This is a genomic window from Desulfosporosinus burensis (genome assembly GCF_054657535.1).
In genome coordinates, this window is the sequence record NZ_BAAHYN010000009.1 from 1 (window position 1) to 57,671 (window position 57,671).

Annotated in this window: 59 protein-coding genes and 1 pseudogene (1 of these 60 running past the window's edge); 57 read left to right on the forward strand and 3 right to left on the reverse strand. The window is 43.9% G+C overall.

Features of this window, described 5'->3' with window-relative positions:
- Positions 1–159: 159 nt before the first annotated feature.
- The 7 genes and pseudogenes from ACYQ3Q_RS16345 to ACYQ3Q_RS16375 form a co-directional block, all read left to right on the forward strand.
- Positions 160–306, forward strand: a pseudogene (locus ACYQ3Q_RS16345) (transposase domain-containing protein); the annotation flags it as partial.
- Between the two features lie 499 nt (positions 307–805).
- Positions 806–1,378 carry a PAS domain S-box protein gene (locus ACYQ3Q_RS16350; RefSeq protein WP_459929604.1) on the forward strand — a complete coding sequence of 191 codons (573 nt, stop codon included), beginning with the start codon at positions 806–808 and terminating at the stop codon, positions 1,376–1,378.
- 114 nt (positions 1,379–1,492) lie between these two features.
- Positions 1,493–1,681, forward strand: coding sequence for a diguanylate cyclase domain-containing protein (locus tag ACYQ3Q_RS16355; protein WP_459929827.1), 189 nt, complete (start codon positions 1,493–1,495; stop codon positions 1,679–1,681).
- Positions 1,633–1,860 carry an HD-GYP domain-containing protein gene (locus ACYQ3Q_RS16360; RefSeq protein ID WP_459929605.1) on the forward strand — a complete coding sequence of 76 codons (228 nt, stop codon included), beginning with the start codon at positions 1,633–1,635 and terminating at the stop codon, positions 1,858–1,860. The genes ACYQ3Q_RS16355 and ACYQ3Q_RS16360 overlap by 49 nt, the downstream gene beginning before the upstream one ends.
- Positions 1,861–1,884: 24 nt before the next feature.
- Complete coding sequence (locus tag ACYQ3Q_RS16365) at positions 1,885–2,223, forward strand: hypothetical protein (protein WP_459929828.1); 339 nt, start codon at positions 1,885–1,887, stop codon at positions 2,221–2,223.
- Positions 2,220–3,086 (forward strand): GGDEF domain-containing protein, encoded by an 867-nt coding sequence (locus tag ACYQ3Q_RS16370; protein ID WP_459929606.1) that lies wholly within the window; start codon positions 2,220–2,222, stop codon positions 3,084–3,086. Before ACYQ3Q_RS16365 ends, ACYQ3Q_RS16370 begins: the two co-directional genes overlap by 4 nt.
- A gap of 341 nt (positions 3,087–3,427) precedes the next feature.
- On the forward strand, positions 3,428–4,360 hold the full coding sequence (locus tag ACYQ3Q_RS16375) for a prenyltransferase/squalene oxidase repeat-containing protein (protein WP_459929607.1): 933 nt from the start codon (positions 3,428–3,430) through the stop codon (positions 4,358–4,360).
- A 355-nt stretch (positions 4,361–4,715) separates the two neighbouring features.
- On the opposite strand, the gene ACYQ3Q_RS16380 is transcribed toward ACYQ3Q_RS16375, so the two are convergent.
- Positions 4,716–4,901 (reverse strand): small, acid-soluble spore protein, alpha/beta type, encoded by a 186-nt coding sequence (locus ACYQ3Q_RS16380; RefSeq protein ID WP_459929608.1) that lies wholly within the window; start codon positions 4,899–4,901, stop codon positions 4,716–4,718.
- A gap of 223 nt (positions 4,902–5,124) precedes the next feature.
- Here ACYQ3Q_RS16380 and ACYQ3Q_RS16385 point away from each other — a divergent pair, with 223 nt between their 5' ends.
- From ACYQ3Q_RS16385 to dapA, 49 genes are all read left to right on the forward strand, one after another.
- Entirely contained in the window at positions 5,125–5,955 is an 831-nt protein-coding gene (locus tag ACYQ3Q_RS16385; protein ID WP_459929609.1) for a TIM barrel protein, read from the forward strand.
- A gap of 146 nt (positions 5,956–6,101) precedes the next feature.
- On the forward strand, positions 6,102–6,704 hold the full coding sequence (locus ACYQ3Q_RS16390; protein ID WP_459929610.1) for a DUF3786 domain-containing protein: 603 nt from the start codon (positions 6,102–6,104) through the stop codon (positions 6,702–6,704).
- A gap of 172 nt (positions 6,705–6,876) precedes the next feature.
- Entirely contained in the window at positions 6,877–7,269 is a 393-nt protein-coding gene (locus ACYQ3Q_RS16395) for a VOC family protein (protein WP_459929611.1), read from the forward strand.
- A gap of 130 nt (positions 7,270–7,399) precedes the next feature.
- Positions 7,400–8,434: a non-homologous end joining protein Ku gene (gene ku, locus ACYQ3Q_RS16400; protein WP_459929612.1), complete on the forward strand. Its 1,035-nt coding sequence runs from the start codon at positions 7,400–7,402 to the stop codon at positions 8,432–8,434.
- A 2-nt stretch (positions 8,435–8,436) separates the two neighbouring features.
- The gene (locus ACYQ3Q_RS16405; protein WP_459929613.1) at positions 8,437–9,372 is read left to right on the forward strand and encodes an ATP-dependent DNA ligase; all 936 of its coding nucleotides are present in this window, start codon (positions 8,437–8,439) and stop codon (positions 9,370–9,372) included.
- Positions 9,353–10,273, forward strand: coding sequence for a non-homologous end-joining DNA ligase (ligD, locus tag ACYQ3Q_RS16410; RefSeq protein WP_459929614.1), 921 nt, complete (start codon positions 9,353–9,355; stop codon positions 10,271–10,273). The genes ACYQ3Q_RS16405 and ligD overlap by 20 nt, the downstream gene beginning before the upstream one ends.
- A 53-nt stretch (positions 10,274–10,326) precedes the next feature.
- Complete coding sequence (dprA, locus tag ACYQ3Q_RS16415) at positions 10,327–11,466, forward strand: DNA-processing protein DprA (RefSeq protein ID WP_459929615.1); 1,140 nt, start codon at positions 10,327–10,329, stop codon at positions 11,464–11,466.
- 247 nt (positions 11,467–11,713) lie between these two features.
- Positions 11,714–13,807, forward strand: coding sequence for a type I DNA topoisomerase (gene topA / locus ACYQ3Q_RS16420; protein WP_459929616.1), 2,094 nt, complete (start codon positions 11,714–11,716; stop codon positions 13,805–13,807).
- 64 nt (positions 13,808–13,871) lie between these two features.
- Complete coding sequence (trmFO, locus tag ACYQ3Q_RS16425) at positions 13,872–15,185, forward strand: methylenetetrahydrofolate--tRNA-(uracil(54)-C(5))-methyltransferase (FADH(2)-oxidizing) TrmFO (RefSeq protein WP_459929617.1); 1,314 nt, start codon at positions 13,872–13,874, stop codon at positions 15,183–15,185.
- Between the two features lie 4 nt (positions 15,186–15,189).
- Positions 15,190–16,104 carry a tyrosine recombinase XerC gene (gene xerC / locus ACYQ3Q_RS16430; protein WP_459929618.1) on the forward strand — a complete coding sequence of 305 codons (915 nt, stop codon included), beginning with the start codon at positions 15,190–15,192 and terminating at the stop codon, positions 16,102–16,104.
- Between the two features lie 86 nt (positions 16,105–16,190).
- Entirely contained in the window at positions 16,191–16,721 is a 531-nt protein-coding gene (hslV, locus tag ACYQ3Q_RS16435) for an ATP-dependent protease subunit HslV (RefSeq protein WP_459929619.1), read from the forward strand.
- An 11-nt stretch (positions 16,722–16,732) separates the two neighbouring features.
- Positions 16,733–18,118, forward strand: a complete 1,386-nt coding sequence (gene hslU / locus ACYQ3Q_RS16440; protein ID WP_459929620.1) for an ATP-dependent protease ATPase subunit HslU — start codon at positions 16,733–16,735, stop codon at positions 18,116–18,118.
- A gap of 51 nt (positions 18,119–18,169) precedes the next feature.
- Complete coding sequence (codY, locus tag ACYQ3Q_RS16445) at positions 18,170–18,964, forward strand: GTP-sensing pleiotropic transcriptional regulator CodY (RefSeq protein ID WP_459929621.1); 795 nt, start codon at positions 18,170–18,172, stop codon at positions 18,962–18,964.
- Between the two features lie 24 nt (positions 18,965–18,988).
- Positions 18,989–19,438 carry a hypothetical protein gene (locus ACYQ3Q_RS16450; protein ID WP_459929622.1) on the forward strand — a complete coding sequence of 150 codons (450 nt, stop codon included), beginning with the start codon at positions 18,989–18,991 and terminating at the stop codon, positions 19,436–19,438.
- Between the two features lie 184 nt (positions 19,439–19,622).
- Positions 19,623–20,348, forward strand: coding sequence for a 30S ribosomal protein S2 (rpsB, locus tag ACYQ3Q_RS16455; RefSeq protein WP_459929829.1), 726 nt, complete (start codon positions 19,623–19,625; stop codon positions 20,346–20,348).
- A gap of 182 nt (positions 20,349–20,530) precedes the next feature.
- Positions 20,531–21,184: a translation elongation factor Ts gene (tsf, locus tag ACYQ3Q_RS16460; RefSeq protein ID WP_459929623.1), complete on the forward strand. Its 654-nt coding sequence runs from the start codon at positions 20,531–20,533 to the stop codon at positions 21,182–21,184.
- Between the two features lie 101 nt (positions 21,185–21,285).
- On the forward strand, positions 21,286–22,011 hold the full coding sequence (pyrH, locus tag ACYQ3Q_RS16465) for a UMP kinase (RefSeq protein ID WP_459929624.1): 726 nt from the start codon (positions 21,286–21,288) through the stop codon (positions 22,009–22,011).
- Complete coding sequence (gene frr, locus ACYQ3Q_RS16470) at positions 22,008–22,565, forward strand: ribosome recycling factor (RefSeq protein WP_459929625.1); 558 nt, start codon at positions 22,008–22,010, stop codon at positions 22,563–22,565. The genes pyrH and frr overlap by 4 nt, the downstream gene beginning before the upstream one ends.
- A 525-nt stretch (positions 22,566–23,090) precedes the next feature.
- The gene (uppS, locus tag ACYQ3Q_RS16475) at positions 23,091–23,855 is read left to right on the forward strand and encodes an undecaprenyl pyrophosphate synthase (RefSeq protein WP_459929830.1); all 765 of its coding nucleotides are present in this window, start codon (positions 23,091–23,093) and stop codon (positions 23,853–23,855) included.
- A 9-nt stretch (positions 23,856–23,864) separates the two neighbouring features.
- Positions 23,865–24,647, forward strand: a complete 783-nt coding sequence (locus tag ACYQ3Q_RS16480; RefSeq protein WP_459929626.1) for a phosphatidate cytidylyltransferase — start codon at positions 23,865–23,867, stop codon at positions 24,645–24,647.
- Positions 24,648–24,657: 10 nt separating this feature from the next.
- The gene (ytvI, locus tag ACYQ3Q_RS16485) at positions 24,658–25,761 is read left to right on the forward strand and encodes a sporulation integral membrane protein YtvI (RefSeq protein ID WP_459929627.1); all 1,104 of its coding nucleotides are present in this window, start codon (positions 24,658–24,660) and stop codon (positions 25,759–25,761) included.
- Positions 25,762–25,913: 152 nt separating this feature from the next.
- A complete protein-coding gene (locus tag ACYQ3Q_RS16490) occupies positions 25,914–27,101 on the forward strand; it encodes a 1-deoxy-D-xylulose-5-phosphate reductoisomerase (protein WP_459929628.1) in 1,188 nt (395 codons plus the stop codon).
- 198 nt (positions 27,102–27,299) lie between these two features.
- Positions 27,300–28,370, forward strand: coding sequence for an RIP metalloprotease RseP (gene rseP / locus ACYQ3Q_RS16495; RefSeq protein WP_459929629.1), 1,071 nt, complete (start codon positions 27,300–27,302; stop codon positions 28,368–28,370).
- The gene (gene ispG, locus ACYQ3Q_RS16500; RefSeq protein ID WP_459929630.1) at positions 28,370–29,488 is read left to right on the forward strand and encodes a flavodoxin-dependent (E)-4-hydroxy-3-methylbut-2-enyl-diphosphate synthase; all 1,119 of its coding nucleotides are present in this window, start codon (positions 28,370–28,372) and stop codon (positions 29,486–29,488) included. The genes rseP and ispG overlap by 1 nt, the downstream gene beginning before the upstream one ends.
- Positions 29,489–29,671: 183 nt before the next feature.
- Entirely contained in the window at positions 29,672–31,396 is a 1,725-nt protein-coding gene (locus ACYQ3Q_RS16505) for a proline--tRNA ligase (protein WP_459929631.1), read from the forward strand.
- Positions 31,397–31,611: 215 nt separating this feature from the next.
- Positions 31,612–32,298 (forward strand): hypothetical protein, encoded by a 687-nt coding sequence (locus ACYQ3Q_RS16510; RefSeq protein WP_459929632.1) that lies wholly within the window; start codon positions 31,612–31,614, stop codon positions 32,296–32,298.
- Positions 32,299–33,084: 786 nt separating this feature from the next.
- Positions 33,085–33,543 carry a ribosome maturation factor RimP gene (rimP, locus tag ACYQ3Q_RS16515; protein WP_459929633.1) on the forward strand — a complete coding sequence of 153 codons (459 nt, stop codon included), beginning with the start codon at positions 33,085–33,087 and terminating at the stop codon, positions 33,541–33,543.
- A gap of 38 nt (positions 33,544–33,581) precedes the next feature.
- Positions 33,582–34,949 carry a transcription termination factor NusA gene (nusA, locus tag ACYQ3Q_RS16520; protein WP_459929634.1) on the forward strand — a complete coding sequence of 456 codons (1,368 nt, stop codon included), beginning with the start codon at positions 33,582–33,584 and terminating at the stop codon, positions 34,947–34,949.
- Between the two features lie 4 nt (positions 34,950–34,953).
- The gene (gene rnpM, locus ACYQ3Q_RS16525) at positions 34,954–35,217 is read left to right on the forward strand and encodes an RNase P modulator RnpM (RefSeq protein ID WP_045575007.1); all 264 of its coding nucleotides are present in this window, start codon (positions 34,954–34,956) and stop codon (positions 35,215–35,217) included.
- Entirely contained in the window at positions 35,214–35,510 is a 297-nt protein-coding gene (locus tag ACYQ3Q_RS16530) for a L7Ae/L30e/S12e/Gadd45 family ribosomal protein (protein ID WP_459929635.1), read from the forward strand. The genes rnpM and ACYQ3Q_RS16530 overlap by 4 nt, the downstream gene beginning before the upstream one ends.
- A gap of 44 nt (positions 35,511–35,554) precedes the next feature.
- The gene (gene infB / locus ACYQ3Q_RS16535; protein ID WP_459929636.1) at positions 35,555–38,614 is read left to right on the forward strand and encodes a translation initiation factor IF-2; all 3,060 of its coding nucleotides are present in this window, start codon (positions 35,555–35,557) and stop codon (positions 38,612–38,614) included.
- A gap of 24 nt (positions 38,615–38,638) precedes the next feature.
- Positions 38,639–39,010, forward strand: a complete 372-nt coding sequence (rbfA, locus tag ACYQ3Q_RS16540) for a 30S ribosome-binding factor RbfA (protein WP_034144450.1) — start codon at positions 38,639–38,641, stop codon at positions 39,008–39,010.
- The gene (locus ACYQ3Q_RS16545) at positions 39,003–39,986 is read left to right on the forward strand and encodes a DHH family phosphoesterase (RefSeq protein WP_459929637.1); all 984 of its coding nucleotides are present in this window, start codon (positions 39,003–39,005) and stop codon (positions 39,984–39,986) included. The genes rbfA and ACYQ3Q_RS16545 overlap by 8 nt, the downstream gene beginning before the upstream one ends.
- Entirely contained in the window at positions 39,970–40,872 is a 903-nt protein-coding gene (truB, locus tag ACYQ3Q_RS16550) for a tRNA pseudouridine(55) synthase TruB (protein ID WP_459929638.1), read from the forward strand. The genes ACYQ3Q_RS16545 and truB overlap by 17 nt, the downstream gene beginning before the upstream one ends.
- A 223-nt stretch (positions 40,873–41,095) precedes the next feature.
- The gene (locus ACYQ3Q_RS16555; RefSeq protein WP_459929639.1) at positions 41,096–42,013 is read left to right on the forward strand and encodes a bifunctional riboflavin kinase/FAD synthetase; all 918 of its coding nucleotides are present in this window, start codon (positions 41,096–41,098) and stop codon (positions 42,011–42,013) included.
- A gap of 142 nt (positions 42,014–42,155) precedes the next feature.
- Positions 42,156–42,422: a 30S ribosomal protein S15 gene (rpsO, locus tag ACYQ3Q_RS16560; protein ID WP_034144454.1), complete on the forward strand. Its 267-nt coding sequence runs from the start codon at positions 42,156–42,158 to the stop codon at positions 42,420–42,422.
- Between the two features lie 337 nt (positions 42,423–42,759).
- Positions 42,760–44,913: a polyribonucleotide nucleotidyltransferase gene (locus ACYQ3Q_RS16565; RefSeq protein ID WP_459929640.1), complete on the forward strand. Its 2,154-nt coding sequence runs from the start codon at positions 42,760–42,762 to the stop codon at positions 44,911–44,913.
- A 67-nt stretch (positions 44,914–44,980) separates the two neighbouring features.
- Entirely contained in the window at positions 44,981–45,733 is a 753-nt protein-coding gene (locus ACYQ3Q_RS16570; protein WP_459929641.1) for a polysaccharide deacetylase family protein, read from the forward strand.
- Between the two features lie 25 nt (positions 45,734–45,758).
- On the forward strand, positions 45,759–46,937 hold the full coding sequence (locus ACYQ3Q_RS16575) for a D-alanyl-D-alanine carboxypeptidase family protein (protein WP_459929642.1): 1,179 nt from the start codon (positions 45,759–45,761) through the stop codon (positions 46,935–46,937).
- 5 nt (positions 46,938–46,942) lie between these two features.
- Positions 46,943–48,211, forward strand: coding sequence for a M16 family metallopeptidase (locus ACYQ3Q_RS16580; RefSeq protein WP_459929643.1), 1,269 nt, complete (start codon positions 46,943–46,945; stop codon positions 48,209–48,211).
- A 92-nt stretch (positions 48,212–48,303) separates the two neighbouring features.
- Complete coding sequence (gene dut, locus ACYQ3Q_RS16585) at positions 48,304–48,756, forward strand: dUTP diphosphatase (protein ID WP_459929644.1); 453 nt, start codon at positions 48,304–48,306, stop codon at positions 48,754–48,756.
- 113 nt (positions 48,757–48,869) lie between these two features.
- Positions 48,870–49,175, forward strand: a complete 306-nt coding sequence (locus ACYQ3Q_RS16590) for a hypothetical protein (RefSeq protein WP_459929645.1) — start codon at positions 48,870–48,872, stop codon at positions 49,173–49,175.
- A gap of 12 nt (positions 49,176–49,187) precedes the next feature.
- On the forward strand, positions 49,188–49,457 hold the full coding sequence (locus ACYQ3Q_RS16595) for a YlmC/YmxH family sporulation protein (RefSeq protein WP_034143051.1): 270 nt from the start codon (positions 49,188–49,190) through the stop codon (positions 49,455–49,457).
- Between the two features lie 112 nt (positions 49,458–49,569).
- Entirely contained in the window at positions 49,570–50,373 is an 804-nt protein-coding gene (gene dapB / locus ACYQ3Q_RS16600; RefSeq protein WP_459929646.1) for a 4-hydroxy-tetrahydrodipicolinate reductase, read from the forward strand.
- A gap of 84 nt (positions 50,374–50,457) precedes the next feature.
- Positions 50,458–51,375, forward strand: coding sequence for a dipicolinate synthase subunit DpsA (gene dpsA / locus ACYQ3Q_RS16605; RefSeq protein ID WP_459929647.1), 918 nt, complete (start codon positions 50,458–50,460; stop codon positions 51,373–51,375).
- A gap of 4 nt (positions 51,376–51,379) precedes the next feature.
- Positions 51,380–51,970 (forward strand): dipicolinate synthase subunit B, encoded by a 591-nt coding sequence (locus tag ACYQ3Q_RS16610; RefSeq protein ID WP_459929648.1) that lies wholly within the window; start codon positions 51,380–51,382, stop codon positions 51,968–51,970.
- Positions 51,971–52,059: 89 nt separating this feature from the next.
- The gene (locus tag ACYQ3Q_RS16615) at positions 52,060–53,049 is read left to right on the forward strand and encodes an aspartate-semialdehyde dehydrogenase (protein ID WP_459929649.1); all 990 of its coding nucleotides are present in this window, start codon (positions 52,060–52,062) and stop codon (positions 53,047–53,049) included.
- 230 nt (positions 53,050–53,279) lie between these two features.
- Positions 53,280–54,506, forward strand: coding sequence for an aspartate kinase (dapG, locus tag ACYQ3Q_RS16620; RefSeq protein WP_459929650.1), 1,227 nt, complete (start codon positions 53,280–53,282; stop codon positions 54,504–54,506).
- A gap of 86 nt (positions 54,507–54,592) precedes the next feature.
- Positions 54,593–55,549 carry a 4-hydroxy-tetrahydrodipicolinate synthase gene (dapA, locus tag ACYQ3Q_RS16625; protein ID WP_459929651.1) on the forward strand — a complete coding sequence of 319 codons (957 nt, stop codon included), beginning with the start codon at positions 54,593–54,595 and terminating at the stop codon, positions 55,547–55,549.
- A 182-nt stretch (positions 55,550–55,731) separates the two neighbouring features.
- On the opposite strand, the gene ACYQ3Q_RS16630 is transcribed toward dapA, so the two are convergent.
- Together ACYQ3Q_RS16630 and ACYQ3Q_RS16635 are read right to left on the reverse strand one after the other, a co-directional pair.
- Complete coding sequence (locus tag ACYQ3Q_RS16630; protein ID WP_459929652.1) at positions 55,732–56,250, reverse strand: DUF6125 family protein; 519 nt, start codon at positions 56,248–56,250, stop codon at positions 55,732–55,734.
- Between the two features lie 165 nt (positions 56,251–56,415).
- Complete coding sequence (locus ACYQ3Q_RS16635; protein ID WP_459929653.1) at positions 56,416–56,553, reverse strand: DUF1540 domain-containing protein; 138 nt, start codon at positions 56,551–56,553, stop codon at positions 56,416–56,418.
- Between the two features lie 336 nt (positions 56,554–56,889).
- Between ACYQ3Q_RS16635 and ACYQ3Q_RS16640 the strand changes: the two genes are divergently transcribed.
- A protein-coding gene (locus ACYQ3Q_RS16640; RefSeq protein WP_459929654.1) for a ribonuclease J crosses the window boundary here: on the forward strand, positions 56,890–57,671 show its beginning. 883 nt of this gene lie beyond the right edge of the window; the window shows 782 of its 1,665 coding nt (coding positions 1–782); its start codon is at positions 56,890–56,892; the stop codon falls past the right edge of the window.

The window sequence follows — 57,671 nt, forward strand, 5'->3', positions numbered from 1 at the left end:
AGATTAAATCACCTCTTACTTATTTTGACTATCCAAAGCATAAGACTTAACTTGGTATAAGTGAAATCATTAGTTATTATATTATTAATAAGTATCTCTTATTAATTGTGTGTGTCCTTAAATTTGAAAAATTTAAGGGAGTCATATTTTTAAAAGAAGGTGATAAATTTTGCGAAGGAGAATGGTTTGAATCCCTTCCACTACCTCAGCTATATCTTTGAGAAACTTCCTAACATAGACACCAAAGATAAAAAGGCCTTGGATCAACTACTCCCGTGGTCCGATTCCTTACCGATTTCCTGCCGAGTAAAAAGTAAATTGAAAGAGTTGAGTCCCCACCTTGATATTGTCGAGGTGGGGTTTATTTTACGCTTACCTCTGTTTCACAAGATGACTTAAAATCACTACTGGTTAGAGTGTGAGATTTGGGTCTCTTTTTTTCTCATTGATTATTCGTAAATAGATTACAGGGCGAAATATATGGAAAATATGTTGTCTAAGATAAGAGGATATAAGAAGTATATGTAGAATAAAACTAACTAAATAAAATGAATATTAAATAGAATTAAGATTAGTATAACCGTTCAGCTAAAGCTGAACATGGAGACTTCGATATGATAGTCTCCTGTACGAGAGTCTCCTGTACGAGAGTCTCCTGTGGAGAGTATCGCCGAAGCCGTGATCCCAAAAGAAATACTTACCGGCGTAGGATAGAGTATCGCCGTAGCCGCTGATCGCGAAAGGAAACTTACCGGCGTAGAGTTCATGAAATAAATAAAAGGATACATTCTAAATTAGAAAAAATTTGAATAGTGCACTTGAAATGCGGATAAAGCGAAGAACCACACAACTTGAAGAGATCAATGTAGAATTAGAAGAGAGCAATGCCATGCTGGAAGAGATGAATGCAGAGCTGGAAGAGAGCAATGCAATGCTTGAAGAGGAAATTACTAAACGTCAAAAGGCTGAAGAAGAAATTAAGAAATTAAATGAGGGATTAGAAAATAAATTGATGAGATGGAACAAGAAACACGAGGAGATGACAGGGTATTCCTCAGAAGAGCTAGCCCACATGAATTTATTGGATTGGTATAAAGGTGATGAAAAGAGTCAAACGGCTATCTTAGAAGGAATTGACATGGTTAACCAGAATGGATATGGGAATGCTGAAGCCAATTTGCAAAAAAAAGATGGTACAAAAATTCCCATGTACTTAACTGCCAGTTCAGTAACTATTGATAACAAACTGTATTTTGCCGGAATAGGAATTGACATGACCGAGCGAAACCAGTTATATGAAAGGCTACAAAAATATCAGGTTCTCGCTGAAAAAGCCAACGATGCTATGCTGTTCATGGATAAAGAAATGCTGCGATAAGAATTTATGGGTATACCTATAAAGAACTTTCGTCAATGAAAATCTTTGATTTAAGGCTTAGCAAGGCTTCTTACAGCGAAGGCAATTCAAGGTGCGTGCAGAACAGATGATATAATCGCCCGCTGGGGGGGAGATGAATTTGTCATTCTTCTGCCAAAGACTAATACTGAAGAGGCAGAAAAAATAGTAAGAAGAATAAAAGAACTTTATTCAAATGTCCTTGTTAATGCCATTGGTGTCAGTATATCCTTTGGGTGGGAGACAAAGAGAAAAATGGAGGTAAAGGTTATCCAAAGGGGTTAAAGGGGGAAGCTATTCCAAGGGTTTCAAGAATTATAGCCCTTACTGACGCCTACGATGCCATGATCAGCGAGCGCCCCTATCGAAATGCTTTGAGTGAGGAACAAGCCTTGAAAGAAATTCAAGAAAACGCCGGCACACAGTTCGATCCTGAAATTTCAAGAATATTTACTGAAAAATAAAAATGGAGGTCTACCGTGAGCGTTATGAAAGAATCCAAAAAAGCAGAAATCCAAATGCATCTGACTGAATTTGAAATGCCTCCTTTACAAGACGTTGTAATTGTGGGCCGTAATGCACCTATAGGTTCAGAGGCATTAAAAAGGATGGTTGATGTCCTCAGTCCGGATCAATACAAGATCATTAAGGTTGACCACCCAGTCATAGAGGCCATCGTAGTACGCATTGCGCTTATGAACATGATCCCTGAAGAAAAATTAAGTGAGTTTATTTTAGATGAAGGGGGAAAGATTGTTGATGAAAACACGATTATTAAAGCCCAAATGAACATAACTGTACATGTCAGCAAATCTATCGATTTATGATCAACATAAAGCGTGTTAAAGATATTTATTCTAGAGAATTTTACGCAGTGGATATATTGGATGGAGTCTCCAAGATAAGGTCGTTTTTATTGGAAACAGAAAATGGTTGTTGTCCGGTCATGGATGAGGGCAATCTGGTGGGAGTAATAACATACAAGGAGCTATTAAGAACACATCCCAATCGAATCATTGCGGATGTTTTGCGAGGGGAACCGGTCACAGTTCCTGCAGAAATGCCTCTTTGGCAAGCTAAAGAACTTTTTGAAGAGACCGGATTGGATGTCTTCTTAGTAGAGGAAGAAGGACGGTTATCAGGTATTTTGTCCCGCAACTTGATCGAGATACAACTTGGGTCTCATATAGATTTGTTAACCGGGCTCTATAAGAGTGATTACATATACTATCATGGTGTTCGACTCCTGGAAAATAAACAAGAAGTCAGCATTGTATTTTTTGATATGAACGATTTTGGCACTATTGATAAAACTTACGGTCACACAATCGGGGACATGATTTTAATTGAAGTAAGCAAATTGTTAAGAGAAAATATCCCATCGGAGGCCTTTTTATGTCGTTTTGGAGGAGACGAATTTGCTGTTTTGTTACCAAAACACTTGGACGAAGGAGCTGCATTAGCATATCGTTTGGCAGAAATTATAGCCCAGCACAGTTTTGTCCGAGGCATTAAGGTAAGTATTTCGGCAGGAATTGTTGGGGGACGACGACATGAAGAACGTGATGATGATCCATGGAGCACAATGGAACAACTGATAACGATTGCGAGCCTAAAATCTACAGAAGCTAAAAAGATGAACTCAACACTTTTAACGGCTGAAAATAAGTGTTCAGATGAAATAGCATAGCAGTGACGGGAACGTGTATTAGGAGGACACAATGAAAAAGAAATTAACTCCATGTTAAGTGACCAAAACAGTTTTTCTCTATGTTATGAAGCCGTTTGAAATTCACACCTATCCATGAAACGAAACTTGTTGATAAATTAGGTTTTAATAAAGGTATATTAGTATTTTTGGCGAATGGGTCATTATTCCAATTAATGGAGGCCGAAATCAGATGATATTACAAACGCTCGGAAGCCAGAGGTTCAAATTTGCGTTTACGCTTAGTGTGTCAAAGTTAGAGTTTGCCATGAGGATTAGATGTTTCCCGGCAGTAGGTTTATAAGGGGAGGGGAGTTGAAAGGATGATATCAACTAAAGTAATTGACTGGCTTTTGGAAGGTGATGTTGTGATACAATATCAAACTCACAGGGATATACTTGAAACAGATACAAATAGTTTAAGAGCACTAAGAACTCGCATTCAATTTGAAGGCTGGGGAAAACAATTCTTAAATAGTCGGCATTTAAATGGTCATGGGGGACAGGGATTCTATCAGTCTAAATGGATTAATATGCATTATACTTTATTAGACTTAAAAAATATTTCAATAGCTCCTGATAATAGAGAGATAAAGGAAAATCTTAGTTCGATCTTCAAATATGAAAAAGGTCCAGATGGAGGAATTAATCCATCTAGAACTATAAAGCAAAGTGACGTTTGTATTAATGGTATGGTCTTAAATTATGCTTCGTATTTTGGTGTAAACGAAGCTAATTTACATTCGATTATTGATTTTATTTTGTTACAAAACATGAATGATGGTGGTTTTAACTGTAGATTCAACAGAAAAGGTGCAGTACACAGTTCCTTACACTCCACGATATCAGTCATTGAGGGGATTTTAGAGTATTCAAAGAACGGATATAGCTATCGATTATCTGAATTACGAGAAGCCGAGCTTAAATCAAGAGAATTTATATTGCAGCATAGACTGTTTAAGTCGGATAAGACAGGAGAAATCATCGATAATAAAATGCTTATGTTGTCTTACCCTTCGAGATGGCGCTATGATGTGCTAAGGGCACTTGATTATTTTCATCTGGGGGACGTTCCTCATGATCCAAGAATGCAAGAGGCTATTGATCTTATTAAAATGAAACAAAGTGCTGATGGAACATGGCCCATGCAGGCCAAACATCCAGGTGAAGTTCATTTTGAGATGGAGAAAGTAGGTGAACCAAGCAGGTGGAATACTCTGAGGGCGTTACGAATCCTAAAAAATATTACGCCTTAGGGGGTAGAGCTTAGACTTATAAGGGAGAGACCAGAGATCAGAGAAATCGTCTTTGGTCTCTTTCGATTTATTTAAATATTCCATTCTTCGAAAGTTACAGGGATAGAAATATTCTCTTCTTTGGTAAATTTAGAGGGAAAAGGCAGTTTTATGTTGAATTAAATGCTAACTTATAAAACAAATAATCTAACTAATGCGTCATTAAGCAGCGACGTGGGAAGGAAAATTTTACTGAGGGGTTATATCGGATCGATGTAGAAGCCATATTGCTCTATTAGATTTTTTGAGTTTGTTGGGAATTTTAGAGCCGAGCATAATTAAATGCTCGGCTCTGGTTAGTAGATTTCTTTATTAATTACGTCATGTTTTTCCCTGGAAGATTACGTTCCGCCAATTCGATAGCCATTTTCACCATGTTACCACAGTTTCTTGAAGAAACTCCTCCAAATCCTTCTTGGTGAAGGGTTCCCGCAAAACCTAACTCTTGAGCAATTTCTTCTTTTAATTGGCTAGACATGATGCTATTACGTCGTCTTGACATTTAGGAATCCTCCTTTCAAATTGGACAGTTTCTTTCAACACCTCTGTAGGTTGATGAAAGTGTTCTTAGTATATCTGTATTTTTGAGACATTATGTAATCGACCATTAAGTTTTAATTGGAAATTAGAGATAAAAACACAGAACCTTTGTCTTCTTCAGCTGATTGGCTTTTTTGTAGAAAGGGGATATAATGTGAGAAAAAAATACAATGGGGTGAACTCTTTTGCCATTATTATTTGGAACAGCTGGAGTCCCACTTTCCTCGACGGATCGATCTAGTGAAGGTGGAGTACGCCGTATTCGTGAGTTACAGCTTGGTGCCTTAGAATTAGAATTTGTACAAGGGGTACGCATGGGTGAAGAAAAGGCAAGAAAAGTTGGAGCAGTGGCCAAAGAAGAAGGGATTGCTCTAAGTTGTCATGCCCCTTACTATATTAATTTAAACTCCCGTGAGCCTGAGAAAATTACGGCGAGCAGGGATCGAATTATACATACCTCGCGAATTTCACAGATTCTCGGTGTGCGGAGCGTCATTTTTCATCCTGCTTTTAATCATGATACTTCCTCAGAGGTGGTCTTAGAAAGGGTGGTCAGAGAACTTACCCTCGTGCGAGAGACCCTCGATGCGGAGGGTAATGAGGTTATTCTTCGTCCAGAAACGACTGGAAAAGGGACCCAGTTCGGAGATTTGGCAGAAACGATTCGGATTGCCCAAGAGGTTCCCGGGGTCTTACCGTGTATCGACTTTAGCCATCTTCATGCCCGGACTAATGGACGGTATAATTCTTATGACGAATTTTGTGAGATTTTAGATGAGACTGCAGAGGGGCTAGGGGATCGCTGGGTAAAAAACGTTCATTTTCATATTTCGGGAATTGAATATGGATTAAAGGGTGAGAAACGTCATCTTGTCTTAAAGGCATCTGACTTGCGGTTTGAAGAGTTAATGAAAGCTTGTCATTCCTTTGGCGTAGAAGGATTGGCTATTTGCGAAAGTCCGAACCTAGAAGAAGATGCTCTGCTTTTGCAACAGACGTATTTGGCTCTCGGCTAAACGAGTTAAGAACGTTTTTCACATGTTAAAGCTTAGTTACACGACAGTCAGTGACTGGCAAGCGGTTACCCTGGAATTGTAACATAGAAGAAGAATTAAGCCCCATTACAGGCTGGTAACAGGGGGTAGCGGTAGGAGGAGAGAGGATGAATTATTCTGCAGCTCACGAGGTGGCACTTGAAAAGTTTCGTGCTTGTTCTTTAGAGGATATGGCACGTTGCTCGGGCTATTCAATGGAAGACAATACCCTGGTTCTTGAATTTTTAGGCCAACATTTTAAGCTAGCTTATCCCAGCGGAAATTTTTTGCCTAGCCAAGCTTCGGACGGAGAATTACCGATTGCTACTCAAATATTGATACTTCATTACGTAACAAGTCGCAGTGAATCCTTAGAAGTGGGGACACTCATTTCCTACAAAGAATTTCCTGGCGGAGCCATGTATATTAAACCGTTTACTGGACGGGCCATTGATCCGCTGGTTCGTACTTTTGGTTCTAATCCAGATAGGCTCCTTGAAGTTGCATCGCGTTTAGGAGGACATTCCAATGGACTTGGAGACGTAGGGGTTACATACAGGGTGTTCCCACGCATTCCAGTGTCCTTGATTCTTTGGAGAGCAGATGATGAATTCCCGGCCTCGGGTAATATTCTATTCGACGCCTCCGCCCCTTCTATTCTACCCACTGAGGATTTTGCTGTCCTGGCCAGTATGGTTGTATTCGGGTTTAAGCGGATAAGTGCGATATAGGGATCATTGAACAAGATTCCTCTCATATGCTCACTCAGCTAAGAAACTTCCTCTTGGCTTGGTTCTAGCTGGGGAAAAGATACGTTTAACGTTCGCTGTTTTTTGTCTTTTGGAAGCAAAAATGCTGGGTCAGAATTTCAGATAGGGTGATCCGGGTGGAAGAGGTGAAAGTGTGAAGGTTCATAAGATCGATCATGTTGTCCTGACGGTTAAGGATATAGATTCGACCTGCCAATTCTATTCAAAGGTGTTAGGAATGACGGTGGTTGAGTTTGGGGAAGGTCGTAAGGCCTTAATGTTTGGGGACCAGAAAATTAATTTACATCAGGAAGGCAAGGAGCTTGTACCAAAAGCACTAAAACCAACTCCAGGTTCGAGTGATTTATGCTTTATTACAAACGTTCCTTTGGAAGATGTGTTAAAATACTTTGTGAGTTTTGGGGTTAAAGTTATTGAAGGTCCAATCGAGAAGATTGGGGCTTGTGGCTCGATTAAATCTGTCTATGTAAAGGATCCAGATGGGAATCTAATTGAAATCGCTAACTATCTAGATCCTATTAAGTAGATTTCACTAGAAGTGGCAAAGATAAATATAGTACGATTTAAAGCTAAACTTTGTCCATAACAAGACGAAGTTTTTTTGTTGCATTAATACATCCTTTGCTGTTCACACTAAGTCGAGGAGGTGTGTTAAAATGCATACGCTATGGAAAGGATCCATAAGTTTTGGCTTAGTGAATGTTCCGGTGAAAATGCATGCGGCCACAGAGTCTCAAGAGTTTAAGTTTAATTATCTTCATAAAGACTGCAACCGCCGGATTCGGTCGATCAAAAAATGTCCTACCTGCGATATGGAAGTTGAAACGGCTGATTTAGTGAAGGGATTTGAGTATGAAAAGGATCGGTATGTGGTTTTAAGTGAGGACGACCTTGCGTCTTTGGAACAACCCATGAGTCGATCGATTGATATTCTCGATTTTATCAATTTGCCCGAGATAGATCCAATCTATTATCAGAAATCTTATTACCTGTCTCCAGAAGAAACGGCCATGAAAGCCTATCGCTTACTTTGCCAGGCGATGGAGGAAAGTGGTAAAGTCGCTTTGGCCCGTGTTACGATGCGCTCAAAGCAGCATTTAGCTTGTTTGCGTGTTTTTGAAAAAGGCCTCGTCATGGAAACAATGCACTATCCAAAGGAAATCCGGCATATGGATGTGGTGTGGGATCGAGTGGTTCCGACGGAGACAGAATTGACTATGGCGCGTCAGTTGATTGATAATTTAGCTCGTCCGTTTGAACCAGAAAAATATCGTGATGAACTGCATGAGCAAATGGTACAGCTGATTGAAAGCAAAGTAGCCGGAGAAACCTATCAGGTTGAAGCTCCTGTTAAGGGAGGAAAAGTGGTCGATCTGATGGAAGCTTTGCGAGCAAGTATTGCTTTAACAGAAAATGAAAAAAGTCAGTTGAAAACTAATGAAGAAGCCAATCAAGTGGAAGGACCTTTCAAAGCTGTTAAACCAATGAAGCGAGTTTCAAAGGGAAAAGGCGCAAAGGCAGAAGGTCGTCCCGCTAGATCTTCAGATAAACCCAGAGACGAATCACCAGAAGAGATTATAGATAAACCACTCGATAAATCTACAGACAAACCTACAGAAAATCCCATAGACAAACCGAAGTCCTCGTTGACTCCACGAAAACGAACGACCCGACATGCGAAGGAAGCCTAGGTATGACAGAACTGATAGGTAATTCAGAGCAAGCGTTCGAAGCCAATCTAAGTATGGTCGAACCTGAATTTCCCGTCAAGGTTATGGAACCAAGGCGGGTTGAGACGCTCCCGCCGGGGGAGTTCTTATATCAAGTTAAATGGGATGGAATGAGATGGGTTACTTATAAAGCTACACAGGGAGTTTTCTTTCAGACAAAAGCTCAAAAAATATTCAAGGCCCGCTTTGCTGAACTAGATCAGTGCTTTGACTGGTTACCGACTGGAAGTATGCTGGATGGAGAGGTTGTTGTCTTGCGCAATGGTACCCCTCATTTTCCGTCTCTATTGCGACGAATACATAGCCGATCCCTTAGACTTCCAGAACTGGAAGTTAATTATGTCATTTTCGATGTTCTCTTTTGGGAGGGGGAAGATTGGCGTCAAAAGCAATTGCGTCAGCGTCTAGATTTATTAGAAGCTTGTATTCCGCCTTCCGAGCGGTTTCATAAGATTGAAACATTTACAGAGGGTATGAGTCTTTGGCAAGGAATCGAACAGATGAACTTGGAGGGCATGGTGGCTAAAGTACCCTCGAGTTTATATCGGGGCGGCAAGGATTCCTCTTGGTTGAAGATCAAAAACTGGCAGGAACAATCCTTTTTCGTCGGGGGAATAAAGTTCAAAGGGGATAATCTGCAAGCGGTTTGTTTAGGGATGATGCATAATACAGAATTAGGGTACGTAGGATCGGTGTCGAGCGGTGTAACACGTATTTTACGAAGTGAGGCTGTTAATTCGCTACAAGAAAGGGCATCTAGCCCTTTTAAGCAGGGACTGGGACCCTTTCCTAGTCGAGGGGAAACGATACGGTGGGTTGAGCCCACTACGCTTCTTAAAACACGATTTTTAGAATGGACTGATGAAGGGAAATTGCGTCATGCCCAGATCATTGACTAAGAGGGACCAAACGATCGCTGTAGTCGTTGAAGGTAAAACCCTTACTTTAAGTAATTTAGATAAAGTGTATTTTCCTGAGCAGGAAATTACCAAAGGGGAACTGATCCACTATTATTCAGAGATGGCCTCGCTGATCTTGCCTCATCTGAAGCAGAATCCCTTTGTCATGGTTCGTTATCCTGAGGGTATTGATGGAGACTATTTCTACCAAAAAGAGTGTCCACCCCAAGCACCGGAATGGGTAACCAGGTATTCAGATCCCCGTTCCAAGCATGGTTTAACCTACTTAGTTTGTGATCAACTAGCTACCTTAGTCTATTTAGCGAATCTGGGGTGTATTGAAATTCACGCTTGGGCGTCTAGTATCCATAAGCCGAATTTCCCGAGATGGGCTGTTTTTGATCTGGATCCAGATCCCCCTGCCGGATTTCAGGAGGCAATTAGAGTAGCGCTATGGTTAGGGGAGATATTAAACGAATTAAAGTTAAATTTTTTGGTCAAAACCTCCGGGGCGACAGGGGTCCATATTTTGTTACCGTTAAGTGATCAGTTTACTTACGCCGAGGTTCAAAAAGGGATTGAAGGAATCTGCCGTTTTCTTACAGCTCAGCGGCCGGAATCTTGTACTGTAGAACGTAGTGTCAAGAATCGGAAGGGAAAAGTCTATCTCGATTATCTCCAAAATGGACGTGGGAGAACCATGGCAGGTATTTATAGTGTTCGACCAACACGGTTAGGACATATCTCAGCCCCTTTACTTTGGGAAGAGGTAGTTCAAGGGGTCAATCCAGATGATTTTCACGTCCGCTCTTATCGAAAACGGTTGGAAAAAGTGGGTGATCTGAGCACAATAATGACTAAGACGAACGATTTCTCATCAATCCTACGCTATTTTACATGAAAGATTGAAATTCGACAAAACTCTACGCAGGAGATACGTCCTTTCGCCCCGAAATGGGGCTTAAGGAGGTGCGCGCCTTGGGAACTGAAGAAGAAAAACAAGTTCGAGCAGCATTCCGCACTATTTCAGGCGTTGGAAGCCAGCATTTAAGGCGTCTGATTGCTTATTTTGGTAGTGCCGTTAAAGCATGGGAGGCTTCAACAAGCCAATATCATTCAATCCTTCATCAGGACAAATGGGTTCAGGAAATTTTGAAGGCCAGGTCAATGATTGACCCACAGCGGATTGGAGATGCTCTCAAAAACCAAGGAATTCAGATTATCACGCCGGATGAAATCGGTTATCCAAGGTTACTGGCGGAGTTAGCGGATGCTCCACCGCTTCTATATTATCGGGGACAGTTGCAGGGGAGTCCGGAAGGGCTTGCTATTGTGGGTTCACGACAAGCTACTTCCTATGGCAAAGCGGTGGCTAGATTGCTTGCTCGGGATGCTGTAGCCCGGGGGTTTGTGATAGTTAGCGGTTTAGCCCGAGGGATTGATACAGCAGCCCATCAAGGGGCGCTGGACAATGGCGGGGTCACTTGGGCATTTCTAGGCTGTGGTTTAGATAGAATCTATCCTTTAGAAAATAAAAAATTGGCGGAGGGGATTTCGGAGAAGGGTGCCTTGATCAGTGAATTCGTGCCTGGCGCTCCACCCAATGCAGCCCATTTTCCGGCACGAAATCGCTTAATTAGTGGATGTTCTCGCGGAGTGGTGGTCGTAGAAGCTGCAGAGAGAAGCGGAGCTTTAATTACGGTCGATTTCGCGTTAGAACAAGGGCGAGAAGTATTTGCAGTCCCAGGGCCTATTTTTAGTGAGGTGAGTCGAGGCCCTCATCATTTACTACGCCAAGGGGCAAAAATCGTGGAAGGAATTGAAGACATTTGCCATGAACTGCCTTTAGGGTCCCAATTTGTTGGCCAAATATCGCCGACTAAAGAACCTTTGCCCAAAGAAGTTATATCAACTGATAATGAACATCAGTTAATTCTAGAACAATTAAGTGACGTTCCTCTGCATATTGACCAAATAACAATTCATTCAACCCTCTCGGTTTCAAGTATTTCCTTGGCATTATTGGAGCTGCAATTAGGCGGAAAAGTCATACAATTACCGGGTCAACATTATGTATTAGCACGAGAGTGCTAGACATACTATGAAAAAGGCGTTAATATAGGGCTTAGTTTTACCAAATGTTAAACTAAGGACTTAGATTAGACCCATTTGGATATAAGTGTAGTATGTGGAAGTGAAAAATTCACGATAACCTAAAATTATTTACAAACAAAATGTCTTTAATTTTTGTTTTCGTAAGAAAACAAATTCGAGTTCGAACCTCGACCTCGAGAAAATGGGTTATTTAAGTGTTTTTTTAAGTATGTATTGAGGTGAAAGAATGTCAAAGACGCTTGTGATTGTAGAGTCCCCAGCCAAGGCAAAGTCAATCAGCAAATTTTTAGGAAGCCGTTATACGGTTAAAGCTTCAATGGGACATCTGCGGGATTTACCGAAGAGTCAATTGGGTGTGGATATAGAACATGACTTCGAACCCAAATATATTGCGATTCGTGGTCGCGGAGATTTGATCAAGGATTTGCGTGCTGCGGCTAAAGGGGCAGATAAGGTGTTCTTGGCTTCTGACCCTGATCGTGAGGGGGAAGCGATTGCCTGGCATCTTTCGCATTTATTGGGGCTTAACCAAGGGGATAAAAACCGAATCGAATTTCACGAGATTACGAAACAAGCCATCCAAGCGGCTGTTAAGCATCCACGGCAGATAGACCAAGCCCGGGTGGATGCGCAACAAGCCCGGAGGGTATTAGACCGATTGGTCGGTTATCAATTAAGTCCGTTGCTCTGGCGTAAAATCAAGAAAGGGTTAAGCGCAGGAAGGGTCCAATCTGTTGCAGTTCGGTTAGTAGACGATCGGGAAGAGGAGATACAGGCGTTTGTCTCGGAAGAGTATTGGAGTCTAACGGCTAATCTTCAATCTGCCGGAGGAAAGTTCTTAGCTAAGCTAGTTAAAAAGTCAGGCAAAAAAATAGCCATCACCTCTAAAGCAGAAATGGAAAGCGTGCTTTCCGAGTTAAAGGGAAAAGATTTTCAAGTATCCGAGGTTCGGACCAAAGAAAAGAAAAAACAACCGTCACCTCCCTTTATTACGAGTAGTCTTCAACAGGAAGCGCACCGCAAGTTGAGTTTTTCTCCGAAACGGACCATGATGTTGGCTCAGCAACTATACGAGGGGCTGGACCTTGGTAAAGAGGGAACGGTGGGTCTGATCACCTATATGCGTACGGATTCCGTCAAGATCGCGGAAACGGCTCAAGCTGAGGCCAAAGAATGGATTCTTTCACACTATGGGGACGAGTATTATCCTCCTGAACCGCGCCAGTTTACTAATAAGGGGAGGGCTCAGGAAGCGCATGAAGCTATCCGACCGACCTCAGCTTTGCGGACTCCAGATATGCTGAAGGGGATTTTATCACGAGATCAATTACGCTTGTACCGCTTGATCTGGGAGCGATTTATTGCGAGTCAGATGAGTGTAGCAATTACGGATACCTTGACTGTCGAGAGCTTAGTAGGGGATTACTTATTTCGGGCCAATGCTACTACCATTCGATTTCCAGGTTTTTTAGCGGTTTATGAAGAAGGTAAAGATGCTGGCGAGACAACGGATGACGAACAAAACTCACTTACGCTTTCCGTCTCTGCTGGAGAGAAGCTATCCCTAATCAAACTCCAAGAGAAGCAACATTTTACAGAACCACCCCCACGTTATACAGAAGCATCTCTTGTTCGCAAGATGGAAGAGGAAGGAATCGGCAGGCCGAGCACGTATGCACCGACCATCGAAACCATTCAAACACGAGGGTATGTGGTTAAAGAAGAGAAACAACTCCTGCCTACCGAGCTGGGAGACATAGTCATAACCCTGCTCAAGGAACATTTTCCGGATATCTTGAATCTGGAGTTCACAGCTAATTTAGAAGCAAAGCTCGACCGAATTGAAGAAGGAAATACTCCTTGGAAGTCTGTGGTTGAGGATTATTATGGGCCCTTCTCAGTGACTTTAGCTGAGGCTGATGAGAAAATCGGCAAGGTAAAAATTGAAGATCAAGTTTCCGAAGAACTTTGTGAGAGCTGCGGAAGGAATATGGTTATAAAAATGGGGCGTTACGGTAAATTTTTAGCTTGTCCGGGTTTTCCGGACTGTAGAAACACGAAGCCGCTCTTTGAAGAAGTGGGTGCAAACTGTCCCACGTGCTCTAAACCCTTGGTGGTTCGTCGCTCCAAGAAGGGGCGGAAGTTTTTCGGGTGTCTCGGTTACCCAGAATGCGATTTTGTTTCCTGGGAAATGCCAGCCCCTGATCCTTGTCCAGAGTGCCAGCAATTGATGGTGATTAAATCAACCAAACGCCAGAAGAAACATGTCTGCACAAATCCAGAATGTCGCTTTACAAAGGTAATCGAAGAAGAAGCTTAAGACAAGGTCTAGTGATAGAAGTAACGTTTCTCAGGCGTTTACTGGGATAAGGAGCGAGTCGTTCATGCAACAAATTACGGTCATCGGAGCAGGTCTGGCGGGGTCGGAGGCTGCCTGGCAACTTGCCGAGCGCGGGATCATGGTCAATTTATATGAGATGCGTCCGACAAAAACTACCCCCGCACATCAAACTGATCGATTTGCAGAACTCGTCTGTAGCAACTCGCTGCGGGGGGCGGGTATAGAGAATGCCGTTGGGTTATTAAAAGAAGAAATGCGCCGTTTGGGGTCCTTGATCATGGAGGCGGCTGATCATAACGCGGTTCCCGCTGGCGGTGCTTTAGCTGTCGATCGGGAACTGTTTTCAAGTGAAATTACAAAACGATTGGAACAGCATCCCAACGTACGTGTGCACCGAGAAGAAGTTCATTCTCTCCCAGAGGGGATGACGATCGTGGCAAGTGGGCCCTTGACCTCTGAAGATTTAGCGCACGATATTCTGAAGGCAACTGGGGAGCAAGCCTTGTCTTTTTACGATGCTGCTGCCCCCATTGTAACCCTTGAATCGATCGATTTAGAGAAGGCTTTTTGGGCATCCCGTTATGACAAAGGGGATGCCGATTATTTAAACTGTCCCATGACGAGGGAAGAATATGAAGCTTTTTACAAGGCGTTGGTAGAGGCTGAGATGGCTGAAATCCAAGGCTTTGAACAAGGAAAGGTTTTTGAAGGTTGTCTGCCGATTGAAGTGATGGCCAAACGAGGCATTCAGACTCTGACGTTTGGCCCCTTAAAACCAGTTGGCTTAATCGACCCTCGCGCAGGGAAAAAATCTCATGCTGTAGTACAGCTGCGCAAGGAAAATCAAGCCGGAACTCTCTTTAATCTGGTGGGTTTTCAAACCCATTTAAAATGGGGGGAACAGAAACGCGTTTTTTCGTTAATTCCCGGGTTGGAGAAAGCTGAATTTGTGCGCTATGGCGTAATGCACCGCAATACGTTTCTCGATGCGCCGAAAGTGCTTAAGGCAGATTTCAGTCTCAGGCTAAAACCAGAGCTTTTCTTTGCTGGTCAAATGACAGGCGTCGAAGGGTATGTAGAGTCTGCTGCCAGCGGGCTTCTGGCAGGTTTGAACGCTTGGCGACGTCTTAATCAGCTGGATACACTGGTTTTTCCTGCGGAAAGCTCACTAGGAGCACTAGCTCGCCATTTAGAGGGCTCTCCTAGTCAAAGCTTTCAACCCATGAATATTAACTTTGGCTTGCTACCACCTTTGAGCGAGCGAATCAGGGACAAGCGCCAAAAAAATGCCAAAATCTCCGAACGGGCCTTAGCAGCATTAGCTGAATTTTGTGCACGAGAGGATTTGGGGAGGTAAGCAAGTGCTGGTGGATGAAGCCTTAGGTTTATTTGCTGGGTATCAATATTCCCAAAATCGGTCGGAGCACACAGTGGTTGCTTATCAAACAGATCTGGGTCAGTTTTTTCGCTTTGCTGCCCAAGAGCAAGGTCTCGAACCTGAAGAAGTCACGGTTGAGAGTATCGATGTTTATATTGTGCGTAGCTTTCTAGGAGTTTTAGCACAACACGGGCTGGCGAGAAAAAGCATGGCCCGTAAGCTTGCCTCGTTACGGTCGTTTTTTAAGTTCTTATGCCGTCAGGAACTACTTAAAATGAGTCCGGTGCAGAGGGTGGCGAGTCCGAAATTAGGGCGCAAACTCCCGCATTTTCTTTACCTAGACCAAGTTGAGGGGTTACTACGTGCTCCGGATTGCTCAAATTTACTGGGTTGTCGAGATCGAGTCATCTTAGAATTGCTCTATGGATCCGGATTAAGAGTCAGTGAATTAATCGGCTTAAATCGAGAGAACCTTGATTTAGATAGTGGGCTAATTCGCGTTCTTGGCAAGGGTAGTAAGGAGCGAGTTGTTCCAGTGACCAACTATGCTAGGCAGGCGATTGAAGGGTATTTAGGAATGAGGAAGGATCAACAGAGGGCGCTGTTACTAAATTACCAGGGATCGCGCTTATCGGATAGATCAGTTCGCAGAATTTTGGACAAACTAGTCGCAAAGGTCAGTCTAGAACAACACGTGAATCCTCATATGCTACGTCATTCTTTTGCCACCCATCTGTTGGATGGCGGTGCTGATCTAAGAAGTGTTCAAGAGTTACTGGGACATCAGAAACTATCCTCAACCCAAATCTACACGCATCTAACTCGTGAACGACTTAAAGAAGTCTTCACTCGCGCCCATCCCCGTGCAAAAGAACGAAATAAGCCCAAGACACTATAAATTTTCACAAAAAAAAGCAAATTGACTACAATTCGCTTGACACGCAGAAAATGCCCTAGTAAACTTTATTTAAGGGGGTTTGATCTATGTTTCATGCAACGACCATCGTCGCAGTGAAAAAAGGGGAGCAGGTATCTATCGCGGGTGACGGTCAAGTAACCTTTGGCCAGGCTACCGTTATGAAACATAAGGCCCGTAAGGTCCGCCGCTTGTATAACGGAAAAGTCATTACAGGGTTTGCGGGTTCCGTAGCGGATGCGTTTACGCTGTTTGATAAGTTTGAACAAAAACTTGAAGCGTATCATGGGAATCTCCAGCGTGCGGCTGTAGAGCTAGCGAAGGAATGGCGAACAGACAAAATGCTGAGAAATCTGGAAGCACTACTTATCGTGGCAGATACTCAAAATCTTTTAATTGTATCTGGCTCGGGTGAAGTGATTGAACCAGATGATGGAATCGCCGCCATCGGATCTGGAGGGAACTATGCTTTAGCAGCTGCTCGCGCTTTAGCAAGACATTCAGATTTATCGACTTCGGAAATTGTTCGAGAAGCAATGCTTATAGCCGCTTCAATTTGTGTCTATACTAATGAGGAAATTACTGTGGAAGAGTTATAGGAGGTGAGACTATGGACCGTTTGACTCCCCGTGAAATCGTTCGTGAATTAGACCAACACATTATCGGCCAAAATGCGGCGAAACGAGCTGTTGCGGTTGCTTTAAGGAATCGTTATCGACGCTCTTGTTTGCCAGAACAATTGCAAGAAGAAGTAATCCCCAAGAACATTTTAATGATTGGTCCCACTGGCGTTGGCAAGACAGAGATTGCCCGCCGCTTGGCGAAGCTTGTTCGCGCCCCCTTCATTAAGATTGAAGCCACGAAGTTTACGGAAGTAGGTTATGTTGGTCGGGATGTGGAAGCGATAATTCGAGACTTAGTCGAAATCTCCTTGCGTATGGTGAAGGCGGAGCGAACAGAACAAGTTCAGACTCAGGCGGCAGTCAATGCCGAGAAACGTTTGCTTGAACTGTTAGTGCCAGAAAAACGCTCTGAGAGTACATCAAGTAATCCCTTCCAGATGTTATTCGGCCAGTCATCAAATGAGGAAAAAGAACCGGAAGTCACGCCTGAAATTGAAAAAGAACGCAAGCTAGTTAGAGACCGTTTGCAACGAGGAGATTTAGAGAAAAAGGTTATTGATATTTCAGTTGAAGAGAGTATGCCACTTTCCGATATGCTGGGCAATAATAACATGATGGAAATGGGTTTGAATATTCAAGATATGATGTCCGGAATGCTCCCGAAGCGGCACAAAAAGAGAAAAGTGACCGTCCGAGATGCCCGAAAGATTCTGATTCAGGAAGAAGCTCAAAACTTGATTGATCATGACGAAGCAGTACAGGATGCGATTCGCAGAACAGAGCAAGAGGGAATTGTGTTCTTGGACGAAATCGATAAAATTGCTGGGCGCGAAGGCGCCGGTGGTGCGGACGTTTCAAGGGGTGGGGTTCAACGCGATATCCTCCCAATTGTGGAAGGGTCCACTGTGGTAACCAAGTATGGTCCGGTCAAAACTGATCATATCCTTTTCATTGCAGCAGGCGCTTTTCATGTCAGCAAACCCTCTGACCTCATTCCTGAACTGCAAGGGAGATTTCCGATCCGTGTTGAACTCGAATCCTTAAGTGTGGCAGATTTCAAACGTATTCTTACGGAAACCCAATCATCGCTCATTAAACAATACAGTGCTTTATTGGGGACAGAAGGAATAGTAGTCGATTTTACGGAGAATGCTATTGATGAATTGGCAGAAGTTGCCTTCAAAGTAAATTCGACCACAGAAAATATTGGGGCACGCAGACTCCATACGATTGTCGAAAAAGTACTCGAGGAACTATCTTTCGAAGCATCTGAGCTGCCTGACGATTATACGGTGACAATTAATCGAGAATATGTTGAGCACCGTCTGGGTGATGTGGTTCGAAATCAAGATTTAGCGCGCTATATTCTATAAAAACAAGTTAACATACTTCATGGGAAGTAATTTAAGGAGGATTTAGACCTTATGGAAACAACTTTATTAGACAAAACGAGGACCATTAATAAGTTAATACAACGTGCTGCAGGGAATCCGGTTGATTTTGAAGAAATGGCTAAAGTTCTTGGGCAGGCCGTAATTTCCAACTGTTATATTGTTGGACGTCGGGGGAAAATTTTAGGGTATAGTTTCATGGAAGGGTTTGTCTGTGGAGTCATGGAGGATATTGTCATTCATACTGAACGCTTTCCTGAAAGCTATAACGAAGGTCTAATGAAAATTAGTTCGACGATTACGAATACGACGCAAGTTGCCAATGGCTGTGTGTTTAATAGTAATGAACCCTGTGGTTTCACAAATAAACTGACGACTATTGTGCCAATTTTAGGAGGAGGAGAACGAGTTGGGACGCTCGTACTCGCCAAATATGATGTGGAATTTAATGAACACGATCTCGTACTAGCCGAATACGGTGCAACTGTGGTAGGTATGGAAATTTTACGAGTTAAAGCAGAACGTGCAGAAGAAGAAGCCCGTAAAAAAGCGGCCGTTCAAATCGCGGTGGGAACCCTATCCTATTCTGAACTTGAGGCAGTGGAGCACATCTTTGCTGAATTAGGTGGCGGAGAAGGACTATTGGTTGCCAGTAAAATTGCGGATCGAGTTGGGATTACTCGTTCGGTCATTGTCAATGCGTTGCGCAAATTTGAATCTGCTGGTGTAATTGAATCAAAGTCCTTGGGCATGAAAGGAACTTACATCCGAGTGCTTAACGATTATCTGCTGGATGAACTGGAAAAACAAACTAAACACACGAAGTAGACGGCTTAGCAGGAGGGTGATTTCATGGATGAACATGATTACGTTTACCTAATGAGACCGCTTGTGGTACCAGGGCTCGTGTTTCTGATTGTTTATCCCCTTGTTATTGGGAGTGTGCATGTCTTCAGTAAGCTACCCATCATGGAACTAAGGGTACTAATAGGAATCTATATCATTGCAGGGCTTGGCATCTTAGCGCTGTGGGTCATTGCGAAGAGTAAACGAGTGAAAATTAATGATGAGCAAATTATTTTTCACTCGCTGCTCGGAGAACGGGTCCTCGAACCGCAAGATATTAGACGAGTTGCCTTTTATTTCGATCAAAAAGGGCAGGAAATAGCTCAAATTCGCACGAACAATGCCTTATTTTACGTGAGTGAATTCTATTTCCCCTTTCCCGAATTAATGAGCGACTTAGAGCATTTTATTCTGCACTACGATATACGGTCTAACCTTTCGAGAAATGCTGTGTGATAAAACTGAATACTGTAATTATGCCTAATTCATTGCAAAGCTCTTGAGAATATGCTAATCTATTTGCAGTGTGACTTAATGACACACGCAGTGGGATTAAAACGCTAGTTCCTTGTCGGGAGGCAAGGGGCGTTTTGAGATGAACCTGTGGTGGAAAAAAACAAAAAAAGAAAGTTGGTTTAACATGGCTGTCATCTCTATGAAACAATTACTGGAAGCAGGTGTCCACTTTGGACATCAAACACGTCGCTGGAATCCCAAAATGGCGCGCTATATTTTCACGGAGCGCAATGGAATCTACATTATTGATCTGCAAAAGACGGTTAAAAAAGTGGATGAAGCCTTTAACTTTGTCCGCAACCTTGCTACTGAGGGCGGTACCATGCTGTTTGTGGGTACCAAAAAACAAGCGCAAGAATCGGTCAAAGATGAAGCCATCCGTTGTGGCATGTACTTTGTCAATGAACGCTGGCTTGGAGGTATGTTGACAAACTTCCAGACGATTCAAAAGCGAGTAGATCGTTTGCGTGTTTTGGAGCGTATGGAGGCTGAAGGCGTATTTGAAGTTCTTACTAAAAAAGAAGTTTCTGCACTTCGTCATGAAATGGAAAAATTAGAGCGCTTCTTGGGTGGTATCAAGAACATGAAAAAGCTTCCAGATGCTTTATTCATCGTTGACCCACGTAAAGAGAGAATTGCCGTTGCAGAAGCACGCCGATTAAAGATTCCTATTGTGGCAATTGTAGATACAAACTGTGATCCAGATGAAATTGATGTAGTCATTCCAGCTAATGATGATGCAATCCGTGCCGTCAAGTTACTGACTGCGAAGATGGCGGATGCGATCATCGAAGGGCAACATGTTATTGAAGATGAGGCTGAAGAAGCTGGAGACGTTGTCGAAGCGTAAGCGAAGTTCGAGGCGCGAGGCGCGAGGTTCGAAGTTCGAACCTTGTACCTCGCACATTTCGTATCGCATACTATAAATCACTAAATGCATACTTACAATGACTCACTAGATCAGTGACACATCACATATTTTTCGTGCGTCGCGCCTCGCGCCTCGTGCATCGAATTTAGGAGGGTTTACTTATGGCAGAGGTAACTGCAGCTCTAGTTAAAGAGCTTAGGGAACGTACTGGAGCAGGCATGATGGATTGTAAAAAGGCACTTACAGAGTGTAATTGTGAGCTGGAAAAGGCTTGTGATTATCTCCGTGAAAAAGGACTAGCAGCCGCCGCTAAAAAGGGTGGTCGTATTGCAGCTGAAGGAACGATTGAGTCCTATATCCATGGTGGTGGACGAATTGGTGTACTTATTGAAGTCAACTGTGAAACAGACTTTGTTGCTCGCGGGGATGAATTTAAAGCGTTAGTACGTGATATGGGATTGCATATCGCAGCTGCCAATCCCCAATATCTTAATAAAGAAGATGTTCCAGCTGATGTACTCCAACATGAAAGAGATATTCTTAAAGCGCAAGCTCTCAATGAAGGCAAGCCGGAAAAGATTATTGAAAAAATGGTGGAAGGCCGGATCGAAAAGTTTTATAAAGAAGTATGTTTAATGGAACAAGCTTTTGTCAAAGATCCTGATAAGAGTGTGCGGGATTTGGTTCTCGATAAAGTGGCAAAAATTGGGGAGCGCATTGTTATTCGTCGCTTTACTCGTTATGAATTAGGTGCGGGTATTGAAAAACGACAGGATGATTTTGCATCAGAAGTTATGAAAGAATTAAATCGCTAAAACCTAGACAATCTATCAAGAGAACACCCCGGTGTTCTCTTTTTCGAATGTGAGAGGAATTCTCTCTCTAGGCGTAGAATTAGATTGATGGAGGTTAATCCATGGAAAAATCACGGTATAGTCGAGTTGTCCTAAAGATCAGTGGGGAAGCGCTTGCAGGTACACAAGGCTTTGGACTCCAACATGATATGCTTGTTACCGTTGCCGAGCAGGTAGCAGAAATTCGCGGGATGGGTGTTGAAGTTTGCTTAGTTGTAGGGGGTGGGAATTTATGGCGGGGCATTGCGGGTAGCGCCCAAGGCATGGACCGTGCAACAGCCGATTACATGGGGATGTTGGCAACCGTAATGAATGCCCTAGCTTTGCAAGATGCCTTAGAAAAGGCTGGATCCGTTACCCGTGTCTTATCGGCTATTGAAATGCGCCAAGTTGCTGAACCCTATATTCGCCGTCGAGCCATTCGGCATATGGAAAAAGGGCGTATTGTGATTTTTGCTGCCGGAACAGGTAATCCATACTTTTCGACGGATACAACGGCTGCCTTAAGGGCGGCTGAAATCGAAGCAGACGTTATATTGATGGCGAAAAGGGTGGATGGGGTTTACGATTCTGATCCGTTCCTCAATCCTGAAGCTAAAAAGTTTGAACGCTTAAGCTACTTGGATGTTCTAAGTCGAGGACTTGGGGTTATGGATTCCACTGCGACCTCACTGTGCATGGACAATAATATTCCTGTCATTGTTTTTGACCTAACCAAAAAAGGTAATATTCGCCGTGTTATCATGGGTGATGCGATTGGAACGTATGTTGGGAGGGATAGTCAATGATTTCCGAAATCATAAAAGATGCGGATGAGCGGATGCATAAAGGGATTGATGCCTTACGTAAAGAGTACGCTACGATTCGCGCAGGTCGAGCTAATCCGAGTGTTTTAGACAAAGTAATGGTTGAATACTATGGAGCTCCTACTCCGATTAATCAGTTGGCGAATATTTCTGCACCAGAGGCCAGAATGCTAGTGATTCAGGCCTGGGATAAGTCCGTGCTTCCGGCTATTGAAAAAGCAATTATGAAATCAGATCTTGGGCTTAACCCATCAAGTGATGGTATTGTGATTCGCCTGATGATTCCGCAACTTACGGCAGAGCGTCGTGCCGAGTTAGTGAAGACTGTGAAAAAGAAGGCGGAGGAAGCTCGAGTAGCAGTGCGCAATGTGCGTCGAGATGTCAATGATCATCTTAAGAAGCTAGAGAAAGATCACGAAGCCTCCGAAGATGAGGTCAAGCGGGCCCAAGATGATGTGCAGAAGATGACAGACAAAATGATTAAAGAAATTGAACGTGTGCTGGAGACCAAGGAAAGTGAAATCACTCAAGTATGATGATGCAGACTTGGCTCGGTCGAAGTTGGAATGAGGTTCAACCTAAGATAGAAAATCTAGGAAGACCTTACGCTTTCCAAATTACACGCCCTCATGGTAGAATGGAATCGTGGGGAAATTGCAGAGTTGTCCGTATCAGAGAAGTTGCTGACCGTGTGAACTTTATATTAGCACACGAAAATTTTTCGCAAAGACAGTCATTGACCCCCTAACTTATAAAGGGGGTCTTATAATCGTAGTTCGAAGTTCGATATTCGTGGTTCGAACTTCGGACCACGAACAACGAATATCGCCTATGGGGAAATAGGTTCGATGTAAGTGGTTCAGAGTACCGTTTTTAGGTCATAGTTCAAAGTATGTAACCACGAATATCGAACTATTAACATCGAATACGGGGAAGTGGTCCGATCTAAGTGGTAGGGAGTATGTATTTAGTATTTAGTACGTAGTACGTAGTACAAAGTATGAAGTCTCAAAATCGAACCACGAACCACGAATATCGAACATCGAAAAAGGGGTGTAATGATGTGGCTCAAGGCTTGGAAACGAAATAAAGTGGACTCTGACGATCAGGTTGCGCTGGATCGCCTTCCTCGCCATATAGCCATAATCATGGATGGGAATGGACGATGGGCTAAGAAGCGCGGGCTTCCCCGATCAATGGGACATCGAGCAGGCGTAGAAGCCTTGCGTAAAGTCGTTAAAACCTGTTCAGAGCTGGGGATTGAAGTTCTAACAGTCTATGCGTTTTCGACGGAGAATTGGAGTAGGCCCAAAGATGAAGTGGGTATACTCATGACTTTACTGACCGAGTATTTAAGAAAAGAACTCAACGAGCTTCATCAAAACAAGGTGGTCATTCGAACCATCGGTAAAATTAAGGACCTTCCACTAGAAGCGCAGCGCGAATTAGAGCACTCAATAAAGAAAACTCGAGATAATACGGGTCTCATTCTTAACTTAGCTTTAAATTATGGTGGTCGATCTGAAATTATTGATGCCGTCAAGAAGGTGAGTAGCGATGTTTTGAGTGGGAAGCAGCGTATTGAGGAAATCAATGAGGATGTCTTCAGTCAAGAACTATTTACCAAAGGAATACCAGATCCTGATTTGCTAATTCGTACCTCAGGTGAAATGAGGTTAAGCAACTTTTTACTTTGGCAATTAGCCTATACTGAAATTGTCATCATCAAAGAGCTTTGGCCTGACTTTGGGGAGAAGGCCTTGCTTGAGTCCATTAAAACATATCAGAAACGGGATCGCAGGTTCGGTGGAATACATACAGATTGAGGATACGACATGTTTATAAGAACAATGAGTGCTTTGATAGGAGCTCCAATTTTTTTAGCATTAATCTATTTTGGTGGATCCTATATCATCTTTTTGGTCACTTTGTTAACCTTGTTAGCTTTGAGGGAATTTTTACAAATTGGCGAACAGATGGGTATTCGTTCTTGGCGTAAATTTTCGACCATCTTTGCGGTTATATGGTTAATGGGTCTATTTAACGACGGAAGAGACTGGATGTTGCCAGCTCTTCTCTTATGGCTTCTAATTGGATTTGGGAGGCTTGCCTTAACATATCCTAAAACGTCGCTTAACGAGGCAAACTTTAATATACTGTCTGTTGTTTATACTGTGATCTTATTATCCCATCTTTATTTACTTCGTGAGCTTCCGAGAGGTATAGAATGGACTTTTCTTACTATATTTTTAGTATGGGCTACTGATACAGGTGCCTACCTGATTGGCAGACAATTCGGTCGCCATCGGTTAGCACCCCATGTAAGTCCGAAGAAAACTGTAGAGGGTTCGGTAGGGGGATTATTGTTTAGCATTGGTATAGCTGTTGGCTTTTGGCGATTTGTCGGTGGTGCACACTGGATGACGTATATAATATTAGGTCTTGTCATTGGAACCAGCGCCCAAATTGGTGATCTGTTTGAGTCAGCCTTGAAACGTAGTGCGGGGGTTAAAGATTCTGGAAGTCTTATTCCTGGGCACGGTGGAATCTTGGATCGTTTCGACAGTCTCATCTTTGTCATACCATTGGTATATTATGGAATAATCTTACTATCGTGAGGTGAATACGTTGAGCATCCAGAGACATCCTATATGGACAAGTATTAGCAGGCTTGCGTTAGTGACTAGTGCCCTTGTCCTTTTGAAAACTTTTACCTACTTCTTTCAAGACTTCTTACCTGTTTTTGCGAATGTTATTGGCAAAATGTTCAGTGCCTTTTTGCCGTTTTTGATCGCGCTCATTCTGGCCTTTTTACTCGAACCGCTGCTTGTTCGACTGATGCGTGCTGTGCGTATTCGCCGACCCTATGCTGCCGTACTCACCCTCCTTTTGGCGATTGTGGGTTTGAGTTTGTTTATTTTTCTGATTGTTGCTCGCCTTTATACCGAATTATCAGAGTTAGCCATCAAACTACCGAATTATGGATACCTTCTGGATCTAGTAACCAGACAAGTAGATACGGCTGAACGGTTTGTACAGGTAAATCCTCAAATTCAGGATACTTTGTTTGCTTCCACAGAAAGCTTTGCGAGAACACTTCAAGAATGGGCTAAATCAGGAAGTGCCTTTTTACTCTCTTTTCTGACTGCTTTGCCGGGTGTATTTATTGTGATGGTGGTTTCCGTCGTCGCAACCCTGCTTATAAGTTCGAGCTATCCTAATGTAAAACGGTTTATTTCTAATTTATTTCCCCGACGTTGGTACGTTAGCGCCCAGGCGATCAGCGAGGACTTAGGCGCTGCCGTGGTAGGGTATTTACGAGCGCAAGCTATTTTAGTTTCTTTGACGGCACTGGCAACCATTGCTGGACTACTGCTGATGGGTAATCGTTATGCAGTTACGTTAGGTGTCATTGCTGGACTTTTAGATATCGTGCCAATTGTAGGCACTGGCATGCTCTTCGTCCCTTGGGCCGTCGCGTTATTAATTATGGGATCCTTCGGAGAAGGGTTAAAGCTGCTGCTAATGTGGATAGTCATTGTTACTATACGACAGTTTCTGGAACCAAAAGTTTTGTCGAAGGGAATCGGAATTCACCCACTTCCTACGCTCATTTCTATGTACGTGGGACTTCAGTTGATCGGAGGCTTGGGTCTTATAGTGGGACCAGCGTTTGTTATCAGTTATGAAGCGTTACGTCGAGTTGGAGTATTTGGGCCTCCTAGAGAGTAAGGCGAAGTTCGAGGTTCGAAGCTCGATTATCTCAGTTCGCTCAAGGATAGTTCACAAAAGCCAGTTCCGTGAGTAAGTTTCCAGCATCGGCTTAAGTGAACTCATTCAAAAAATGTTAAAAAGTATTTTGATAGCAGGAAGAGTTGATTTACGTGAGAACGCTGACGCTATTAGGTTCAACTGGTTCAATTGGACGTCAAACTTTGGATGTCGTTCGTCACGCTAAAGAGCACCTTAGGGTTCATGCCTTGGTGGCCTCAAGAAGTGTTGACCTGATGGAAGAACAGGCGCGGCTTTTTCGTCCTGCAGTAGTTGTGATGATGGATGGGGCTGCAGCTCATGAATTACGGGGTCGACTGAGGGATTTGCCGATTAGGGTAGATCAGGGTATGGACGGGATAATTGACTCCGTCATCGCTCCTCAAGTCGATACTGTTGTCACGGCTCTTTCCGGAAGAATTGGTTTGGAACCCACTCTAGCGGCGATAGAAACCGGGAAGACGATTGCGTTAGCCAACAAAGAAACCTTGGTGGCGGGTGGAGATTTGGTGATGTCTTCTGCCAAGAAGAAGAAGTGTCCTATTCTGCCGGTGGATAGCGAACATTCTGCCATATTCCAGTGCCTAGAGGAAAGCATGGATACCATTGCCAAAATTATTTTAACTGCATCGGGTGGGCCTTTCTTCGGATGGACTAAGGAAAAATTAGCAACGGTTACCTTAGAGAAAGCTCTCCGTCATCCCAATTGGGATATGGGTGCCAAAATCACCATTGACTCTGCGACGATGATGAATAAAGGTCTAGAAGTGATCGAAGCACATCATCTGTTTAATATGGAGTATGATGAGATAGAGGTCCTGATTCATCCCCAAAGTGTGATTCATTCCATGGTGGAATATCAAGATGGCTCGGTGCTTGCGCAATTAGGAAGACCAGATATGCGTTTGCCGATCCAGTATGCTTTGAGTTATCCAACGCGCTGGAAGAATCCGTTTGAACGCCTTGATCTCAGAGGAAAAACTTTATCCTTTCATGAACCTGACATGGAGGCTTTTCCTGCCTTGGCCTTGGCATATCAGGTGGGACGACGTGGTGGGACCCTTCCGGCGGTCATGAACGCCTCTAATGAAGTGGCTGTTTCAGCTTTCCTCCAGAAGAGAATAACCTATTTGCAGATTTTAGAGATTGTTATGAAGGTTTGTTCTGAGCATCATGTCTTAGATAGCATGGATTTGGGAAGTATACTCGATGCAGACACATGGGCACGTCGTCGGACTGAAGAACACATTGCGAAGTTCGAAGCACGAAGCACGATGTTTGGTTCTCGAAGAACTGATTGATTAGCGAAGTTCATTAGCGAAGTTTGAATTTCGACGAACTATAAGCATGCACTTTGAGGTACTAGTGGAACATACTCGATAGTTTGTATTCGAACTACGAATACGAGATGGAACTATGTAATCGATATTTGATATATTTGTATACGATGTTCGAACCACGAACCACGAACCACGAATATCGATAAAGGGGGGGTTAAAGTGTTAACGACACTCGCCATTGTTTTTGTTTTTGGAAGCATGGTTATGGTCCATGAATTCGGACACTATATTGTCGCAAAATGGATCGGGGTTAAGGTGATTGAATTCAGTTTTGGGTTTGGTCCGAAAATTGTGGGTTATCAAGGGAAGGAAACGCTTTATGCTCTGCGCGTAGTTCCTCTAGGTGGTTTTGTTAAACTTCATGGCATGGATGCTGAAGTGGATGCCAACGGTCGAGCGATAGTAGCCCCGAGGCAAGATGCTCGGAGTTTTATGAATAAGCCAGTTTGGCAGCGCATGGCCGTGATTATAGCAGGGCCGTTTATGAATTTTGTGTTAGCTGTATTTTTGTTTATTGCTGTTTTTGCCTATTTAGGCATCCCGTCCCCAGATAGCAGTAATCAGATCGGCTCACTTGTGAAGGGAAAACCCGCTGCCATGGCAGGAATCCAACCTGGAGATAAAATTATTTCCGTGAATCAGGAGCCAACCCCAGATTGGACGCAATTAACTCAAGTTATACATGCTAAACCTGAGCAAGTGTTAACCTTAACCATAGAACGGGCGAATGACAAGCAAGTTCAAACCTTATCCGTTAAAACGGAAAAAGACGCTCAGACAGGGAATGGGATGATTGGAATCGCTCCGGAAGTAACCTATGTTCACGCTTCGATTCTAGAAGCGACTCGTTATGGCTTTAATCGTTCGGTGGATTTCACAAGGCTGATTATCGTGACTTTGACGCAAATGATAACCGGGAAGATTCCCGCTGAAGTAGGTGGACCTGTGATGATAGCTCAGGTTATCGGAGAAGGTGCGCATCAGGGTTTAGCAAATTTATTGGGGTTGACCGGAGTTTTAAGCATCCAATTGGGACTCATTAACTTGTTCCCCATCCCAGCGCTGGATGGAAGCCGACTTATTTTTCTTTTGATAGAAGGTTTAAGAGGGAAACCGCTGAAACCGGAAAAAGAAAACATGATTCACTTGGTAGGCTTTGTGTTACTAATGGGTTTAATGCTTGCTGTTACTTACAAAGATGTCTTACGTTTGTTTGTCAAAGCTGGGTGATGTACAGGGGAAAACAGGAGGTACTTTCAGCAGAAATGATACAGAGAAAGACAACAAAACCAGTCCAAGTTGGGTCAGTGACAGTCGGTGGCGGAGCCTCGATTGTTATACAATCGATGACTAATACGGATACTCGTGATGTCACCAAATCGTTGGCCCAAATTCAGGCCTTGGCTGCAGCAGGATGTGAAATTGTGCGCCTTGCAGTGTTAGATGAAGATGCCGCAAAGGCTTTAGGAGAGATTACCACTAAGAGCCCTCTCCCTGTGATTGCAGATATCCACTTTGATTATCGACTAGCTCTACTAGCTGTTGAACAAGGAATCCACGGTTTGCGACTTAATCCCGGAAATATTGGGGCTCGCTGGAAAGTTCAAGAGGTTGTTCGCGCCGTGAAGGAACAACATATCCCCATCCGAATAGGGGTAAACGCTGGGTCACTGGAAAAAGAACTTCTCGAAAAGTATGGAGGCCCCACTGCTTTAGGAATGGTCGAAAGTGCCTTAGGACATATTCGATTACTTGAAGATGAAGGCTATGATAAGATAAAGGTCTCTTTAAAAGCTTCTTCTGTCCCTCTGATGCTGGATGCTTATCGCAAGATACATGAGGTGGTTGATTACCCGCTGCATGTAGGGGTAACAGAAGCAGGGACGGTACGTTCAGGGGTGGTAAAGTCGGCGATAGGGATCGGGACGCTCCTTGCTGAAGGGATTGGTGATACGATAAGAGTGTCGCTGACTGGAGATCCCGTACGTGAAATTCCAATAGCCCTTGAAATTCTGCGTGTTCTCGGCTTAAGGCAACGGAGCGTGGAATTAATCAGTTGCCCAACCTGTGGTCGTACTCAAGTTGATTTAGAGTTACTCGCTGAAAAAGTTGAGGAACGCCTAGCACAGCTTCCCCCCCTAAACAAGCCCTTAAAAGTTGCTGTGATGGGATGCGTGGTTAATGGACCGGGGGAGGCCCGTGAAGCTGACTATGGGATTGCAGGCGGAAAAGGAATGGGGCTTTTATTTCGCAAAGGAGAGATAGTGGCTCGCCTTCCGGAAGAGGAATTGCTAGCGGCTTTGCTCCACGAGATTGAAGAGTATGTTCGCGATCATCAGAAACTATAGCCTGTTTGCAGTGACCTCAGATTTTCTGTTTGAGTCATGGACAAGTCTGTTGGTTCACGATCACGCTTGTAACCCCCGTTAATGTTGTAAATTCAAGAACTCCTGCATGTGGGCTTAGAAAGTATTTTTAATTATGACCTAAGTCATAATTAATTAAGAACAGATTGGAAAGGAATGGACATCATGCTCGTCAGTCAACTATTAAATCCTACACTTCGTGAGGTTCCTGCTGAAGCTGAAGTTATTAGCCATCAATTGATGGTTCGAGCAGGCTTAATTCGTAAGTCGGCGTCTGGTTTTTACACCTTTTTGCCGTTGGGGTTAAGAATTTTAAGGAAGATTGAATCGATTGTTCGTGAAGAAATGAATGCCAAAGGTGGGCAAGAAGTCCTTATGCCGATTATGCAACCAGCAGAATTATGGAAAGAGAGTGGACGCTGGGATGTCTACGGTGCGGAGCTTTTTCGTTTAAAAGATCGTCATAATCGTGAGTTTTGCCTTGGACCAACCCATGAAGAAATCATTACCGACCTAATTCGAGGGGAAGTCCGTTCGTACAAACAGCTTCCTCTGCTCCTCTATCAAATACAGAATAAATATCGGGATGAGCGGCGTCCTCGCTTTGGCTTGATGCGGGGCCGAGAATTCCTTATGAAAGACCTCTATTCATTTGACCGCGATGAGGCTGGCCTCCAAGAGAGTTATCAAAAAATGTACGACGCTTATTGCCGAATCTTTTCTCGTTGTGGCTTAACCTATCGTCCAGTAGAAGCAGACGCAGGCGCTATCGGAGGAACAGGTGGCACGCATGAATTTATGGTATTGGCTGAGTCAGGGGAAAATTCAGTGGTTTATTGTTCCAAGTGCGAGTATGCTGCAAATATGGAAAAATCGGAATGTAATCCCCAAGCGATCGAAGATATCTCGCCAGAGGGAGGGCGCCAGCTGGTGGCTACTCCAGGCGTAAAGACGATTGACCAACTCGGTGATTTTTTGACAGTACCTAAGACCACCCTCGTGAAGTCGTTGCTTTATCAAGGGGATGACAAATTATTCTTGGTCTTGATTCGTGGAGACCGCACGTTAAATGAAATAAAATTAAATAATGCCTTAGGCGGATTCGTTTCCCTGCAACTTGCTGCACCTGAAGAAGTGCAGAAGATTTTAGGATGTGGACCCGGTTCAGTGGGCCCAATAGAGGTTCCAGATGGGCTTATGGTCGTTGCTGATGCAGAAATTCCTCTGATGAAAAAGGCTGTTTGTGGAGCAAACAAAATGGATTATCACTTTGTGGATGCCGTTCCCAGTCGCGATTTTCGTTTAGACCAGGTCTTAGATTTAAGAATGGTAGAGCCCGGAGAGGCTTGTCTTAAATGTGGTGCGCCGCTTAAGGAAGCCAGAGGTATTGAAGTGGGGCAAGTTTTCAAGTTGGGAACAAAGTATAGTAAAGCGTTTGGGGCGACTTTTCTCGACGAAAACGGAGAAGAGAAGAATTGTGTCATGGGTTGCTACGGGGTTGGTGTCACCCGATCCATTGCTGCTGCAATCGAACAGAATCATGATGACTTTGGAATTATTTGGCCCATGCCGATTGCGCCATATCACTGTATAATTATTCCGGCTAGTACTAAAGATGCTCAAGTCGTGGAGACAGCTCAAAAACTGTATCTGGAACTACAGCGCCTGGGCGTGGAAGTGGTGCTTGACGATCGAGATGAACGTGCTGGGGTTAAATTTAAGGATGCAGATTTGGTCGGGTATCCGATACGGGTGACACTAGGAAGCAAAACACTTGCCAATGGTCAAGTTGAACTTAGAGAACGCAAATCGAGTGAAACACAACTTGTCCTGGTAGACGATATCGCTCAACAAGTCAAGACCATTATAGAGAAGGCTCTCTCATTCTAACGTTAACCTTTATGAAAACACTGAAAAACTATACTCATTCTAACTTCGAACATCGATTAAGGGGGGAGAAACATGGTTAAGCCTCTTCGGTTGAAGGAAGTACCATTCTTATTAAAACTCCCTTCTGATCGAATGGGACTTTTGCATCACGATCTGACGAAAGTAGAGCTTACGCGGGTGGAGGTCTTTCCATTAATCTGTTTGGAGAAAAGTTTATGAAAAAGAAATTTCTTAAAATCACAGGTATTATGGTCTTAATTATGGCTCTGGTTGGCTTTTGGGGATACAATAAATATTTTAAGCCGGACCCGGAAATCCAACAACAACTTGATAATCAATTTGGGCCAGGATTTTTTAACTCATTTACTGATCAAAAAGATGGTAAGTCAGGATTAGTCAATAATGATGTAAGCTCGAATAATGAAGTTAAACCAGAGAATGATGTATCAAATAATGAAGTTATACCGCATGATGAAGAAAAACCAATTTATGACTCGGATAAGAAGACGGATCTGCCAAATACATCAACTCCAGTGAATGAAGCTATCGCGAAGGTGATTACCCTAGATGAAATTACTCTTAAGTATACACCTCAGTTTGATTATTTACAGAATGTAGCCTTGAGCCGTTTAGATACTTTGTATTCAGCGGCAATTCAGGAGTATGTGCAGCGCAGTAAAGCAGGAACTTTGAACCGTTCTGAGCTGGCCCAAAAATACATCCAAGCTGGAAATTTGCTTGAGGCAAACGTGAACAGCCAGTTTTACAGTACCTTAGATGCCTTGCAGGCTGAACTGATGGCTAATAATTATCCCACCGACAGTGTTCGCGTGATTAAGACTGAATATGAAAAAGCTAAATCTGCTAAACGATCACAGCTCTTAGCCAAAATGCGCAACTAGATATCACAAGCAAAAAACCTTAGTTGCCTTCAGAAACTGTCTTTCCAAATCGCTATCTAGTTAATTGAAAGTTCATTAAGCCCATCAAGCTTGAGGGCTTTATTTTTTTATGTAAATTGATCCACTTACCAGAGAGATTTTTTAGTGTTCCATGGCGTTTCTCATTCAAGGGCAGGCCGCAGCCTGGTTTATCAAACTGAATGAGCGGTACCACTGGCTCATAAGACCGAAATAAACCTTTTCTAAATCAAAACCTATTTAAGATGTTTTCAGATCGTGCGGCCGAAGAAAGCGTAGATTTGAAATTCATGAAAAACTTAATAGGATGACGAAAAATGACTAAAAATTGAGTTCTTGTTGCAGAGTTCCTAGGGATATGCTATATTAGTATAAGGAAATTTGTAGTGTCTGTTGGAAAGGAGTGGGTTCTAACCCGCTCCTTCGTTTGTCCTACTAGTCAGAAAGTAGAACTTTCGTTCTATACTTTCTGGAAGGTCCCTTCTCGCCATCACGACACCTTACCATCACGGCGCCTAACCATCCTTGGTGGCGCTCTAACCTCGAACATCCTTGTTCGAGTCTTGGAGGCGCTCAAACCTCGAAAGTCCTTGTTCGAGTCATGGCGGCGATCTAACCTCGAATGCCCTGTTCGAGTCATGGCCAGTGCCTTCGCTGACCCTTGGCGCCAGCCAAGTTTTCTATATAAACTTAGCGGAGTATAACTAGCGGTTATCTTCGTTAGACTATAAGGAAAAACGTTCTCGGAGTTTTGAAGGAGCGATTTACATGAATAAATCAATTGTACAAGAGATCGAGATACTCGTAGAGCCACTCGTTCTAGAAAAAGGGCTTGAATTAGTCAATGTGGAGTACATAAAGGAAGGTGCACATTGGTATTTGCGCCTTTATATAGACAAAGAGGGTGGCGTGGATATGGATGATTGCACCAACGTCAGCCACGCGGTGAGTGAAATGCTCGACATCAAAAATACTATTCCTCAGGCATACATGTTGGAAGTCTCTTCGCCAGGTCTGGAACGTCCTCTCAAAAAGGAAGGGGACTTTGTACGCTTTCAGGGTAGCTTAATAATGGTACATACTATTTCCCAGTTTCAAGGGTTTAAGAAATTCTCTGGTAATCTTGTCGGACTGATCAACGATGAAATCGTTTTAGAATATGAGGAAAAGCGCGTCGCAATTCCACGCACCTTAGTGAAGAAAACCCATTTATTACTAGATTTCTAGATCGTTAGGCACAATAGAATAAGGAGGAAAAAGGAAAAATGAATATGGAGTTCATCGAGGCCCTTCACGAATTAGAAAAAGGACGGGGAATTTCTGCCGAGATTCTATTTGAGGCAATAGAGGCAGCACTGATTTCCGCATACAAGAAGAATTTCGGATCGTTGCAAAATGTTCGAGTTCTTATTGATCGATTAACCGGTGAATTTAAAGTTTATGCCCGCAAAACCGTTGTAGACGTCGTGGAGGATGCTCGGACTCAGGTTAGCTTGGAGGAAGCTCGTAAACTCGATCCAAATTACGAATTTGAAGATATTGTAGAGTACGAAGTGACCCCGCGTGAATTTGGACGAATTGCGGCTCAAACAGCAAAGCAAGTTGTTGTTCAGCGCATTAGAGAAGCTGAACGTGGTATGATTTATGATGAATTTGTGAATCGTGAGGGAGATATCGTTACAGGAGTGGTTCAACGATATGAACAGAAGAATGTTATCGTCGATTTGGGGAAGGTAGAAGCAGTACTGCCGGCTCAGGAGCAAATTCCAGGTGAAATGTATCAATCGTTTGACCGTATTAAGACGTATGTCGTGGAAGTGAAGAAGACAACTAAAGGTCCACAAATTATGTTATCCCGCACGCATCCAGGCTTGATAAAGCGTCTCTTTGAACTTGAAGTGCCGGAAATTCACGATGGGGTCGTGGAGATTAAAGGGGTTTCTCGTGAGGCAGGAGCTCGTTCTAAAATCGCCGTATTTTCACGTGACTCGAATGTGGATCCCGTGGGAGCTTGTGTAGGTCCAAAGGGAGTCCGAGTCCAGACTATTGTCACAGAACTAAAAGGGGAAAAAATCGATATTGTCAATTACTCCAATGATCCCCAAGAATTCGTGGCGAATGCCCTTTCTCCTGCCAAGGTTGTGGCAGTTTATCCTAAACTCAACGAGAAAGTTGCCATAGTTGTTGTTCCTGATTATCAACTCTCCTTAGCAATCGGTAAAGAGGGACAAAATGCTCGTCTTGCTGCTAAGCTAACGGGGTGGAAGATTGATATTAAAAGTGAATCTCAAGCAGTTGCCCATAATATTATTCCCCAAGGACAAGAGCAGTATGAAAATTATGAAGAGTACGGCGAATATGAAGAGTACTCGGAATATGATGAGTATGCAGAAACAGAAGACTATCAGGAATATGAGGAAATCGGAGAGACCGATAATAGCCAACTTGCTGGAAACATTGAGTCCAATGACGACGAAAATCAGCTTGGATATGCCTCAGAGCTGGAGTCTTTTGACGACGATGATAAGATAGTTACAGGTGCTGTTGATCCGGAGATCACGGGTATGAGTGAGGATGTACCAGGGGAAACTAAACTACCCTTGAGGGAGAAAAAAAAGAAAGGGAAGGGGTGATGGTATGAAGACACGAAAAATTCCGATGAGAATGTGTTTGGGTTGTCAAGAAATGAAACCTAAGAAGGAGCTGTTACGAGTGGTCAGAACTCCGGAAGGGATTGTTGAACTCGATCCGACAGGTAAGAGGAACGGACGTGGCGCATACCTTTGTCCTAACTTAATCTGCTTTCAAACCGCTGTAAAAGAACGACGGTTCCGAAAGGCTTTTGGAGTGGATGTTGACCCTGAAGTATTTTCTCATTTGGAAGGGAAGATTTCTTCGTGAACACACGTATCCAGTCACTTGTTGGGATAGCTCGGCGAGCTGGTAAGATAGCTTCCGGAGATGCTCAAATTGAGGCCATGGTCAAAAAAAGAAAAGGATTTCTTCTTATTATTGCGGAGGATGCTCACGGAGCACAGAAAAAGTATACAATGTGGGCTAATGATATAAATTTACCAGTGTTGGTCAATGGTACCAAACTGGAACTGGGACATTCTATAGGACTTTCGCCGCGTTCAGCAGTGCTTATTTTGGATCAAGGGTTTGCTAAGGCTATTTTACTAGCAAGGAGCTGATGCTTGGAGCGTAATGTGGGAGCCGAATATGTGGGGGTGGTTAAATGAGTATTCGTGTTCATGAATTAGCAAAAGAATTAAACTTTAGTAGTAAAGAAGTGATGACAAAACTCGTGGCTATGGGAACAGATGTGAAAAATCATTTAAGTACGGTCGATCAAAAGGATGCTGACCGTCTTAGGAACCAACTGAAAGGAAAGGAGATAATTTTGGATCATTCTGAACACAATAATACTGAGGCAACAAGGCCAAAAGCATCCGAGTCAATACAAGAAGGACGGCCGAAAGAACCCCGTTTAGGAATAGAAAAAGAATCACAAGGTCCTCGTCCGGATATGGAGGGACGTCCACAAGGTCCCCGTCTAGGAGTAGAAGGACGTCCACAAGGCCCTCGTCCGGGAGTAGAGGGACGTCCACAAGGTCCCCGTCCGGGATATCAAGGACAACCGCAAGGCCCTCGTCCAGGGTATCAAGGACAACCCCAAGGTCCCCGTCCGGGATATCAAGGACAACCGCAGGGTCCTCGTCCAGGGTATCAAGGACAACCACAAGGTCCCCGTCCAGGGTATCAAGGACAACCGCAAGGTCCTCGTCCAGGGTATCAAGGACAACCGCAAGGTCCCCGTCCAGGGTATCAAGGACAACCACAAGGTCCCCGTCCAGGGTATCAAGGACAACCCCAAGGTCCCCGTCCAGGGTATCAAGGACAACCCCAAGGTCCCCGTCCAGGAATGGAAGGACAACCGCAAGGTCCTCGTCCGGGATATCAAGGGCAGCCGCAAGGTCCTCGTCCGGGATATCAGGGTCAACCGCAAGGTCCTCGTCCAGGGTATCAGGGGCAACCGCAAGGTCCTCGTCCGGGATATCAGGGTCAACCGCAAGGTCCTCGTCCAGGGTATCAGGGTCAACCGCAAGGTCCCCGTCCGGGATATCAAGGACAACCCCAAGGTCCCCGTCCGGGATATCAGGGTCAACCGCAAGGTCCTCGTCCGGGATATCAAGGACAGCCCCCAGGCCCTCGTCCAGGGTATCAGGGACAAGGTCCTGGACAAGGACAAGGGCCCCGTCCAGGGTATCAAGGACAAGGTCCTGGACAAGGACAAGGTACCCGTCCAGGATATCCTGGACAAGGGCAAGGTCCACGTCCAGGAATGGCACCGCGCGCTGGTGCAGGTGCTCCCTCCACTCCTACAATAACAGAACAAGCTAAGCGACAGTTGCCAGCTAATAAGAAAGCCCAAGACAAAGCTTATGAACGCAAACGCGAAGTCGAGAAAGAAAGAGAAAATGCGATTCGTTCACCACATAGACGGTTCCAAAAGCATCCCAAAAAAGAAGTAAGGGACACGACCCCCAAACACATTGTAATTCAAGAATCGATTTCAGTACAAGATTTAGCCAGTAAGATGAGCCGTAAGGCAGGAGAACTGATCAAACAGCTGATGAATTTGGGAGTTATGGCTACCATTAATCAGGAGTTAGACTCAGAGACTGCTACAATTTTGGCTGGCGAACTAGGTGTCACCGTAGAAGTAAAAGCAGAAAAATCAATGGCTGTTATTGAAGAGATCAAAGATGATCCGAAAGACCTCGTCTTCCGTCCACCCGTTGTAACCGTAATGGGGCATGTTGACCATGGTAAGACGTCCCTTTTGGATGCTATTCGAACCACACATGTGACTGCTTCAGAAGCAGGTGGAATAACTCAGCATATTGGGGCGTACCAAGTTGAAATCAACAATCAAAAGATTACGTTCTTAGATACACCTGGTCATGAGGCTTTCACGTCGATGCGTGCTAGAGGAGCACAAGTTACGGATATCGCAGTATTAGTTGTGGCAGCAGATGATGGAGTAATGCCTCAAACTATAGAAGCCATCAATCACGCTAAGGCGGCTGAGGTTCCCATCATTGTAGCTATCAATAAAATAGATAAAGAAAATGCAACTCCGGAAAAAGTAAAACAAGAACTGACAGAGTATGGTCTTGTTGTGGAAGAATGGGGCGGAGATACCATTGCAGTTCCTGTCTCAGCAAAAAATAATTTGGGCATTGAACAACTTCTAGAGATGATTTTACTGGTCGCAGAAGTTCGTGATTACAAAGCAAATCCGAACCGTCCAGCTGCTGGAACCGTCATCGAGGCAGAGTTGGATAAAGGAAAGGGACCGATCGCTACCGTTCTCGTTTCCAAGGGTACTCTCAATATTGGAGATGTTGCAGTAGCTGGTTGTGCCTATGGACGAATTAAGGCCATGGTAGATGATAATGGGCGACGGGTTAAAAAAGCAGGCCAATCTATGCCGGTTGAAGTTCATGGCTTATCCGAAGTGCCTGAGGCTGGAGAATTGTTCTATATAGTCTCAGATGAAAAATTGGCGCGCCATATTACAGCCGCACGTACGGCTGTGCGTAAAGTGGAAGAGTCTAAAAAGATTGTGGCTAAAGTTAGTTTAGAGGACCTCTTTGACAAGATCAAAGAAGGGGAAATTAAAGAGCTCAACGTTATTATTAAAGCAGATGTACAAGGATCAGTTGAAGCATTGCGTCAGGCGTTGCTGAGGCTTTCGACAGGCGAAGTGCGCGTCAACCCAATCCATGGTGGAGTCGGTGCTATTAATAAAAACGATATTATGCTGGCCTCAGCTTCCAATGCGATTATTATTGGCTTCAATGTTCGGCCAGATGCTAATGCGAAAGCGACGGCTCAACTCGAAGGCGTCGATCTAAGACTCTATCGAGTTATCTATGATGCCATTGAAGATGTTAAAGCAGCCATGACCGGACTTCTTGATCCAACGTTTAAAGAGGTTGTCTTAGGCAAAGTTGAAGTCCGTCAGGTCTTTAAAGTACCGAAAGCGGGGACTGTTGCTGGATGTATGGTAACAGAAGGAAAGATCATCCGTTCTGCTAAGGTAAGGGTTATCCGGGATAGCATTGTCATTCATGATGGTGTTATGGAGTCCTTGAGACGCTTCAAGGATGATGTCAAAGAAGTTGCCGAAGGTTATGAATGTGGTATTGGCATCGAAAAATTCAATGACATCAAAGAAGGGGACATCATTGAAGCGTTTGTCTTGGAAGAAGTCAAACGCACATTGTAGTAAATCAGCCCTGGAGGTATTGGTATGTCTAAACATCGACCCAATCGATTGGCAGAAACACTCAAAGAAGAGATTTCTCAACTTATTCGGGTAGAGTTGAAAGATCCTCGGATTGGATTTGTCACACTGACTAGCGTGGATGTCGCTGATGATTTATCCCATGCTAAAGTGTACGTTAGCGTTTTAGGTACTGAAGAAGAAGGAAAGGTCACCTTGGAGGCTCTGAATCGAGCGGCGGGGTACGTACGGTCTGAAATCGGAAAACGTGTACGCTTGCGCCATGTCCCTTCCATTGTGTTTAAATACGATCCTTCTATTCAACATGGAGCCCACATTGCTAAGCTATTACAAAATGTTGGACTTGACGATTCGAGTAAGGAAGAATCCCATGAATGAAAATAGTCAGATTGAAGAGATGATTCGAGTGTTAAGAAAAGCGCCAAAGGTGGCGCTTTTCTCCCATGTATCACCCGATGGGGATTGTATCGGATCTATGTTAGCAATAGGTCTTGCGTTAGAGAAGATGGGTAAAGAAGTGACCTATTACAATCCGAATCCGGTGCCTAATAATTTAAAGTTTTTGCCAGGCTCGTCTCGGGTAAGTCAGGAGCTTCCGAATCCCCAACCTAAAACCTTAATGTTTGTGGATTGTACGGATCTGGGGCGCGTAAATCTTTCCATAACCGACCTCTCTGAAGAAAGCATAGTGCTTAACTTAGACCACCACATCTCCAATCAGCTCTTTGGTCACGTTAACTGCATCGATGCCCAAGCAAGCGCTGTTGGAGAACTCGCCTTTACCCTTATTCAGCAATTAGACGTAAAAATAGATGAAGAGATAGCCACGAATCTTTACACTGCCATTGTGACGGATACTGGCTGCTATCAATACAGTAGTACGACGGCTCAGACGCATCGTCTGACTGCAGACTTATTGGACAAAGGCATTGATATACAAGATATTCACCATCATATTTTTGATCAAAAGCCCCTTGCCCAAGTTAAATTATTGCAATATGCTCTAAATGGATTAGAAATTTATGCCGAGGGTCAACTGGCAATCATGACCTTAAGCTTAGAAGACTTTCGAAAAAGTAAGGCCGATCAGGAAGTAAGTGACGGGTTGGTGAATCATATTCGAAGTATTGCGGGCGTTGAAGTGGCTGTATTGCTGAAAGAGGTGGGACCTCAAGAAATCAAGGGAGGTCTCCGTTCTAATCTCTGGTTGAATGTCAATGAAATTGCTGCCCAGTTCGGTGGAGGAGGGCACAAGCGTGCTGCAGGATGTACGCTCAGAATCCCTATGGCTGAAGCTAAACAAAACATCATCTCGGCAATTGAGGAGGGGTTAAGGAGTGGAAGGAGTAATTAATGTCCTTAAACCACCTGGAATGACCTCTTCAGATGTCGTAGTCTGGCTGAGAAAGCTCTTGAAAATCAAGAAAGTCGGCCATACCGGAACGCTTGACCCTGGAGTAGCTGGCGTGTTACCCATATGTGTTGGGAGGGGGACCCGTCTTGCAGAATACATTACTGAGCAGGGTAAAGCTTACATTGCTGAGGTTACCTTTGGAATCACAACAGATACTCAAGACGCTTTCGGAAAAGTGACAAAAAGAACTTCCCCGGATTTGAAACAGAATGACTTAGAGCGGGTTATCCCAAGTTTCCAGGGTAAAGTATCTCAGATTCCCCCTATGTATTCGGCGGTTCGCAAAGAAGGAAAACATCTTTATGAATATGCACGGCAAGGGCTAGATGTTGAGATAGCGCCACGCGAAGTGTCTATCTACAAATTAGAGCTGGCAAAATGGTATGAAGGGGAGTACCCACGGGCAATCTTAGAGATTGAATGCTCAAAGGGGACATACATACGGACAATAAGTCATGATCTGGGACAGGCTTTAGGTTGTGGCGCACATATGTCCTATTTAGTACGCGTTCGTTCTGGTCCGTTTAAGATTCAAGAGAGTTGGACTCTTGAGGAAATAGAAGAGGCCATACGTCTCGGTAACTATGCTTTTTTACTGCCTTTAACCGCAGGAATTGATCTGCCTCAAGTATTTTTATCCGCGGTGCGAGGAAATGCCTTCCGGCATGGCTTGCCAACTAAGAGAGAATTGGTCAAGTCGTCTAGCGAAGGAAATGAGCCGTTTGTTCAGGTGATAGAGAATGGCGAATTAATCGGAATTGGAATTTGGCGAGAGGAAGGCCTATTTCCGCATAAGGTTTTAGGTTCTACCAGTCAGAAAGAATAATTTCGGGTGGGTCCCTTCTCGCCATCACGGCATCTAGCCATCACGGTGCCTTGCCATCCATGGCGGCACTCTAATCTCAAACGTCCTTGTTTGAGTCATGGCGATGCTCTAACCTCGAACATCCTTATTCGAGTCATGGCCAGCGCATAAGTGCAATAAGGCTAGCACTGGCGCTTGTGGGTTGGCGCTAGCCAAGTTTTCTATAATTAGGAGGGTCTAATCGGTGCAAGTTCGAACAAGTCTGCCTATAGAAAGTGAACCCTGTGTTTTAGCTTTGGGTAATTTTGATGGGGTACATCTTGGACATCGTCGATTGCTAGAACAGGGATTAAGTCAAGCGATGAGTTTGGGTGTGAGCCTAGATGTATTAATCTTTGAACCTCATCCGCTAAAGGTTCTATTTCCCGAACGGGGAATTAAACTCTTGTCTACAAATCAAGAGCGTTTGAACTATTTAGAGGAAATTGGGGTTCGAACTGTCTATCTTTTACCGTTTACTAGAGAAATGGCAAAGACTTCTCCAGAACATTTCGTCGAGAAGATTCTGCTTCCCCTTGGTATAATTCATGTTGTGGTTGGATTTAATTACTCATTTGGTGATCAAGGTAAAGGGAATTCCGAGTTAATTCAGGTTTTGGGACAGAAACATGGATTTGGAGTGAGTGTACTTCAAGCTCAAATGTTAGATGGTCAGGTGATCTCTTCGAGTAGTATACGTAAAGCCCTTTTACAGGGGGATGTTAAATTAGCCGCGTCTCTACTTGGGCGTCCACCATACTTACGTGGGACCGTCGTACATGGGGAAGAACGAGGTCGTCTGCTTGGTTATCCGACAGCAAATATTCTCACCTCAGAAGACTTTCTAATTCCAAAGAGAGGGGTCTATGCGGTTAGAGCCTATTTGGACGGTAAGAGCGTATCGGGGATGATGAACATTGGCATGAAACCAACGTTTCACGACCTCTATGATACTGTGGCCGAGGTGCATTTTCTTGATTTTGAGGGAGATTTATACGGCCAAGAGATTACCGTTCTCATTGAGGAGCGCTTGCGGGATGAACGAAAATTCAAGGGTGTCGATGAACTGTTGATTCAGTTAAATAAAGACAGGGCTAAAACCCAGGTTCTGCTGGAAAATTAAGCATAAATTAATCAACTTTACAAAAGCTTCGTTACAATGTATACTGTTTTAGAAACTATAAGAACCCACTGACTCGGTTTGACGAAGTCTCCAACGTTATCCTGGGCAGTTGGGAATGATGAAAAAATGGAGGAAATTTATCATGATGACACCTGAGAAAAAGCAAGAGATTATTCTCAAGCATGCACAACACGAAGGGGACACTGGGTCTCCGGAAGTGCAAATTGCGCTTCTGACTGAACGGATTACCTATTTGACAGAGCACTTTAAGACGCATAAAAAAGACCACCATTCCCGTCGTGGACTTTTGAAAATGGTCGGTTCAAGACGTGCGTTGTTAACGTATCTTAAAAATGTTAATTTTGAACGTTATCGGAATATTATTGGCGTGCTAGGATTACGGAAGTAATCAACTCAAAGGCCAAAGAAGCGAAGCGGATCTATGTGATCCGCTTCTTTTCGTACGCGTGTAACGGGGACGGTCCTTTTAATACAAATGTGAAAAAGGACCATCCCCGTTACACGCGAGGCGCGAAGTTCGAGATGCGAAAAAAAGACCTTTTTGGGAGCGGGATTCTCAGTATTGAACCCCGTTTCGTAGCGCGAGCCTCAAACATTGAACCTACGCCTCACAATATAGGGTTTATTCTTAATTTAGTTTTATTTATGCTAATTGCAGGAAATAATAACAATATGTCGAAGAGGAAACAAGTTGAGAAGGATTGAAAATTTAAGGAGGTTCCATTGTGAAACAGGAAATACTCGAAAAGTCACTCTCAGTCGGTGGGAGAACGATGACTTTCCAAACTGGTAAGCTTGGTAAACAAGCGGGAGGCACTATTTTTCTTCGTTACGGGGATACTGTGGTGACTGCATTCGCAACCTGCAGTGCTGTAGCCCGGGAGGGAATTGATTTCTTCCCCTTGACCGTTGAGTTTGAAGAAAGAATGTATGCTGCTGGTAAAATCCCAGGGGGATTTATTAAACGTGAAGGAAGAGCCAGCGAGAAAGCTACCCTGTCGGCTCGTTTAATTGACCGTCCAATTCGTCCGTTATTCCCAGAAGGATTTCGTAATGAAGTTCAAGTGGTAGCCACGGTTATGTCCGTCGATCAAGATAGTGCGACAGATATTACGGCCATTAATGCAGCATCAGCAGCCCTGACGATTTCAAATATACCCTTCGAAGGTCCTATTGCGGCAGTGACCGTTGGACTGATAGAAGATGAATACATTATTAATCCGACGATCGAACAATCAGGAAAAAGTCAGATGCTCCTTACTGTGGCTGGAACAGAAGAAGCGGTTATGATGGTGGAAGCTAGTGCTCACGAAGTACCAGAGGATCAAATCTTGGAAGCGATTATGTTTGGACATGCCGAAATTAAAAAGATTGCCCAATTTATTGCAGAATATCGTGAGGAAGCTTTGGAGCTCGGGTTAGCCAAAGAAAAACTTGAAGTAATATTTGTAAAAACCCCAGCTAACATTGTCGAAGCGGTAAATACCTATGCCTACGACAAGTTAGATAAGGCTGTCCGCGTTGAGGAGAAGAAAGCACGGGAAAGTGCAATCAACGAAGTTAAAGCTGAAGCCTTGAGCTACTTCGAAGCAGAGTTTCCAGATGACACGAAAGTGATCAAGAATGTGCTTGAGGACATTGTCCATCAGATTGTCCGTAAATTGATCACGAATGAGCAAATTAGACCGGATGGTCGGGCAGTCGATGAAGTCCGTCCGATCAGTATTGAAGTAGGAATTCTACCCCGTACACATGGGACAGGCCTTTTTACTCGTGGTCAAACTCAGGTGTTGACAGTGGCGACTCTAGGGGCTGCAAGAGATGAACAGATTCTAGATGGTTTAGGTCTTGAAAGATCTAAGCGCTATATTCATCACTATAATTTCCCGCCCTATAGTGTTGGAGAAACTCGACCGATGCGGGGACCAGGACGCAGAGAAATTGGTCATGGTGCTCTTGCAGAGAGAGCGTTGCTCCCAGTTCTTCCCGATGAAAATGAATTTCCTTATACCATTCGTCTCGTTTCTGAGGTGTTGGAATCCAATGGTTCTAGTTCGATGGCCTCTGTTTGTGGAAGTACTCTTTCCCTTATGGATGCCGGTGTTCCCATTTCAGCTCCAGTTGCAGGCATTGCCATGGGACTCGTTAAGGAAGGGGATCATTTGGCGATCCTGACCGATATCCAAGGTTTAGAAGATCACTTTGGAGATATGGATTTTAAGGTGGCTGGAACCACTAAAGGGATAACCGCCTTACAAATGGATATTAAAATAATGGGTGTATCCCGAGAAGTTTTATTGAAAGCCTTGACCCAAGCTAAAGCTGCCCGTCTTTTGATTCTCGATAAAATGGTGGCAATTTTGGCTAAACCTCGCCCACAACTATCAATCTATGCACCAAGAATAATCACTGCCTCGATTCATCCGGATAAGATCCGCGATGTTATTGGACCTGGTGGAAAAACGATTAAGAAGATTGTGGAGGAAACCGGTGTTAAAATTGACATCGAAGATGATGGCCGCGTCTTTATTTCTTCGGTTGGTGGCGAAGGTGGGGAGAAAGCCTTAAAGATTATCCAGGCTTTAACTCAAGAAGTGGAAGTTGGTAAAATATACCAAGGAAGAGTCACTAGGGTTATGGATTTTGGAGCTTTTGTAGAAGTCATCCCAGGAGTCATGGGACTATCCGGCAAGGAAGGTCTGGTTCACATCTCTCAATTAGCTCATGAACGTGTGGAAAAAGTGGAGGACATTGTTAAAGTCGGGGATGAGATCATGGTCAAAGCGACTGCCATTGACAAACAAGGTCGCCTAAATCTTTCGCGCAAGGAAGCTATGCCAAACGTTCGTAAGGAAAACCCGACAATTCCCAAATCCTAATATAATAATTGATGACCAGTCTGTGAGTTCCCCTATCCGCATAAATGTTAAGGAAGGGGGGACGCATATGTTCATTAACTTAAAAATCTCGCGACGAATCCTCTCGTTAGTCGGGATTTTCTTTCTGTTGCTTGTGGGTATCACAGAGCGTTGGTTTATGGAGTCGAATACTTCAGTTTCTAAGCCCATAGAGCAAGTTAATACGGATCAATTGGTGATGGCTATAACGATTAACGTGGATTGGGGCGAGGAATATATCCCAGCTATCCTAGACGAGTTGGATAAGGGTAAAGCCCGTGTAACCTTCTTTGTCACAGGTCGCTGGGCTAAGAAGAACCCAGACATATTAAAAATGATCTCCAATCGCGGCCACCAAATTGAAAACCATGGCTATTCTCATCCTCATCCGGATCGGCTTTCCGTCAGCGCAAACCAAGAAGAAATCAAAAAGACGGAAACTATTATTGAAGAAATTATCGGACAAAAAACACATTTATATGCACCACCTTACGGTGAAAAAGGTGCTTCGGGACTAAGAGCTGCCAAAGAATTAGGCTATCAGACGATTCTCTGGACATTAGATACAGTGGATTGGCGTGCAGACAGTACGCCGGAAATTATTGCCAAACGGATTATTAATCCGGCAATCCGGTTTGGAATCAAACCCAACAAGTCTGGCGCCATTGTTTTAATGCATCCCAAAGCGAATACTGTCAAAGCTTTACCAGTAATTCTCCATCAATTAGCCGTACAAGGATATAGTTTCCAATCTCTTGACGAACTAATAACATATCACCAGAGCGGAGATACTACCTCATGACAAATTAAAAAGTCGAGGTGGTTGAATGATCAGGCTAAAGTGGACGCGTGCTTGGTGCTGCGTAGTTCTTTGTACTATAGTTCTTAGTTTAATGTCGGTGAACCCAGTCTATAGCGCCCCAGCCCAAAAATCTGTGCGAAAACCTGCTGCGGATACAGTCGGAGTTGCTAGGATAACAGCGGATGCGGCTGTTCTAATGGATGTCGCTACAGGGGATGTTCTTTTTAGTAAGCAAGCCCATAAACAGCGTCCTCCTGCAAGTACAACTAAGATCATGACGGCAATTTTAGGGTTAGAGTTAGGGCGGCCAGACGAAATTGTGACCGTTAGTCCGAAAGCGGCGGCTGTTGGAGAGTCATCCTTGTATCTCGATCCAGGAGAAAAGATCAATCTTTATGAACTTATTACCGGGGCACTGGTTCGTTCAGGAAATGATGCATGTGTTGCAATTTCCGAGCATATCGCTGGAAGTGAAGAGCAGTTTCTCAAGTGGATGAATAGGAAAGCTTTGGCCCTAGGAGCACAGAATACACACTTCGTAAATACCAACGGCTTACCTCGGAAGGAACATTATTCTACGGCTTATGATCTGGCCTTAATGGCACGCTATGGGTTGCAAATTCCTCAGTTTGTTTCCATTACCCGTCTTAAGGAAACTGAGATTCATTTCATTGAGCCTGACGTGATGATGGATCTGCGTAATACGAATAAATTGCTCTGGAACTACCCTCATGCTGACGGTGTTAAAACTGGCACAACGACTGCAGCAGGAAAATGCCTGGTTGCCTCCGCTACAAAAGAGGGGCGTCAACTCTTAGTCGTTGTTCTGAATGCACCAGATCGGTTTGGAGATGCTAAGAAACTTTTAGAGTGGGGTTTTCAGAACACTGAAACCGTTCATCTGGCTAATGCAGGACAGATTATGAGCGAATTTCCCAGTGTCATCAAACCCGTATCAGTCTTTATTAAGGATCCAATCGATGTCAGCCTATCAAAAGTTGAACGTAAGAACCTACAAACCCGTGTTGTGTGGGAAAAAACGACCAATCTTCCAGTTCGAGCTGGAGAACGTCTTGGACGTTTAGAGATATGGCTTAGAGAACAAAAATTAAACAGTGTGCCATTGCTCAGTGAAAATGAAGTAGCTGAAGAAGGGTCTTTAAGTCGATTATTTCCTTTCAGTCAAGGAAATAAGAGGGAGTGAATTAGTTGTATCAAAAAACACTGTTACCTAATGGAGTTAGGATCATTACGGAAGAAATTGAACATGTGCGTTCCGCCGCTTTTGGGATATGGGTGGGAGCTGGTTCTCGGGATGAACTTGAAGGATATGAAGGAATCTCACACTTTATTGAACATATGTTTTTCAAAGGCACTGAAAATCGAAGTGCTCGTGCCTTAGCGGAATCCCTCGAGGCTGTTGGTGGTCAATTAAACGCTTTTACGACGAAAGAATATACTTGTTACTACGCAAAAGTTCTGGACGAGGACCTTGATCTAGCCATTAATGTTTTAAGCGACATGTTCTTTTGCTCGCTCTTTGATGAAAAGGAAATCGAAAAAGAGAAGAACGTAGTAATAGAAGAAATAAAGATGTATGAGGATTCCCCGGATGAAATAATTCATGATATCTTTTCAGAACATGTTTGGAATGATCATCCGTTAGGAAAACCAATCTTAGGGACAGAGGAGAGCATTAGGTCTTTGAGTCGAGAAAAAATCATGCATTTCCTTTCAGAACACTATGCCCCCGAAAATGTCGTGATCGCTGTGGCGGGAAGAATTAAGCATGATGAAGTCGTGAAGAAACTATCCACTCAATTCGGGACATTTGAGAGAGGTGGACGTCGGGTAATTGAAGGAACTCCCTCAGGTTTTAAAGTGGAACATTATCAACAGAAAGAAACAGAACAGATGCATATTATCTTGGGAGTACCAGGTCTCAGCCAAGATGATGAGGATATCTATGCTATGCATATTTTTAATAATATTTTAGGTGGAGGGCTCAGCTCCCGCCTATTTCAAGAGATTCGTGAACAGCGTGGATTAGCCTATTCCGTATATTCGTATCATTCTACGTATGTTGATACGGGGTTATTCGCGGTCTATGCGGGTACGAGTCCCAAGAATACTAAAGAAGTCATCGAGTGTATTCTAGAAGAGCTAATGAATATAAAACAAAAAGGGATTAGTGCAGAGGAATTAGACAGGACAAAAGCGCAAATAAAAGGCGGCCTATATCTTGGTCTAGAAGCAGTAAGCAGTCGGATGAGTCGACTGGGCAAGACAGAACTTACCTATAACCGCGTACTATCCCCAGAGGAAGTCGTAGAAAAACTCAGTCGAGTAACCTTGGAAGATGTTTTGCGCGTCGTAGGGCGCCTCTGGCAAAAAGATAAAATTAGTGTCATGACACTAGGCCCAGCGGGGCATGAAGTGGTACTTTCCGATTTATTAGAGAAAATAGGCTGGGAATAAAATCGTGGTTTGAAGTTCGAAGTTCGAAGTTCGAAGTTCGTGGTTCGAATAGCGAACATCGAACTTCGCTTATGTCAAGGAGGATTTTTTTAATGTCAGACTCTATCACGGTCAAGGTAAAAAGAATGGCTAATAATTCCTTGGCCCTTCCGACATACGCGACGGCTGCCTCCGCAGGTGTGGATCTTAGCGCGGATCTCAGCGAACCCATCACGGTGAGCCCAGGAGAAAATGTTAAAATTCCAACAGGACTGGCTATTGAGCTCCCAAGTCAGTCTGTTGTAGCACTGGTCTTTGCGCGGAGTGGTTTAGCAAGTCGACACGGCATAGGTTTAACAAACGGTGTGGGTGTGATTGATTCGGATTACCGTGGAGAAATTCAGATCTTGATTCAAAACTTGGGAACCCAACCTGTGACTATTAAGCCTGGGGATAGGATAGCCCAAATGCTATTTATGCCGATTTTCCACGCGAACTTTGTAGACGTTGCTGAACTTCAGGAAACACCCCGAGGAGCGGGTGGGTTTGGCTCGACGGGAATATAAACCTTTTTAGAGATAGGAAAACTTACTTGAGGGTGAGTTTTAACTTCATTTTTTAGGGTTTCATGTTCTACGCAAGTTTGTCAGTTCATACAATCCCCTGAGGGGGAGTGAAGATGCAAGCCCTTGGGGTTGTGCTTTTGATCATGGGGATTGTCCTTTCAGTAAGGGAACGAAAGTATAGGATGATGTGGCGATCATCTCAGACTACACCAAATCAACTTGCAACTGTCTTAAGCCAATTAGTTGGCACGGCAGGTGGAATTTACCTATCACTAGAACTTTTATTCTCCTTCTTGAAAATACCGGAAGATTGGTGGAGTAAATCCGAATTTTTCGTTGAGCCACTTGCGGCGTTTTCCTTATTGCTGGCCATTCTACAACCATTCGGATTGAAAGCTTGGACGAGATTGCGGAAATAGGGAGAGGATAGGATGCTTTTAAGTGATCTTGCTGGTAAAGAAATTATTAATTTGTATGATGGAGCGAAACTAGGCTTAGTAGGGGATGCGGATCTGGATATTTCCTTAAGTGGCTCTGTTGAGGCGATTATTCTTACTTCACGGGGAGGATTTTCAGGCTTTTGGGGATCAAAAGGAGATCGCGAACGTGAAACTCTGGTGATCCCTTGGCAAACGATTAAAAAAGTAGGGTCTGAGGTCATTATCATCGATTTACAGAATAGATCTGAAAGGATTCGTTAAAAAATTCAATTTGACAGAGAACCAGATACCCAATAAAATGAATGGAAAAGCTGTAACCCCGCCTTGCATTATGCAACGGGGTTTTTGCCTTATCATTGCAGGAGGGGTTTCATTGAAAAAAATTCGAGTTTTCGTATCTGGAGCATGTGGAAAAATGGGTCAAGAACTGATCCGCTCTCTCTTAAAAGAAGATGATCTCCTTCTGGTTGGAGCTTCTGATACCAGACATCAGGGAATGGATATAGGCTTTGTTATTGGCGCTCCGAGAGTGGGTGTGGATATCACTGGCCCCCTTGATCAAGAAATCTTACGTTCGACACGGGCGGATGTCTTGGTTGATTTTACAAATCCCCAATCCGTCTTAAAAAATTCAAAAATCGCAATTATGGCAGGAGTGGTACCAGTTGTAGGAACAACTGGTATGGATGAAGCAGAGATTGGGGAAATCCGCGTCCTTGTTGAAAAAGAAGGGGTGGGGGCGTTCATCGCATCCAATTTCTCTATCGGCGCAATTTTAATGATGCGATTTGCTAGGGAAGCGGCCAAGTTTTTCCCCAATGTTGATATTATTGAAATGCATCATGATCAAAAACTTGATGCTCCATCGGGGACGGCTTTGAAAACAGCTGAGGGGATATTAGAAGTCCGTAAACCTATGGTTCAGGGACACCCGAATGAGTACGAGAAACTCCCTGGAGCTCGAGGTGCCGATCTTGGTGGGATTCATATTCACTCTGTGCGTTTGCCGGGTTTAATCGCTCATCAAGAAGTTTTATTTGGAGGGTTAGGGCAAGCTTTAAGCATTCGACATGATGCATTCTCCAGAGAGACCTACATGCCAGGAATTATATTGAGTATTCGCAAAGCGGCAGAATTAACGGATCTCGTGATTGGGCTCGATAATTTCCTCGATTAGATTATTTTGAGCGTAACCGCAGCCTGCATACCCTCATATAATGGATAGTAGTCAATGGGACACTGTCTCAAAGGGGGCAATAAAATGAGTGCGGGTCTTAAAGGAATTCGTTTAGCGGTAATCGGAGGAGACGAGCGTGAAATTTATTTAATTTCTGAACTTCAGAAACTGGGAGCCTACATAGTTGGGGTCGGATTCGAAAAGGCTTCTCCCATTTCGGGATTGACACTTGCGCCATCGCTTGAAGAGGCAGTCGGCCAAGTGGATGCGTTGCTTTTTCCGATGTTCGGCACTGACGAACGTGGGGTTGTCAAAGCCAAATACTCTGATTCACCTATTGTTTTGAACAAAAAAGTTCTGGAATCTATACCAGTGCAGGTACCACTGATCATAGGTTTCGCGCGACCAGCTTTGCGGGCGATTGCAGACAATTTAGGTATCCAATTAATAGAAACCGTTAACCTAAATGAACTGGCTATCCTTAATTCTATTCCTTCCGCAGAAGGAGCCATTCAAATGGCAATGGAGGCTACAACGATTACGATTCATGGTAGTCAAAGCTTCGTCATTGGATTAGGGCGGTGTGGTTGGACTCTGTCCCGTATGTTACAAGGCATTGGAGCACATGTGACCGGGGTTACTCGAAAGCCTTCGGATTTAGCACGCGCTGTAGAGATGGGACTTCATGCTGTACATTTAGTCGATCTGATGGATGAGATCGGTCGTGCGGAACTAATTTTTAACACGGTTCCTTATCCGATTTTAGATCGCATGATGTTAGAGAAGGTTGCGCAGGATGCGGTCATCGTGGATTTGGCATCAATTCCGGGAGGGACGGATTTTGAATACGCCCAGATGCTGGGTATTAAAGCTCTTCTTGCTCCGGGTCTTCCGGGTATAGTAGCTCCGAAAACCGCCGGACGAATTCTAGCTCAAATTTATCCGCAACTTATTCTTCGTCACTTGACCACAGTGAACACTACTTGTAAAGTGGAGGTGTGAAAGGATGAAGTTTGAGGGGTTAAAAATTGGGTTTGCGATCACAGGATCACATTGTACAATCCATGAAATTATTCAGGTCATGAAACATTTAATTGCAGAAGGGGCAGAACTAACGCCAATCATTTCTTATTCTGTTGATAACGCTGACACACGATTTGGAAAAGCAGAAGAATGGAAGCAGCAATTTCGGGAGATTACGCATAAGGAATTGATTAATACGATTCCTGAAGCAGAGCCGATTGGGCCCACCAAGATGTTTGATTGTGTGGTTATTGCTCCATGTACAGGAAATACCCTCGCAAAATTGGCTAACGGAATTATAGATACACCCGTGCTCATGGCAGCAAAATCTCATCTTCGAAATCAGAGACCTGTAGTTTTGGCGATTTCGACCAACGATGGGCTCGGCTTAAATGCTCGTAATATTGGGACCTTACTCATTACGAAAAATGTTTACTTGGTACCCTTTGGGCAAGATAATCCGGTCGTTAAGGCAAATTCTCTCGTGGCACATATGAATCGAGTTCCAGAAACAATCCTCATGGCCTGTGAGGGAAAGCAAATTCAACCAGTCCTTGTGGATTACCGGGTGTAACATGCAGCAGCCTAAGGTGCCTTGCCATTTCGTAGGGCACCTTGCCCACTAGGCCTGATTCCAGACAAATTTAAGGAGGAACATAAGTAATGTCTAATGTAGCAATTGTTGGCGCCACAGGCGCTGTAGGACAAGAGTTTCTTAAAATCCTTGCTGAGCGGAAGTTTCCGGTTAATGAACTAAGGTTGTTAGCATCAAAGCGTTCTGCAGGAAAACGCATTACATGGCAGGGTCAGGAACTTGAGGTTCAGGAGACGACTCACGAGAGTTTTAAGGGGATAGACATTGCTCTCTTTGCCGGTGGATCAGCTAGTACAGAATATGCCCGTTCTGCTGTGGACAGTGGAGCAGTGGTCATTGATAATAGCAGTGCCTTTCGGCTTGACCCAGAAGTGCCGCTTGTCGTGCCTGAAGTTAATCCAGAAGATGTCTTCAGTCACAAAGGGATTATTGCCAACCCTAATTGTTCCACCATTATTATGGCAGTGGCACTTAAGCCGATTTTTGATTTAGCTGGAATCCGTCGGGTGGTTGTTTCAACTTATCAAGCAGTGTCTGGAGCCGGACGCGAAGGCATTGAGGAACTGGAAGCACAGGTTAAGGCTTGGTCTAATGGAGAAGAACTCAAATCCTCCGTTTTTCCCTATCAAATTGCCTTTAACCTTGTTCCGCGGATTGATGTATTTCAAGAGGGAGACTATACCAAAGAAGAGTGGAAGATGGTGAAGGAAACTCAAAAGATATTCCACGTACCCAATATGGCGATCACTGCCACAACGGTACGGGTACCAGTATTCCGTAGTCACTCTGAGTCTATCAACGTGGAGACGGATCGGTTAGTCAGTGTCTCAGAAATTCGGGAGGCCTTGAGTAAAGCTGCTGGCGTTATTGTAATCGATGATCCAGGGAAGGACCAATACCCCATGCCTTGGTTTAGTGCGGATAAGGACGAAGTCTATGTAGGGCGCTTGCGTCAAGACTTTTCCATCCCTCAGGGCTTCAACTTATGGGTGGCTGGAGATCAAATACGTAAAGGTGCGGCAACGAACGCCGTGCAAATTGCCGAGCTTTTACTTTAATCCTAGTGTAGTTCGTAGTCCGAGGACGTGGTTCGAAATGAAGTCTGAAAGGCCTGTGTTTGAGGCTATCAACACGATCATGTGGCTAGAAGCTCAGATTTAGTGGTCTAAAGTTCTTTGTATAGAGATTAGAAGTAGAAGAAAAAAGTTACAAGTAAAAGATAAAAGTTCGAGGCTGGAAGTTCGAACCACGAATATCGAACCTCGAACCACGAAATGGGGGGTTGGAGTTGCGTATTGTAGTCCAAAAATTTGGTGGAACCTCCCTAGCTACTGCAGAGCTGAGGGCCCTGGTGGCCTCCAAAGTCTCAGAGGCTGTTCATAGCGGATATTCTCCGGTGATTGTCGTTTCAGCTATTGGCCGTTCTGGAGACCCCTATTCAACGGATACGTTTCTGAACATGGTAAAAGGGATACATCCGGATTTGCCAAAACGAGAGTTAGATCTTCTGATGAGTTGTGGAGAAGTGATTTCTGGAACAGTTTTGGTGAGCACGTTAAATAGTATGGGACTAAAAGCAGTTCTCTTTACAGGAGGGCAAGCAGGAATTATTACGAATAATGATTTTGGGGATGCCCGAATTATTAGGGTTGAGCCAGGAGAGATACTCGAACAATTGGCGGAAGGTAAAGTGGTGGTCGTGACTGGATTCCAAGGAGTCACGGAGAGTGGTCAGATTACAACACTTGGACGAGGAGGAAGCGATACGACGGCTTCCGCCCTGGGGGTCGCGCTCGATGCGGAAACAATCGATATCTACACCGATGTTGAGGGAATTATGACCGCAGATCCTCGAATTGTTGAAGATGCTCGAATTTTAGATACGGTCACCTATAACGAAATATGTCAGTTGGCCTATCAGGGGGCTAAGGTTATACACCCACGTGCTGTAGAGATCGCTATGCAACGAAATATACCGCTGAGAATTAAATCGACCTTTTCGGATGCACCGGGAACCTTGGTTACTAATATGCATCCCGATCGTGAAGTGGGAACGGATATTACCAGCGACCGTATTATTGCCGGAATTGCCCACACGCCAAGTGTTACTCAACTTCGAGTTTTAACGTTGAATGATCCCGACATTCATCTAACGGATAAACGAATCTTTAAAGCAATGGCGCTAGCAGACATTAGCGTAGATTTTATCAGTGTACAACCGGAAGCAGTGCTGTATACGGTTTCAGACGAGATCGCCGCCAAGGCCGTTAGTATTCTACAGAATATGGGTTTTTTACCGGACGTTGTTCCCAGTTGTGCTAAAGTTTCTATTGTAGGAGCAGGAATAGCTGGCGTACCAGGTGTCATGGCTGATATGGTTGAAGCGCTATCCGATGCAGGTGTGACCATCTTGCAATCGGCTGATTCACATACAACGATCTGGGTGCTAGTTCATAAGGAAGATATGGTGACAGCAGTACAGGCTTTACACAGAAAGTTCAAATTAGAAGTTTAGAAGCAAAATAAGAAAACCACTTGCTAAAAGTGGGTGTCTCGGAACTGATTAGATTAAAACAAAAGTGGGGAGAAAGGATGAGAAAGATGTCTTTAGGAAGAATCTTGACAGCCATGGTAACTCCCATGAATGAAGCGTTAGAAGTCGACTATCAAGAAGCTATACGCTTAGCTCAGCATTTAATCGCCCATGGATCAGATGGGGTTGTGGTTTGTGGAACGACGGGAGAATCTCCAACGGTTACGGATCAGGAAAAAATAGAGCTTTTTAAGGCAGTGAAAGGGGCTCTGGGCTCAAAAGCAACCGTCATCGCAGGGATCGGGTCCAATTCTACCAATTCCAGTATTGCGCTCGCCCGCAAGGCTGCGACAACGGGCGTAGATGGACTGATGGCCGTTGTACCCTATTACAACAAACCTTCTCAAGAGGGGATGTATCAGCACTTTAAGGCGATTGCTGAGGCAACGTCTCTACCCTTGATGCTCTATAATGTACCAGGCAGGACCTCAGCTAATTTATTGCCTGAGACTGTGAAAAGGCTTTCTGAAATCCCCAACATTACCTCATTAAAAGAAGCAGCGGGTTCGATGGATCAAGTTAGTGAATTAAAGCGATTGTTGCCTTCTGATTTTGCGGTCTACAGTGGGGATGACTCGATGACCCTACCCATGTTAGCCTTAGGGTGCAGCGGAATCGTTAGTGTAGCAGCTCATATCATTGGAGATGAAATGAAAGAAATGGTGGATGCCTGGTTTGCCGGAGATACGGCCCAAGCAACAAAATCTCATCTTGAACTCTTTCCAGTCTTCAAAGGCATATTTATTACGGCAAACCCGGTTCCTATTAAAACCATACTGAATATGATCGGGATTAAAGCCGGGAAAGTTCGCCTTCCACTAGTCGACGCGACAAACGAAGAGATCAAGTTTCTTGAAAAGCTTATGAGTGATCATAAGCTGATGAAAGTAAGTAATACTAACAAACAAGCACACGTGTTTTCCGAATTGAAGGTAGCCTCTGAATTGGGTCAGCCAATTGTTTAGAGCTGTCTATAATGTTATAGACAAGGTGATCAAATTCAAGACTAGATAGTCAGGTCAAGGTAACAAAGAAATTATTAAAAAAACCCGTAATATATAAAATAAGATAGAACCTCTGCTACAACAAGCAGGGGTTCTATCTCGATTACTGGTCAGAAATTATCAGGTTTTCTTTATATCCTGAGTTAATCTTCGATGAGAGTAAACTTCCATCCACAATAGAATTCTTCAGGGTGGGGATCTGGTGGACATGCAATACAAGTCGTCTTTATCCGAGGGTCAATCGTAGAAGCGAATAAAGAGTATTCAACCTCTCCTACGGGTTTACAAGGATGGTCGGGAAGATTTTTACGTTTCCGGGCTGACTGGACACGGCAATCCTTCATGTGGAATATCAAAGTATGATCATTTGGTCTAAAGCTTTCTTGTTCATTTAGAAAGGCATAAAGCCTAAATTTCAAAGCTCTTTCCAGTGCGTCAAGTCCCCCATTCTTAGTTAACCCCAAAAAGGCCATCACGCGTTTAGCTTCAAGGACCGTAAACCTTCGCCAAGCTTCAACATCACGCCCAACCGCTTCTTCAATTCCGTGCGCTTGCTCAATGGCTTGGAACCAAAGCCCATCGTGGGCCAACCAACGCTTAGCAAAGTCCTCCAAGAGCGCATGAGCTTGTTCTAGGGTAAGGTCTTCTTTAGAGTTTAACATTCGAGTCACCCTTCTTCCTTTACCTTAGGTAGAAATAAATGGCATGTTTTATAATAAAAGCATTCTCTGCTTGCCTTGAAATTCCTGCCTCTAAAATAATTAAAGTCATCACCTTGAAGGGCGATGACTTTAACGATGAAGTCTTAAAATTAAAAAGTCGCAGAATTATTTATTTCCAGGTTCGTAGAAAGCGCACTCTGCTTCACGGTCCATCAAGCTCGAAGTAACGCTAAGGGTCTCAAGCTGACAGTGTCCATCCTCGTTATGGCTACATTTGACTGCAGAACAAATAACATTGGTCATGATTTTTATCCACCTTTCTAGACAGCATTGTTTCTATAGTTCCCGAATTCTAGAAATTTATACGTAGTATCTGTCAGATAGAGGAATGTAGATGTTTTAAGTGAAGTTGAAGTAACTTGCCAGCCCTCGTTTTTCGCGCTATAATATATTATCTTTATTGTGCGGCTAGTTTCATAGATGATAATCGAAATACTGGCGAATGCTTGGGCGTCATTGTGTTCGTTATGTTATTTCGCGTCTTTTTGTTGTCTTTATTTTGGGCTTCGAAAGAAATCACGGGGATGCCTTAGCTTTTTAGGCACATGCGAGAGATAGAATTAAACAGGAGGGATTTATTTGCCGAAAGAGCATAAATTACAAATTATTCCATTGGGTGGCCTTGGAGAAATCGGAAAGAACATGACAGTAATCCGCTATGATAATCAAATGGTGCTTGTTGATGCCGGATTAGCATTCCCTGACGATGACATGCTCGGTATTGATATTGTGATACCTGACTACTCATATTTGATTGAAAACAAAGAAATGCTGCTAGGAGTTTTGCTCACACACGGACACGAAGATCATATCGGTGCCTTACCCTATTTGTTGAAGGATTTAAATGTACCCTTATTTGGAACTCGCTTGACCTTAGGGATTATTCAGTCCAAGATGAAAGAGAATAACTTGAACAATATCAATGCTACTGTTGTACAGCCACGTGATGTGATTAAGCTGGGAGTGTTTCGAATTGAGTTCATTCGTGTCAACCATAGCATCCCAGATGCAGTAGCAATTGCCATTCATTCGCCCTTAGGAACTATCGTTGTGACCGGGGATTTTAAACTCGACCATACTCCAGTATCGGGGGAAATCCTAGATATTCATAAATTCTCGGAACTCGGTGATAAGGGAGTTTTATGCCTCTTATCAGACAGTACGAATGTGGAAAGAACCGGATTTACGCCGTCCGAAAGTCATGTGGGGGAAATGATTAACGAAGCGTTTCGTAATGCTAAGGATAGAGTGATCCTTGCTAGCTTTGCTTCGAATGTCTATCGTCTTCAACAGGCTATCACAGCGGCTGTTAATACCAACCGTAAGGTAGCGGTTGTAGGGCGAAGTATGGTGAATATTGT

What these genes read in the sequence shown, in the direction of transcription:
- ACYQ3Q_RS16595 (WP_034143051.1), top strand. Translation starts at nt 49,188, where the DNA reads ATGCTTTTAAGTGATCTTGCTGGTAAAGAAATTATTAATTTGTATGAT.
- hslV (WP_459929619.1), top strand. Translation starts at nt 16,191, where the DNA reads ATGTTTCATGCAACGACCATCGTCGCAGTGAAAAAAGGGGAGCAGGTA.
- dpsA (WP_459929647.1), top strand. Translation starts at nt 50,458, where the DNA reads ATGAGTGCGGGTCTTAAAGGAATTCGTTTAGCGGTAATCGGAGGAGAC.
- ACYQ3Q_RS16380 (WP_459929608.1), bottom strand. Translation starts at nt 4,901, where the DNA reads ATGTCAAGACGACGTAATAGCATCATGTCTAGCCAATTAAAAGAAGAA.
- rnpM (WP_045575007.1), top strand. Translation starts at nt 34,954, where the DNA reads ATGAAGACACGAAAAATTCCGATGAGAATGTGTTTGGGTTGTCAAGAA.
- rbfA (WP_034144450.1), top strand. Translation starts at nt 38,639, where the DNA reads ATGTCTAAACATCGACCCAATCGATTGGCAGAAACACTCAAAGAAGAG.
- ACYQ3Q_RS16575 (WP_459929642.1), top strand. Translation starts at nt 45,759, where the DNA reads ATGATCAGGCTAAAGTGGACGCGTGCTTGGTGCTGCGTAGTTCTTTGT.
- ACYQ3Q_RS16450 (WP_459929622.1), top strand. Translation starts at nt 18,989, where the DNA reads ATGGATGAACATGATTACGTTTACCTAATGAGACCGCTTGTGGTACCA.
- ACYQ3Q_RS16365 (WP_459929828.1), top strand. Translation starts at nt 1,885, where the DNA reads ATGAAAGAATCCAAAAAAGCAGAAATCCAAATGCATCTGACTGAATTT.
- ACYQ3Q_RS16505 (WP_459929631.1), top strand. Translation starts at nt 29,672, where the DNA reads ATGCTCGTCAGTCAACTATTAAATCCTACACTTCGTGAGGTTCCTGCT.
- ACYQ3Q_RS16590 (WP_459929645.1), top strand. Translation starts at nt 48,870, where the DNA reads ATGCAAGCCCTTGGGGTTGTGCTTTTGATCATGGGGATTGTCCTTTCA.
- ACYQ3Q_RS16510 (WP_459929632.1), top strand. Translation starts at nt 31,612, where the DNA reads ATGAAAAAGAAATTTCTTAAAATCACAGGTATTATGGTCTTAATTATG.
- uppS (WP_459929830.1), top strand. Translation starts at nt 23,091, where the DNA reads ATGTGGCTCAAGGCTTGGAAACGAAATAAAGTGGACTCTGACGATCAG.
- ACYQ3Q_RS16480 (WP_459929626.1), top strand. Translation starts at nt 23,865, where the DNA reads ATGTTTATAAGAACAATGAGTGCTTTGATAGGAGCTCCAATTTTTTTA.
- dprA (WP_459929615.1), top strand. Translation starts at nt 10,327, where the DNA reads ATGGGGCTTAAGGAGGTGCGCGCCTTGGGAACTGAAGAAGAAAAACAA.
- ACYQ3Q_RS16390 (WP_459929610.1), top strand. Translation starts at nt 6,102, where the DNA reads ATGAATTATTCTGCAGCTCACGAGGTGGCACTTGAAAAGTTTCGTGCT.
- codY (WP_459929621.1), top strand. Translation starts at nt 18,170, where the DNA reads ATGGAAACAACTTTATTAGACAAAACGAGGACCATTAATAAGTTAATA.
- infB (WP_459929636.1), top strand. Translation starts at nt 35,555, where the DNA reads ATGAGTATTCGTGTTCATGAATTAGCAAAAGAATTAAACTTTAGTAGT.
- pyrH (WP_459929624.1), top strand. Translation starts at nt 21,286, where the DNA reads ATGGAAAAATCACGGTATAGTCGAGTTGTCCTAAAGATCAGTGGGGAA.
- hslU (WP_459929620.1), top strand. Translation starts at nt 16,733, where the DNA reads ATGGACCGTTTGACTCCCCGTGAAATCGTTCGTGAATTAGACCAACAC.
- ACYQ3Q_RS16375 (WP_459929607.1), top strand. Translation starts at nt 3,428, where the DNA reads ATGATATCAACTAAAGTAATTGACTGGCTTTTGGAAGGTGATGTTGTG.
- ACYQ3Q_RS16545 (WP_459929637.1), top strand. Translation starts at nt 39,003, where the DNA reads ATGAATGAAAATAGTCAGATTGAAGAGATGATTCGAGTGTTAAGAAAA.
- frr (WP_459929625.1), top strand. Translation starts at nt 22,008, where the DNA reads ATGATTTCCGAAATCATAAAAGATGCGGATGAGCGGATGCATAAAGGG.
- nusA (WP_459929634.1), top strand. Translation starts at nt 33,582, where the DNA reads ATGAATATGGAGTTCATCGAGGCCCTTCACGAATTAGAAAAAGGACGG.
- topA (WP_459929616.1), top strand. Translation starts at nt 11,714, where the DNA reads ATGTCAAAGACGCTTGTGATTGTAGAGTCCCCAGCCAAGGCAAAGTCA.
- ACYQ3Q_RS16615 (WP_459929649.1), top strand. Translation starts at nt 52,060, where the DNA reads ATGTCTAATGTAGCAATTGTTGGCGCCACAGGCGCTGTAGGACAAGAG.
- ACYQ3Q_RS16635 (WP_459929653.1), bottom strand. Translation starts at nt 56,553, where the DNA reads ATGACCAATGTTATTTGTTCTGCAGTCAAATGTAGCCATAACGAGGAT.
- rimP (WP_459929633.1), top strand. Translation starts at nt 33,085, where the DNA reads ATGAATAAATCAATTGTACAAGAGATCGAGATACTCGTAGAGCCACTC.
- ispG (WP_459929630.1), top strand. Translation starts at nt 28,370, where the DNA reads ATGTACAGGGGAAAACAGGAGGTACTTTCAGCAGAAATGATACAGAGA.
- ligD (WP_459929614.1), top strand. Translation starts at nt 9,353, where the DNA reads ATGCCCAGATCATTGACTAAGAGGGACCAAACGATCGCTGTAGTCGTT.
- trmFO (WP_459929617.1), top strand. Translation starts at nt 13,872, where the DNA reads ATGCAACAAATTACGGTCATCGGAGCAGGTCTGGCGGGGTCGGAGGCT.
- tsf (WP_459929623.1), top strand. Translation starts at nt 20,531, where the DNA reads ATGGCAGAGGTAACTGCAGCTCTAGTTAAAGAGCTTAGGGAACGTACT.
- dut (WP_459929644.1), top strand. Translation starts at nt 48,304, where the DNA reads ATGTCAGACTCTATCACGGTCAAGGTAAAAAGAATGGCTAATAATTCC.
- dapA (WP_459929651.1), top strand. Translation starts at nt 54,593, where the DNA reads ATGTCTTTAGGAAGAATCTTGACAGCCATGGTAACTCCCATGAATGAA.
- ACYQ3Q_RS16630 (WP_459929652.1), bottom strand. Translation starts at nt 56,250, where the DNA reads ATGTTAAACTCTAAAGAAGACCTTACCCTAGAACAAGCTCATGCGCTC.
- ACYQ3Q_RS16370 (WP_459929606.1), top strand. Translation starts at nt 2,220, where the DNA reads ATGATCAACATAAAGCGTGTTAAAGATATTTATTCTAGAGAATTTTAC.
- rpsB (WP_459929829.1), top strand. Translation starts at nt 19,623, where the DNA reads ATGGCTGTCATCTCTATGAAACAATTACTGGAAGCAGGTGTCCACTTT.
- rpsO (WP_034144454.1), top strand. Translation starts at nt 42,156, where the DNA reads ATGATGACACCTGAGAAAAAGCAAGAGATTATTCTCAAGCATGCACAA.
- ACYQ3Q_RS16610 (WP_459929648.1), top strand. Translation starts at nt 51,380, where the DNA reads ATGAAGTTTGAGGGGTTAAAAATTGGGTTTGCGATCACAGGATCACAT.
- ku (WP_459929612.1), top strand. Translation starts at nt 7,400, where the DNA reads ATGCATACGCTATGGAAAGGATCCATAAGTTTTGGCTTAGTGAATGTT.
- ACYQ3Q_RS16570 (WP_459929641.1), top strand. Translation starts at nt 44,981, where the DNA reads ATGTTCATTAACTTAAAAATCTCGCGACGAATCCTCTCGTTAGTCGGG.
- ACYQ3Q_RS16405 (WP_459929613.1), top strand. Translation starts at nt 8,437, where the DNA reads ATGACAGAACTGATAGGTAATTCAGAGCAAGCGTTCGAAGCCAATCTA.